We start from the raw sequence: 57,671 nt of genomic DNA on the forward strand, positions 1-57,671 counted from the left end.
TTTCTTCTCCCGGGACGATGACTCCCGGCTGCTGGCGGAAGTCCAGGACGTCGTCCTCGACCGGGAGATCTGCCCAGACCCGGTCGAACTCCAGGAGCTGTCCGAGATGGTCTACAACCACCCCGCTCTCGCCAAGGCGATGGTGGACATGCACCGCCGCTACCGGAACGTCCGCGACAAACTCTCCCTGGCCACGGATGTGCGACATTTTCCGACCGCTGTGGAATCCGGTTTCCGGGCTGTCGACAGCCCCCTCGGCATGCCCCATGAGGAGGTCCGCGACTTCTTCTACGCCCGACAGAACTACCTCGACGAGCTGGACACATCGGCGGAAGTCCTCTCGGAGGAACTCGATGTAGATCCCACCGATCCAGCACGGACAGAGGTAGCGATCACCCGACGTCTCGGACTGCACGGGATAACGGTGTGCAGAGGGACGGCCTCGGAAGACACGCTGCACCACCTCGACCGGGAGAACGGCATCCTGTCTCTCTCCCCCAGACTGAACAGCGGCCAACGGGCTTTCCGGATGGCAGCCGAACTGGCACACCTCGAAGCTGCCGACATCCTCAGTGCCGCGGTCGATTCCGGCCACTTCACCTCGGAGGAATCCCGGATTCTCGCAACCCGGGGTGTCGGAAGCTACTATGCAGCGGCACTCCTCATGCCCTACCGCCGCTTCCATGCGGAAGCCGAGCAGTCCAAGTACGACATCGATCACCTCGCCCAGATCTTCGGTACCGGATACGAAACCGTCTGTCACCGGCTATCCACCCTCCAACGGCCGCAACTGCGGGGTATCCCGTTCACATTCGTCCGGGTCGACCGGGCGGGGAACATGAGCAAGCGCCAGTCCGCGACGGGCTTCCACTTCACCCACTCGGGCGGCACCTGCCCCCTGTGGAACGTCTACGAGACGTTCACCAACCCGGGAACGATCATGCGTCAGCTCGCCCAGATGCCCGACGGCCGGAACTACCTGTGGATCGCCCGGACGGTACGCCACCACCGCAGCCGTTTCACCGAACCCGGGAAGATCTTCGCCATCGGTCTGGGCTGCGAGGCCCGGCACGCCGAGCGGACCGTCTACGCGGAAGGGCTGGATCTGGCGAACCTCGACGCCGCGACACCAATCGGGGCGGGCTGCCGCGTCTGTTCCAGGTCGAACTGCGCACAACGCGCATTCCCCCCAGTCCACCGGCCGTTGAAGATAGACGCACACACCTCGACGGTCGCCCCATACTGAGCCTGTCCGCAACCACCCGGCAGTGCCGGGTCCGCCGGTGAACGCGACAGAGGGGCCGCACCGATGTTCCCGGTGCGGCCCCTCAGAGATACGTGGATCAGAGGTTGATCATGTGTCCGGAGATACCCTCGACCGCTTCCTTCATCGCCTCGGAGAGCGTCGGGTGGGTGTGCACGTTGCGCCCGACCTCCTCAGCGGTGAGGTCGAAGCGCTGCGCCAGGGTCAACTCGGGAAGCAGCTCGGACACGTTCGATCCGACCATGTGCGCACCGAGCAGCTCACCGAACTCGGCATCGGCGATGACCTTGACGAAACCGGCCGGCTCGCCGAGGCCCTGCGCCTTGCCGTTCGCCGAGAACGGGAATGTCGCGGTCTTGATCTCCCAGCCACGCTCCTCCGCGAGCTCGCGGGCCCGCTCCTCGGTGTATCCGAAGGACGCGACCTGCGGGTTACAGAAGGTGGCCCGGGGCATCATCATGTAGTCGCCCAGTTCCATCGTCTCGGCACCCGCGATGGTCTCTGCGGCGACGACACCCTGCGCCTCGGCGACATGCGCCAGCTGGAGCTTCGCGGTGACGTCACCGATGGCGTAGATGTGTTCGACATTGGTGCGCATGCGCTCGTCAATGTCGATCGCGCCACGCTCAGTGAGCTTGACGCCGACCTTGTCCAGACCGAAGCCTTCGACGCGGGGCGCGAAACCGATGGAGACCATGACCCGGTCAACGGTGAGGGTGTCGGTCTTCTTGCCGTCCTTGGACTCGACGTCGACCTCGACGCTGTCGCCATTGTCGCGGACCGCGGTGGTCTTGTGACCGGTCAGGATCTTCACCCCAAGTTTTTTGTATTCCTTGGCGATGGCCTTGGAGACGTCCGCGTCCTCGTTGGGCAGGACCCGGTCCATGAACTCCACGATGGTGACATCAACGCCGTAGTTGGAGAGCACGTAGGCAAACTCCATGCCAATCGCCCCGGCACCGACGATGACCATCGACTCGGGCAAATCCTTGTCCAGGATCTGCTCCTCGTAGGAGACGATGTTGCCGCCGATCTCGATACCGGGGAGTGAACGCACGACGGAACCGGTCGCGATGATGCAGTTGTCGAAGGTGACCTTCTTCCCCGCGTCATCGCCCTCGGTGACCTCGATCGTGTGCTCGTCGACGAAGGAGCCGAGGCCGTTGATCTCGGTGATCTTGTTCTTCTTCATCAGGTAGTGGACGCCCTTGACGATGCCCGCAGAGACCTTCCGCGAGCGGTCGTGCGCCACACCGAAATCGAAGGACACGTCACCGGATATGCCGAAGAGCTTCGCCTCATGGTTGAAGGTGTGCGCCACCTCCGCGTTCTTCAGCAGCGCCTTTGAGGGGATACACCCCACGTTCAGGCAGACACCACCCCAGTACTGCTTCTCGATGACGGCAACCTTCTTGCCGAGCTGGGAAGCACGGATGGCGGCAACGTAGCCACCGGGACCCGCGCCGAGTACAACAACGTCATAATGTTCAGTCACACGTACAAGGATACGTGCCCGTGCTCTGAATGTCGTGCAAACGGTCCATCAATTCCGGTGCGGGCCGGGCAATGGGATGAGCCCGCGGGCCCGCCTGCGACCGCTGCGCAAGCACCTGTCGCCCCGCGACCGGGGGCCAACGACTGCGATCCCCACCGGAATGAATGCAGGGCACCTCACCGCACACGAAACGCGCGCCGTGAGGTGCCCTGCACCGCGACCACAGACACAACTGGGTCACGGAAACCTCAGGGACTGAGGTCCGGAGACGTCTCAGAAGCGGCCCACTCCGTGGGAAAGTGCACTGGTGACGGAGGAGCCAGCGTGGGCGAGGAAGCCGAGTGCGTTGTTGATCATGAGGATGATGGGTTCGAGTGCCTGCATGGGTTTCTGCCTTTTCGATCGGAGTTGTCTGTGTCCGGACACGGGGACCGGGAACTGGTGGGGTTTCCCACCTCGAGGGTTCCGGACCGGTCGCACCGGCGGAAGCACCACTGCCCGGTGTATACGGGCGGGGTGGCTCGGGCGTTACGCGCCGCAGCTTCCGGTTCATCGTAAGCGCTGCCGGTCCGCCCCGGAAGTCCACGGGGGAACACGGCGCCCCTGCGGCGACAAAGCTCCGGGCTATCCCGACAAAACCGCAACCGCACCCGCCTCTTGTGTCATTTCATTGGCATCAGCAACTCTGGACTTAGCTCGTGAATCCGGGAACCCCGCTCAGCCGAGCAGACCGAGCGGACTCTGTGCAGTCGCAACCCAGCGACGGGGCAGCGCCCAGACCGGAGGGACTCCCGGCGTTCCGGGACAACACCGTTCAGACACGGAGTGCTAACGTTTGGGTGACGCTCCACGACATACATGTTGGATCCGATCAGCCGACAGCGAACGACGTTTCCCGACGACAGCGGGGTCGCGCCGGCCGATCGGTTCGGACGGTCAAGACGGAACCGCGGTCCGCACCATAGGACGGGGCGGGCCGCCACGGCCGGGAACAGCTTTCCGAAACCGACGCGAACAACTACACCAAGGACAATTCATGAGGAACCTCCGACGCATCGCGGCACCTGTCGCAGCTCTGGCCCTATCCGCTGCAGCCGTGACTGGCACGGTGCTCACCGCGCCCGCCGCACTGGCTTCCGATCTGACCCCGGCTCAGGTCGCGGGCGATACGCCCCGTGCCACCGTCACGGTGGGGCCCCGTGATGTCCAGGGCGGGACCGCATACGACGGAAGCGACTCCCTGATCTGGCGTGAGAAGATCAACAGCTACAACAATGACCGCGTCGTCGAGATGTGGGCCCACTCCCCCTCGATGAACCGCGACGTCCCGCTCGTCGTCATCAAGGCAGACCAGAGCACGGGGCCCCGCCCTGTCATCTACCTCCTCAACGGCGGCGACGGCGGCGAGGGCAGGGCAAACTGGATCATGCAGACCGACGTCATCGACTACTACCTGACGAAAAACGTCAACGTCGTCATCCCGATGCAGGGCAAGTTCTCCTACTACACCGACTGGGTGGAGGACGTCCCCGCACTCGGGGGCAAGCAGATGTGGGAGACCTTCCTGACGAAGGAACTCCCGGAACCCCTCGAGTCAACCCTCGGTGCCGCCAACAAGCGCGCGATCGCCGGCATGTCCATGTCCGCGACCACCTCACTCCTCCTCGCCCAGCACAACCCGGGCCTCTACGACGCCGTCGGCTCCTTCTCCGGCTGCGCGGAGACCTCCCGTGGACTCGCCCCCGAGTACATCCGCCTGACGCTGGCCCGTGGTGGCGCCACCCCGGAGCAGATGTGGGGCCCGCTCGGTACCCCGAACTGGCACTACAACGACGCCCTCATCAACGCTGACAAGCTCCGCGGCACCGAGGTCTACGTCTCCAACGCCTCCGGCTACGCCGGCACCGAGGATCTGTGGACCTCACCGTGGACCGGCGGACAACCGATGAACGTCTTCGTGCACGTGGTGAACGGCGGCATCATCGAAGGCGTGACCAACGTGTGCACCCACGACCTGAAGGTGAAAATGGATTCCCAGGGCGTGCCCGGTAACTTCAACTTCCGCCCGACCGGAACCCACTCATGGGGCTACTGGCAGCAGGATCTCCGTGATTCCTGGCCCGTCTTCGCTCGGGCCTTCGGCATCGGGGAATAGCACCCCCTCCGGCCATCGGGGCCTTGTCTGCCCCGGTGGCCGGCTATAGCATTCTCACTGTCCCACACTGAATTCTCCCGCCCCGACGTTCGATTGGTCCCCACCGTGAATTTGTACCGACGCTTCGCCTCCCCGATCACCGCCTCTGCACTCGCCGCTTCACTGCTCGTCGCACCCACGGTGACGGTCCTCACCGCGCCCGCGGCGCTGGCGGCCCGGTTGACCCCGCAGGACGTCAATGCCGACCTACCGCCCGCTGTGATCACCCAGGGGCCCCTGGACATTGAAAACCCAGGCACGGCCTACGACGGCAACGAGGCACTCGCATGGCGCGAGCTCGTCGGCAAGTACACCGAGGCATCAAAGGGACGCGTCGCAGAGTGGTGGGCCTACTCCCCGTCCATGGACCGCCAGGTTCCCCTCGTCGTGATCAAGGCGGATGAGTCCGCGGGCCCGCGGCCGATCATCTACCTCCTCAACGGTGGCGACGGCGGCGAGGGCAGGGCGAACTGGGTCATGCAGTCCGACGTCATCGACTTCTACCTGACGAAAAACGTCAACGTCGTCATCCCGATGCAGGGCAAGTTCTCCTACTACACCGACTGGGTGGAGGACGTCCCCGCACTCGGGGGCAAGCAGATGTGGGAGACCTTCCTGACGAAGGAACTCCCCGGCCCCCTGGAGAGCGCCCTGAAGACCACCAACCAGCGCGCGGTGGCAGGCATGTCGATGACCGCGACCACCTCACTGCTCCTCGCCGAGCACAACAAGGGATTCTACGACGCTGTGGGATCCTTCTCCGGATGTGCGGAGACCGCCAACGGATTCGGTCCGGCGTTCATCGACGTCACCCTGGGCCGCGGTGGCGCCTCCAAGGAACAGATGTGGGGCCCGCTCGGCAGCGACCTGTGGACCTACAATGACGCACTCATCAACGCGGCCGACCTCGAGGGCACCGCGATCTACGTGTCCAACGCCTCAGGTTTCGTCGGCCAGAATGACCTGTGGAGCGCCGGCCGGGGTTCCGCGGCCATCATGACCCTCACGATCGAAGGGGGCCTGATCGAGGCAGCAACGAACAAGTGCACCCACGATCTGAAAGCCAAGCTGGATGCCGAAGGTATCCCGGCCGACTTCAACTTCCGGCCCACCGGAACCCACTCCTGGCCGTACTGGCAGCAGGATCTCCGTGGTTCCTGGGTAACGTTCTCCAAGGCGTTCGGCCTTGATAACGAGATCACCAAGGAAGACGAGCGGGCCGCGAACGCAGAGTTCATGACCCCGGAAGACGTCGAGAAGGCGGCCAACGCAGGCAACATCGACGTCGACAAGATCATTGAGGAACTCCGCAACCCCGTCCCCCTCAACGTCACCGATCTCCCCGGCACGAGCCCCGCAGCCGGCTAGATCCCGCTAACCCGGAACCGAACCCGTCGTCCCCTCCGGACGGCGGGTTCGGTCTTTCCGGGGCCTCGGTACGATGACGGGCATGACCATTCCAGCCACCGGCCCGTCCCCCAAACCGGAAACCTTCGGTGAACCGGACTCCGCGCACCCCGAACTGGAGACGATTCTCTCCCCGGAGGCGCTCGCCTGGGCAGCGGAACACACCGCGACCACCGTGGCACTTCTCGACGCCCCGGGGTCCCGGTTGGACCGTAGGGAGCTCGAGTCCCGGATCCGCGAGGTGCTGGACACGGACGACCGGATCGCGTTCCCGAACCGTCGTGGCGAGCAGGTGTACAACTTCTGGCGCGACGCGGAGCACACCCGTGGCCTGTGGCGGCGGGCACGGTTGGCGGACTATCGTTCCGGGTCGCCGGACTGGGAGATCCTGCTGGATCTCGATGCCCTGGCTGACGCCGAAGACGAGAACTGGGTGTGGCGGGGCGCGCACGTCCGATCCCCCGAGCATGACCGGGCGCTGATCCGACTGTCCCGGGGCGGGGCGGATGCCGTGGTGATCCGGGAGTTCGATCTCGTGTCCGGCGGCTTCGTCACCGACCGTCCCTTCACCGTCCCAGAGGCGAAGACGACGGTGAGCTGGATCGACCGGGACACGCTCTTCATCGGTACGGACACAGGCGACGGTTCACTGACCACCTCCGGCTATCCGGCACGCGTCCTGAGGTGGCATCGCGGTGAGCCGCTCACCAGCGCCGAACTGTACTTCTCCGGCCCGGAGTCGGACATCACCAGCACGGGATGGGCGGACACGACACCTGGACATGAGCGTCTGTTCGTCCGCCGGACACTCGACTTCTACCGGCACCGAACATTCGTGGAGACGGATGCCGGCCTGCAGATCCTCGAGGTCCCCGAGGACTGCGAGGTGTCGGTCCACCGCGGCCAGTTGTTCGTGCTGCCGCGTACCGGATTCGGGGGCGTCCCGGACGGCGGCCTGGGGGTCACGGACCTTGTCTCCTACCTCGCCGGTGATCACACGCTGGAGTGCGTGTTCGCCCCCGGTCCGACGACCGCGTTGGTGGGTTTGTCGGTCACCCGCAACCATCTGATCCTTACCGTGACCGATACCGTGGCGACGGTGCTCTTCGCGGCTCCATTGGATGCTCCGGTCACGAGACTCACCCGGCTCAATCTCCCGGGACTCTCAACCGTCAGCGTGGTGGACACCGCGCCGTTGGATGACGATCAGATCTGGCTGGCCGCCCGCTCCTTCACGGAGCCTGTGGAACTGTTGTGGGGTGATCTCTCGGACGGCCCCGGAGCGCTGGAGTTGCACACGGTATATCGCGCACCGGAGGCGTTCGACGCCGACGGTCTCAGTACCCGGCAGCACCATGCCCGGTCCGCCGACGGCACGCTGATCCCCTACTTCATCACGGGACGTTTCGGTGGCGGCGCGGACGGGAGCGACATTCAACCACGCCCGTGTCTGGTCTACGCCTATGGCGGTTTCGAGGTCTCTCTCCTACCTGGTTATCTCGGTTCGACGGGGATCGGCTGGTTGGAGCGGGACAGATTGTTCGTGCAGGCGAATCTGCGCGGTGGTGGGGAGTTCGGCCCTGCCTGGCACAGCGGCGCGACGGGAACCGACCGGCTGCGGGTCCACGAGGATCACGAGGCCGTGCTGATGGATCTGGTCGAGCGCGGTTACACCACCCCGGAGCAGCTGGCCGTGTGGGGCGGTTCCAACGGTGGTCTGGTGACGGCGGTGGCCCTGACCCGGTATCCGGAGCGCTTCGGGGCAGCGGTGGTGCAGGTACCACTCACGGACATGCTCCGCTATCACCGCATGTCGGCCGGCGCGAGCTGGACCGCCGAGTACGGGGACCCGGATGATCCGGAGTTCCGCGAGGTGCTGAAGCAGTATTCCCCACTGCACAATGTCACGCCACGGGCGCAGCGGACCTATCCACCGGCGTTGGTCACGACGTCGACACGCGATGACCGCGTGCACCCCGCCCACGCGCGACTGTTCGCAGCGGCACTCACGGATGCGGGGCAGCCCGTGGACTACTACGAGAACACCGAGGGCGGGCACGGCGGTGCGGCAGACAGCGCCCAGCGGGCCCGATTGTCGTCGGTGATCTTCGCCTGGCTGGATCGTCAGGTCGGACACGTGCCTCCCGGCGCGGTATCATCCGCTCACGATGACTAGCCAACGCCTGCGCAATTCCCCGATCCCGGGGACCCGCGATTCCTACACCGGGGTCGACTTCAATCTGGGGTTCCATATCCGGCATTACCGTCTTGACCTGGACTATCGGGTCGAGCCGAACCGTCTCGCGGGTTCCGCGACGCTGGACATGGTGAACTATCTGCCGTTGAAACGACTGACCCTCGATCTGGGGCCGTCACTGAAGGTGTCCAAGATCACCACGAGTGGATCGGGTGCGGTGCGCGTCGAGGTGGCCCGGTGGCGGCACGCGCGTGGCAAGCTGCTGCTGACCTTCGACGCGGAGATCCCGGTGGACAGTGAATTCACACTGTCGATCACGTATTCCGGTTCGCCACGCCCGGTGCGCAGCCCCTGGGGGACGCTCGGCTGGGAGGAGCTGGAGAACGGTTCCCTGGTGGCGTCGCAGCCGTGTGGCGCGCCGAGCTGGTTCCCCTGTGATGACACCCCGGACGAGAAGGCCCGCTACGACATCATCGTCTCAGCGGACAATCCCTACGTGGTGGTGTGCAACGGGGAGCTCGTGGAGCGGCGCCGGTCGGGGTCACGGACGTCGTGGCACTACCGGACGGAGCACGTGATGGCGACCTACCTGGCGACCGTCCAGGTCGGTCAGTACACGGAGTTCGATGCCGCCGACTTCGATCCTCGCTTGTCGACGCCCGCCCCTTCCGCAGCTCCTGCGCCCGTTCCGGTGTCGGTTTTCCTCCCGGCCGGGAAAGCTCCGGCGGCCCGGGTGGAGTTCGCGGATCAGGTCGAGATGATGCGCCTGTACACCCGATTATTCGGCCCGTACCCGTTCGCCAGGTACCGGGTCGTGGTGACCGAGGATGACCTCGAGATTCCACTGGAGGCCCAGGGCCTGAGCATCTTCGGTTCGAATCATGTCGACGGCCGGAAGGAACAGGAGCGACTCATCGCGCATGAGTTGTCGCACCAGTGGTTCGGTAATTCCCTGGGTCTGGCGCAGTGGAACGACATCTGGCTGAACGAGGGCTTCGCGTGCTATGCGGAGTGGCTGTGGTTCGAGCATTCGACCCGGGTGCCTGCTGCGGAGCCGGCCCGTCGGCATTACCGGGTGTTGTCCCGGCTGCCGAAGGATCTTTTGCTCGCGGATCCGGGGCCGACGCTGATGTTCGATGACCGGGTGTATAAGCGTGGTGCGCTAGTCGTGCACGCCCTGCGGTGTCTGATCGACGATGACGCCGTCTTCTTCGCCGCGATCCGCCGGTACACGGCGGCGAACCGGCATTCTGTGGTGGAACCGATCGATCTACGGACGGTGATGTCGGCCGCCTGCACGGAGGTCGGGGTGCCCGTCGACACGCTGACTGGGTTGTGGAATTCGTGGTTACATAACGTGGCACTGCCACCATTCCCGGAGCCGCGGTCACGGACCCGGAGCGCGGGCTGATGCGCGCGCTGAGCCTGGCGACGGTGTTCGCCGCGGCCAGTGGCTTCATCATCCTGACCGTCGCATCCTGGGCACTGGGAGTGCAGCGTTTCGGTCAGTTTATGGCGTTCTGGAGCCTGTTCTTCGCGCTCGCCGGGGTCGTTGACGGTCTGATGCAGGAAACGACCCGGGCGGTCGCCGGTGCCCGCACCGCGGACCGGACCGGCGCGGTGGTGACGTCGCGAGGCGCACGACCGTTCCGGGTTGCCGGGATGGTGGGTGCCACCGTCGCGGCCGTCCTCGTCGTTACCGGCCCGTTGTGGTCTCCACGGCTCCTGGAGCAGGACCACGGGCTGGCGGTGGTGCTGCTGGCCGTGGGGTTGATCAGCTACACCTACCAGGCTGTGCTGTCGGGTGTGTTGTCCGGCTGTGGACTGTGGGCGCAGTACGCCTGGCTGATGGCGGTCGATTCGGGGGTTCGGCTCGTCCTCGTGCTGGTCGCCTGGCCACTGGGCTGGGGCCTGCCGGTATTCCTCGTGGTCACCGTGCTCGGGGCAGCGACGTGGCTGGTCATTCTGGGGATGTCTGCCGATGCCCGGGCTGCCCTGCGTTCGGACACGGACGTGCGTACCGGGCGGTTCGTCCGTAATGCCGTCTCGGCAATGCTCGCCACTGGGGCAACGGCGCTGCTCATCGTGGGGTTTCCGACCTTCGTCAAGGCCGTCGCCGGGGATTCCGTGGACGCGGGCCTGGACACCACGGTCGACGGGATCATGCTCGCGGTGATGCTCACCCGAGCCCCCATCCTCGTACCGTTGCAACGGTTCCAGTCAGCCCTGATCGTGCATTTCGTGGAGAACTCCGCTGATCTGCTCGGTGCGCTGCGTAAGCCGCTGAGTGCGGTGTTCGGTGTCGGGGTGCTCGGTGCAGTGGCTGCCTGGCTGCTCGGCCCGTGGATCATGGGGGTGTTCTTCAGCGCCGGGTTCGTCGTGCCGGGTCCGGTCCTCGCCGCGCTCACGTTCGGCGCTGCCTGCACGGGGGTGCTCATGATCACCGGGACAGCGACGCTCGCAGTCAACCGGCACAACCGATATGTGGCGGGATGGGTGACCGGAAGCATGGTCGCCTTCGGTGTCTTCCTGGCCCCGTTCCCCCTGGCGATGAATGTCTGTCTCGCACTGGTCATCGGCCCTGTCGCCGGTGCCCTGGTGCACGTCACGGGCCTGCGTCAGGGTGCCGCGCCACTGGTACGCTGACCACATGCCGACGCTCACCGCCCTCGTCACCGTCTACCACGGAAACAACCCGGACCATCTGAGGCAGGCCCTCAATTCGGTGGCGGGACAGACCCGCCCGGCGGAGGAGATCCTCATCGTCCGGGACGGTCCCGTCCCGGACGACGTCGCAACGGTGGTGGCGGATTTCCTCGCGGAGAATCCGTCCGCCCGGCAACTTGAGTTGCCGGTGAACCGGGGGCTGGGTCCGGCGTCCCAGTCCGCACTGGATGAGATCGACACGGACTACTTCGCTCGCCTCGACGCGGACGACATCGCGGAACCTGAGCGGTTCGCCGTACAACTCACTTACCTCGCGGAGCACCCGGAGATCGATGTCCTGGGTACCGCGATGTCCGAGTTCACCGATGATGATCCGGACACGGTCACCGGGGTACGCACCCTGCCGGAGGATCACGACGCGATCGCCCGGTACGCACGCATCAACACACCTGTCAACCATCCGAGTGTGATGCTGCGGACCAGTGCCGTCCGCCGGGCGGGGGGTTACCGGGACGTCCACTTCATGGAGGACTACGACCTGTGGGCGCGGATGCTCACCGGAGGGGCGCGCTTCCACAACCTTCCTGAGCCCTTGACCAGGTTTCGGACGGGTGATGAGATGTTCGCCCGACGCACAGGACGGGGAATGTTCACCGCCGAGCGCCAGATGCAGCGCAACCTCGTCGATTATGGCCTGGTGGGGCCCGGGCGGGCGCTACTCAATCTCGGGGTGCGGACCCTCTACCGCGCATTGCCGCCGCGGCTCCTGAAATCGGTGTACCGGACACTCTTCCACAGAGGAGACTGAGCGGACGCCGCGAGCGGGGGCATTCCCCTGCATCTCCTCTCCCCCATGCACCGGCGCTCACCTGTACCTCTCCCACCGTCGGCTAGCATGTTCACCATCATGGAATCTCCCGACACAGTTTCACCGGATACCGCAGGCGTCGGCGGTGCCACGACCCCGGATTACCGGGACACCTGGCTCGTCATGCCCTGCTACAACGAAGCAACCGTCATCGGGGATGTCATCCGCGCCGCCCGCGAGACGTTCCCCAACATCGTCGCGATCAACGACGGCTCCGCCGATGATTCCGACATCGCCATCCACGCCGCCGGTGCACACCTGATCAATCATCCGGTGAATCTCGGCCAGGGTGCAGCGATCCAGACGGGTGTCGAATATGCCCGAGCTCAGCCCGGCTCCCGCTACTTCGTCACCTTCGACGCCGACGGGCAGCACCAGGTGAAGGATGTCGTGGCCATGCTCCAACGGCTGCGCACCGAGCCGTTGGACATCGTCGTCGGCACTCGCTTCGGCAGGCCACGCAGCGAGGGGGATCAGGTTCCGCTGCTCAAACGCGTCGTCCTGCGAACGGTGGTGATGCTGTCCCCCCGGGCGAAACGGATGGGACTCACCGACGCCCACAACGGATTGCGCGTATTCAACCGTCGGGTCGCAGAGGAACTGAACATCCGGATGAACGGAATGAGCCACGCCAGCGAGTTCGTCACGCAGATCGACGAACGCGGTTGGCGTGTCGCCGAACAGCCCGTGGACATCCTCTACACCGAATACTCGATGAGCAAGGGCCAGTCGCTGATCAACGGTGTCAACATCCTGGCCGACGGACTGCTCGCCAGGAGGCTCCCGTGATCACCGGACAACTGCTCATCCAGATCCTCCTTCTCGTCTGCACGACCGCACTCGTCGTGTACTTCCTGTCCAACCGCCGGAAGGCCCGCGCCAAGGCTGGGGTGAAGATCGGGTTCATCCTGTTCATTTTCGCAGCGATCTGGGCGGTCCTCCGCCCGGATGATCTGACGGTGGTGGCGAACTGGGTCGGTGTCGACCGGGGCACGGATCTGCTGCTCTATGCGCTGACCGTGGCTTTCATGTTCACCACCTTGAGTTCCTGGGTCCGGTTCCGTGAGCAGGACCTGCGGTATGCGCGTCTCGCCCGCGCCATCGCCCTGCGCAACGCCGTCCGCCCCGAGGACGAGTATCCGACCGTGTAGCGGACCCGCCGGTTGGTTTTCCCCGGTCTTCGTGGACAATGGAGAATTGATCGATTCACCCACCATGCCCCTTAGAAGGAGCTTTCCCGTGTCCGACACGACCGCGGATGACACCGCGTCAACCGAACCTTCCGCTCCGGCAGCAGGAGAGACCCCCACCACCCGGATCCCGACGACAATGTGGGTATTCACCGTTCTCCTCGTCATCATCGCGGGCCTCGTCGGGTACGTGATAGGCGACCGCACCGCGGACCGCCCCGATGAATCATCCACCACCGCATCCGGCGGAACCGTGGCGACCGCGACCGGCGCACCGTCCTACGAGGATGTGCTCGCTTCCGTGACCCCCGGTGCCGACGGCAGTCGTGGCGACGGCGCGAAGGAAACGGAGGACGGCGGTTACGACGCGATGTTCTGGGGTCCGCGCGGCCCGCTGCAGAGCCAGGCGGACATGCCCAACATCCACCGCCGCAACGTCTACGACCCGTTCGCCGTCGGTGCGATCGACGCGCCCGTCGTCATCTCCGAGTTCTCCGATTTCGAGTGCCCGTTCTGCTCACTCTTCGCGAACGACACGGAACCGACGATCCTGAGCAAGTACGTCGACACGGGACTGGTCCGCATGGAGTGGAACGATCTGCCGATCAACGGCCCCAACGCCGAAGCCGCGGCGCGGGCCGGCCGGGCCGCCGCGGAACAGGGTCGGTTCGTCGAATTCAAGCACGCCCTCTACAACTCGTCGAAGAACGTGTCCGGACACCCGAACTACGGGATCGAGGATTTCGTCCGCTTCGCCGAGGAGGCCGGGGTACCGGACATGGAGAAGTTCCGTACGGACGCGACCAGCGACAAGTACGACGAGGTGATCGCCAACGCCCGCGCCTACGCCAGCAGCATCGGTGTGAGCGGGACACCCGGATTCGTCATCGGCGAGACCTTCATCGGCGGCGCCCAGCCCCTCGAGGTGTTCGAGGAAGTCATCAACACCGAACTGAAGCGGGTCGCCGACGGGGAGGCCGAGGTCACCGAGCCGGACACCCGGTCCGCCGCCGAACTCACCGCAGCCGGGGCGCGGTAGGACGTTGCTCTCCATCGGTGTCATCGGGGCCTTCCTCGGCGGAGTCCTCTCCATCCTGAGTCCCTGCTCCGCGCTGCTGCTTCCCGCGTTCTTCGCCTACGCGTTCACGTCGAAACGCCAGCTCGTGGGACGCACCGCCGTGTTCTTCGCGGGTCTCGCCAGCGTGCTCGTCCCGGTCGGCGCGGGGATCGGCGGGTTCAGTTCCCTGTTCACCCAGCACCGCGACACGGTGATCTCCGTGGCCGGCTGGGTGATGGTCGCCCTCGGTGTCTGGTCGCTTCTCGGCCTGGGTTTCCGCATCCCCGGACTGTCCACCATGAACAACCGCATCCGGGGCACCGGGTGGCTGCCCGTTTTCGCTCTCGGCGCGGTCTACGGCTTCGCCGGTTTCTGCGCCGGCCCTCTCCTCGGGGCGGTGCTCGCGACCTCCGCGCTCGGTGGGTCCGCGGCCTACGGCGCGCTCGTCATGGCCTGCTACGCCCTCGGGATGACCGTCCCGCTGTTCCTCCTCGCCCTGCTGTGGGACCGGTTCGACCTCGGCCACGCGCACTGGCTCCGAGGCCGGGAAGTCCACGTCGGTCCGGTGCGCACCAACACGCTCAGCGTCGCCGCCGGCGTGCTGTTCATCCTCATCGGGTTCACGTTCATCGCGAGCAACGGAACCTCCGCTCTGCCGACCCTGTTGGACACCGAAACCCAGTTCCGGCTACAGAACCGGGTTGCGCAGTTCGCGGCCGGTATCGACAACGTCGTCGCCCTGATCGTCGTCCTCAGCATCATCGCCGTGGGAATCGGTGTGAAGCTCCTGCGGCGCCGCTAGGCGAGCGCCACCGGGGATACCGCCATCAGAACCGGCGCCCCGTCACGCTCACCACGGCCAGCACGATCGTCGCCACGATCGCACCGAAACCGAGCATCAGCGGGTAGCTGAACCAGTCACTGAGTCTGGTCAGCAGAGCCGGGAACGCCATCCCGGTGTACGTGAAGCAGTAGAAGATCCCGGTCAGGGCGCCGAGTTCGTTCGGGGCGGCCATCCGCTGCACCTCCGACAGGCCCGTGTAGACACACAGTCCGTAGGAGAGCCCGAGGAATACGCACGCCACGAGCATCACCGGCACAGACGGATTGAGTACCACCGCGACGGCGCCCACGAATCCCGCGATGGTCGCCACCATCGCGACAACCGGGCCGCGGGGGCCTCCGGTTCCGGCTATCGCGGGGGCCGCCTGCTGGATGGCGAACCCGACCCCCAGGGTCAGCAGGGTGATCGCCCCGGAGAACGCCAACGGGTGCGCGACGTGGTCCTGCATGCGTGCCGACAGCGTCGCATAGGCGGTAAAACCCGAGCCGAACACCCAGGGAGCGATGGGTAGAACCACCGCGTAGAACCGGGGATTCCGCAACGATGGGACCCGCAAGCTATCCAGCACCGACCGGCGCTTCGCGTGGATCGCCGGTTGCCGGGTCTCCGGGATCGTCAGGAGCAGGGGAATCAGGACAAAGGACAGCACCACATGCACACCGAACGAGAGCTGGCCGGGCCAGGGCAGCCACTGCGCGAGAACACCGGCGACCGCCGGGCCGACGGCGAACCCGGCGGTCAATGCCATCGACGCCCGTTTCGCGCCCGACGAGGGCCGGGCTCCCGGGTCAAACAGCGGTGCGGAGAGTTCCTTCACCCACGAGCCGCCACCCGTCATCGCCATGCCGACCGCGAGCCCGGACAGGAACCGTCCGATGGTCATCCACCCTGCCGTGTGCTCCGCGAGGGCAATGATCACCGATGCGAGCACCGCGAGGATCGGGGCCGGCAGCATGATCGGGCGTCGCCCGTACCGGTCGGTCAACGGGCCGGTGACCAGCAGCCCCACCGCGACGCCGATGGCGTAGGCGACGAGCATGAGATCGACGAACACCGGGGAGAATTCCCCAGCCTGGCGGTACAGCACGAGCAGCGGCGTGAACTCGTTACCGCCCCAGGCGACCGTGAACATGCTGAGCGCCACGGGGAGCCAGGCCCGGCGTTCCCCGGCGACGCGTCTGAACGCGTGCCCCGGTCGGACGTATCCGGGCACGTGCGATTCGGGTCTCTCCTCCACCATGCGGGAGATGTTAGACCTTCGTCCGGCTTTCAGGGGCACGGGGCGCTCGGGCGGGGTCGGCCACGCCGCTCCAGGTACCCCCTGGCCACGACCCATACTTTTAGGTTAGCCTCCACTTATCTTCAATTCAGGGTCGTCACAGCGCAGTTGGGAAAGAGGAGCACACCATGGGTAGACCACAGCTTCGGGCCGGGCGGCGGGCTCTCACCGGGATCGTCACCGTCTCCCTCATCACCGGGGGAATCGGCGTCATCGGTAACGCCACCGCCATGCCTGCCCCGGCACCGGAGTCAACCAGCACCGCGGGCACCGCATCCATCGTCGTCACCGATGCGTTCACGTGGTCCTCCGGTGGCACGGTCCTCCGCACGGAGGTCACAGGTTTTCCGGCTGGGGCGGTGCTCTCCGCGCAGGTCGACGGCACAGCCCAGAAGTGGGACATCGGGGGCGGAAACCTGGTGGACACCGTCACCGCGGAGAACGGCACGTTCAAAGGAACCGTTTACACCTTGAGCACCAGTCGCCTCACCGCGGGACAGGAGCACACCCTGCTCATCAGCGACGGGGACAACAGCGTGACCACGGCCTACCGGTCCCACCCGCGGATCACCGTGCACGACCCCGATTCTGGTTCCGAGACCGCGCCCCGCCCCGGGGCTGCGGTGGCCGTCGAGGTGTTCAACCTCCCGGAAGGCGCCGTCATCGATCACGTCGGCATCGAGGGGCACTCCGCCAACCTCCTGCTCGCACCGGTGACCGTCCCGGAGAACCGACGCGCCCGAACCACGGCGGTGTCCCTTCCCGCGGACCCGGCGATCATAGGTGAGCCGATCACCGTCGGATACACCGTTGACGGTGGGCCTCCGCTGCGTACGAACGGCCCGGTCGTGGCCCCCCTTAACGACACCTACGGCGGAGAGGGGTTCGACGTCACCGTCGGAGAACTCCCCCGCGGTCTCTACCAGTCGGTGTATTCCGCACGCCAGGGAGCGCTGTTCGTCACCCGGACCCACTTCGATCGGGAGACCCGCAGTCCCTCCGCGATCATGAAGGTCGATCCGGCGACGATGGAGGTCCTCGGTGAAGTTGAACCCGCTGAACCCGCCGAGGGCGACTACAAGGCGTACAAGGCGTTCGGGATCGGTATCGACGACACCAATGACCTTCTCTGGGTGACGAACACGATGGGCGGCACCGTCGCGGTCTACGACGCCAACGACCTGAGCCTCATCCACCAGTTCCCGGTAGTCGAGGGTGGCCACCCACGCAGCGTGGTCGTGGACTCCGCGACCCACCGCGTATACGTCACCAGTCCGTACAACCGGGATGATAGTTGGATCACCGTCTACGACGGCTCCGATCCCACCGCTCCCACGAAGATTGGCACGATTCCGCTCCCCGAGGGCTTCACCCGGCCCATGGACGCGGCCTACGACCAGTCCACGCACACCCTCTACACCGTGAGCCTCGACAAACCGGCGACACTCCGGATCAACGTCGAGGATCCCTCCGATGCGAAGGTATACCAACTGGACCCGCAGGTGATGCGTCGTGGCTCCGGCGTGGCGCTCGACATCGGACGAGAACACCTCGCGGTGGCGAATCAGGACACCGGAAACGTCCTCATCATCGACCTGGAGTCAGGAGATGTACTGGCAGACATCGCGACCGGTGACAAAGCCGTGGCCGCGGTCTACGAGCCTGTCACCGATCTGTTCTACGTGAGTAACCGTGACGGTGGCACAGTTACCGCGATCGATGCGGACACCCTCATTCCGGTGGCCAACCTCGATGCCGGCGCGAAGCCGAACCACATCTCCTTCGATGGGGACGGCACCATCTACGTCACAAATAAACGCAGTTGGGGAAATGGAGACGTTGGGACCGACCAGTTGCACAGCTACCGGGCGAACCGGCTCGCACAGGTCCGGCTGGCGGGGCTGCGGCAGGCTTTCCACGACATCCGGGACGACCGCGATGCGGCCCGGGATGCACTGGCTGAGACTCACCGGGAACTCGCGACGGTACGTGAACAGCTGGCTGCAGCCGAGAATACGGCCGCGCTGGAGAAAACTCGCGCGGAAGCAGCTGAGGAGGCCCTCGCCGAGGCGGCAGCCGAGCATGCGTCCGACACTGCCGAACTCGAACAGCGACTCACCGTCGCGCGGGAGGCACTGGCCGCAGCCGAAGAAAAGGTGACCTCACTCACCGCAACACTGGCGGCAATCGAATCCCGGCTGGCCGCAGCAGAGCAGACGCACGCCGCCCTCGAGGCCGCACTCACCACGGCCGAGCGGGCGCGCACGGAAGCGGAGAAAACAGCTACAGACGCCACCGCACGGGCAGAGCGGGCCGAAGCAGCACGGATCGAAGCAGAAGCCGCCGCGGAACTCGCGGAGCAGGCCCGTATCAAGGCTGAATCCGCACGTGACGCCGCGCTCGCGGACCGGGATTCCGCACGCGCCGACGGATCAAGCACCGGGGCGTTTACCGGGATCATGGCCGTACTCGCAGTACTCGCCGCGCTCGGGGGACTGCTGCATCAGGTGTTCCTCGGGATCTTCCAGATCCCGGGCAGGTGAGTCCAGCCGTACCGGCCCGCGAAAACCGGCCACCCACTGCTGGTGCATCCACCGGAAGACGAGGTCAGTGCCTACGACAGTCGACTGCGATCAGACCAAGTCGAGCAGGGCATCCAGTTCGCGGGATTCGTGAATATCGTCGTAGTCCCAACGCTTGCCCGGGGCGAGCGTGTCCATCAACTCCCCCATGGTGACATGCGGAGCCATGTCCTGGATGTTTTCCACCACGTCACAGGCAACGGGATCACGACTCAAGAAAGCAACACGAATCGTCCAGCTCCCATCAGTCCCTTTCATCAACACTGGTACAAAAACAGTGTCGGCCCCCGCGTCAAAGCACTTATCTGCTTCATCACGGACCTCCCCGACCGTGCGAGACCATTCGGAAGGAATCATCGGCATAGTCGGCCGCCACAGAGTTCGTTCCCGGAATTCAGGCCGAACAGTGGGATTCAGAACGGTGATCTGGGTAAGCCGGGCAATGAGCAGGCGAATCTTGGTGAGAATCTTGAGTTCAGTTGTTCTTCCCGCCGTGTGCATCTCCGTCATCCCACCTTTCGAGGTACAGTTCCCAGTTATCAACCATTGTGCTGTAACAGGGATCATAGCTATCAGAAACCAGATTTTCGGCATCTTTGTGACTTGAAACACACTTTAGATCTTTGATGATATACCTCTTTTGGGGTCGATTATCACGATAGAACTGGTGTCTGTGAACCTCACTGTGACAGCAGTCAATTCGGGCGACATCCACATTCCCCTGCGTGACATTCCCCTGATATCCTGGTTCCACGTACTGGTTCAAAGAGAAATCGACGATCAGTTTTCCACGCTCCATGGTCCGGACCTGCAGGACGGTACCTCCCCCCAGATGAACGGGAAAGTTCATACCCTCGGCAGCATCCCCGGACACGACGTATTCAAACCCTTCGGGATCGACCGTCATATCCACCAAATTTCTATGTCTCTTCCCTGGATTCAGTCCCATGCAGACATGCTACCCAACCACCCACCCCGCAAAGCTGTTGACTGTGACTCCGCGCGGATGAACGTCAAGAAACCCCCGTACGGAACAGTGTTCTGTACGGGGGTTTGGTGGAGCCGCCTGCGAGAATCGAACTCGCGACCTTTTCATTACGAGTGAAATGCTCTACCGACTGAGCTAAGGCGGCATGGTACTGGTACCGGTTACCTACTTTAGCGTATGAACGGTGCCGACACGAAAGCCCAGCGCAAAGACTCTTTTCAGGACACTCCGCACGCCTTCCGGAGCCGCCCGACGAGAGCATCCATGGCCACGATGGGGCGCACGCTCTGGCCGAGAGATTCACGGCAGAGCGTCACGGCATCGAGGCACGCCACCAGAGCTTCAGCGGTGTTGCGCTCTGCGAGTTTATCGACGATCTCCGCCATGTCCGGATGAATGCGTTGCACCTCCTGCGCCCCGGAAGAGGTGAGCAGGGCGTCCCGGTACAGTCCCGCGAGATCCACTAGGGAGAGATCGAGGGCGTCCCGCAGATACCGGGTCCGACGCCGTTTCTGCCTCTCCTCCAACTCCCTGATCTCGGTGCGGGTGCCGCGGAGCGCCTTGACGGTACCCTTACCTTTCGCTCCGAGGCCCAGGGCCACGGCGAGTTTCTCGGTTTCCTGCTCGTCGAGGGCATCGAGGGTTTCCCCGGCTTCCGTCTCGATGGTGCGGATCAGGTTGGTCACCTCCCGGAATGCGAGGTCACCCTCGTACACCAGTCTGGCGAGCCCCAGCACTTGTGCACGTCGTTGTTGTGCCGCGGTACTGCGCACCAGGTTCCGCGCCCGCCCGATGTGTCCGGCGGATGCCGCCGCAGCGAGTTTCGCGTCCCCTTCCGCGACCCCCAGCTCACGAACGAGGAGGCGCGCAACATCGGTGATCGCCGGCGTCGGGATGTAGACGTGCCGACAGCGTGAGCGCAACGTGATGGCGATGTCCCGGGGGTCTGTCGACGGGGCGCACAGAATGATCACTGTCCGCTCCGGGGGCTCCTCCACGGTTTTCAGTAGTGCGTTGGCCGCAGCATCGCTCAACCTGTCGGCATCCTCAATGACCACCACCCTCCAGTCGGCGGTTGTGGGGCGCTTCGATGCGTCCCGGATCACGTCCCGCATCAGCTTGACGCTGATACTCAGCTCGTGTGGCACCACGTGGATGACGTCGGCGTGGGTCCCGGCTAGCGCGGTCCGGCACCCGGTGCACCGCCCGCAACCGGTGACCCCGGGGTCGTTGCACACCAGGGCCGCGGCGAATGCGAGAGCGGCGACCGAGCGCCCGGAACCGGGCGGTCCGGTGAACAACCACGAGTGGGTCATCCCCGCCCCGGCGACCCCGGCGGGTGCCGCACCACCGCTCCCCCTCCCGGCGGTGAGCGCCCGTGCCGCCGCAGCTGCTCCCGTCAGGGTTTGACGCACGGCTCCGAACCCGGCGATCCTGTCGAAGACATCTGTTCCGGTGTGCTGCGGTCCAGATGCCGGGACGTCGGTGGGGTTATGGGGGGCGTTCGGCGTGCTCACTCCCCCAGCCTAAAGCAACGTCGCGCACATGTCCGACCGTCCGGGTTAAGGTGATGGGCATGAGTCGTGTCGCACAGATCATCCGGTGGCTGTGGGGGACCTCGTGGCCGCTGTATTCCGCGACGGTGCTCGGCTCGAACGTCCTCGGAGCCGTGGGCGTCATGCTGTTTTTGAAGTTCCTGGTCCCCTTACCCGATGCCCCCGCCGGACCCCACGAGGCAGGCTATCTTCCGGCACTGGCGGTCGGTTACCTGATCTTCGCCATCATCGTCGGTGTCATCGCCACAGCCGCCCTGTTTCTTCCCGTGCTCCGCTGGCAACGGCACCCGGAGGCCCATGACCCCAACATGGTGCGGAACCTGGTCATGCGGATCCCCGTGTATCAGTCTGCGCTGGCCGGCACCGTGTGGCTGATCGGCATCGGTATCATCACCGCCGTCGCCGGGATCGAGGAAACCCCCCGGCACGCCCTCGTCGTCGGACTGACTAGTCTCCTGGGTGGCTCCGTCGTCGTTCTGATGACCTACCTTGAGGCCGAGCGCCTCGTCCGCCCGGTGGCGGTCGTCGCCCTCGCCCGCCGCTTCGAGGACTCCACCCTGGAGCCGCCGGTGCAGCGGAGACTCCAGCTCACCTGGCTGTCCACGACGGGTGTCCCAGCCGTGGGGATACTGCTGCTCATCGCCGGGCAGAAGACGGGTTATCTGTCCGCCGATCCGGCGGAAATACTGCCTGCGATTCTCGCGCTCACGGTGGCGGCCCTGGTCACCGGTTTCGCCGCCACCGCACTGGTGATCATGAGCGTCGTGGACCCGATCAGGGAACTGCAGGACGCGATCAACAGGGTCCGCCGCGGGGAGACCTCCACCCAGGTGGACATCTACGACGGCTCCGAGATCGGTGTCCTCCAGGCCGGGTTCAACGAGATGATGCGCGGACTGAGGGAACGTCAACGGGTCCGTGAGCTCTTTGGCCGATACGTCGGCACCGAGGTCGCCCACCGCGCCATGGAGGAGCGCCCCACCCTCGGAGGCGAAGACCGCAAGGTCGCCGTCCTGTTCGTCGATGTGATCGGGTCGACCGGATTCGCCGTGAACCACACCCCCGAGGAGGTCGTGGCGGCACTGAACCAGTTCTTCGAGCATGTGGTCGAGGTGGTGCACAGGCACAAGGGGATCATCAACAAGTTCCAGGGTGACGCCGCCCTCGCCGTCTTCGGGGCGCCTCTGCAGCTTGCCGACGCCACGGGGCATGCGCTCGCCGCAGCCCGGGAACTACGCCAGGAGCTCAAGGGGATGGAACTGTCCTGCGGTATCGGCGTCTCCGCGGGCCATGTCGTCGCCGGGCACATCGGCGGCCATGATCGCTTCGAGTACACGGTGATCGGCGACGCCGTAAACCAGGCGGCCAGGCTGACCGAACTCGCGAAGGACACACCCGGTCAGGTGCTGACCTCGGCCGCGACACTGCGTGACGCGAATGAAGCGGAACGTGCACGGTGGACTCTCCTCAAGTCCGTGGAACTGCGGGGGCGCCACGAACTCACCCAGCTGGCCCGGCCCATCCGTCCTACCCTCGCCGAGCGGGCGTAGCCCCGATCCTTCTCCCCCGGGAAACAGAAACGACCGGCTCCCCACCGCCGCATGGCGGCCGGGGCCGGTCGATCATCATGACCGTTTAGTTCCAGTCACTCAGCTGGACAGGCCAAACAGGGGCGCGAGGAACGCGGGAACCACAACCTCGAAGGGGCGTGCCGGGTCGAAGGGGTTGGGAACGTGGATCACGGTGCCGCGCAGGGCATCCTGAACCGGGGCCGGTACTGGGAAAGGCAGTGCGGGGGCCGGGGCCGGAGCCGGGGCGTTGTTCACTGCCGGTCCGGGAGCCGGTGCCGGGTTCCCGTGGTTCACCGGGGCACCGCCGTTGCCCGCCGGAGTACCCGATGCCGGGCCTTCGGTCACGATTCCGCAGGAGCGCGCCCTGGCGATGCCTGCATTCGCTCCAGCCCAGTACGCGTCACTGAGGCGCTGGCGCTGCGCGGCATTCAGCCCGCCGGCCCGACGCTCGACGCGGGCGATCTGGCCGGCGACCTCACCTGCGGCACGGTCCCGGAGATCGCCGGTAGTGCGGTAACCGCCGCCACCACGGGAATCCAGCTCACTGCGGACCCGGCTGCAGGGTGCGAACTGGACGAAGCCGGTGATGCTGTTGACTTTGTTGACCGCATTGTTGACCTCGGTCTCCGCATCGGCTGCGAACGCGGGGGCGGCAAGGCCGGTAACGGCGATGAGGGACGCGGCCGAGACGGCCGTGAGACGACGAATGATCACGGTGGTACTTCCTTCAAGTAGTTACAAGTGCTACTGATGTTACGCGTGAGATGGGGCTTGTCCAGTACGGGCTACCCCAGCACCTCCGGTGAAAACCGGACGTGCCGACCCCGAGCATACGGAGGTCGGCACGCAATTGGCTGAGAGAACACTGACGGAACGTGGCTACTTCTTCCGCAAGCCGGCTTTAACCACGCGCTTCGTCGTCTTTTTCACCGTTTTCTTCGCGGCCTTCTTGGTTGACTTCTTCCGGGTCTTCTTCGCCGGGGACGGACTCGCTGCCTCCTTGGCACGCCGCTCGGACAGGAGTTCACATGCCCGGATGTCGGTCATCGTCTCCGGGGTATCCCCCTTCCGCAGCGACGCATTGGTTTCGCCATCCGTAACATAGGGGCCGAAACGACCGTCCTTCACCACCATCGGCTTGCCTGACACGTCGTTGTCGCCCAACGTCTTCAGCGGTGGCGCCGCCTGCGCGCGACCACGACGCTTCGGTTCCGCGTAGATCCGGCGTGCCTCGTCGAGGGTGACGGTGAAGATCTGCTCCTCACTAGCGAGCGAACGGGAGTCGTTTCCCTTCTTCAGATACGGGCCGTAACGGCCGTTCTGGGCGGTGATCAGCTCACCGTCGGAAGGATCCGTGCCGACCTCACGCGGCAGAGACAGCAGCCGCAGGGCGTCCTCCAGGGTGACCGTCGCCGGCTCCATGGAGGAGAACAAGGATGCGGTACCGGGTTTGAGGGTCTCCTCGATGATCTGATTGAGCCGCTTCTCCTTCTGGTTCGCCGCGGTCTTGGTCTCCCAGTTCTTCGCCCGCTTACCCTCGGCCGCCCGCTGGGCGTCCTCGGCGGCGCGCTCCTCGGCGACGACCTTCTCCGCGATCTCGAGAGCTCCCTCGCGCTCCGCGTCGGTGACCAGCTCGGTGACGTACGGACCGTAGCGGCCCTCCTTGGCGACCACGGTGCGACCATTCGCCGGATTCACACCCAGCTCCCGACCCCCCTGCGGGGTAGCGAAGAGTTTCTCCGCCGCCTCAAGGTTGAGTTCATCCGGGGTCATCGCATCCGGGAGGTTCGCGCGCTGGTGCTCCGGTGTGCCGTCCTCGGCGGTGCCGACCTGGCGTTCCAAGTACGGCCCGTATCGCCCGACGCGCACGAAGATGGCGCGCCCTTGATCATCGTCGAACAGGTGCAGCGAATTTACGCTACGGGCGTCGATCTGTTCCAAATTGTCGCCGACCAAGGCCTTCAGGCCACCGAGCCGGGCGACGGTCTCCGCCATCGCTTCGGAGGCCTCGGAGTTGCCGAAGTAGAAGCCGGTGAGCCAGTGCGTCCGGTCCTCGGTCCCGGCCGCGATCTCATCAAGCTCATCCTCCATGGAGGAGGTGAAGTCGTAGTCCACGAGTGAGGAGAACGACGCCTCGAGCAGTCCGACGACGGCGAAGGCGACCCAACTGGGTACGAGGGCACTGCCGCGCGGGTAGACATACCCGCGGTCCTGGATGGTCTTGATGATCGACGCGTACGTCGACGGACGCCCGATACCGAGATCCTCCATCTTCTTCACCAGCGACGCCTCGGTGTAGCGGGCGGGCGGGTTCGTGGAGTGCCCTTCGGCGGTGACATCGGAGATCGACAGGTCGTCGCCCTCGACCAGCCGGGGGAGCTGCTTCTCGGCGTTGTCCGCCATGTCACGTCCGTCCGCCTGCCGGGACACCTCGACGTAGGCCTTGAGGAAACCGGGGAACGTGATGGTGCGGCCGGTGGCGGCGAACTCACAGGCCGAGCCATCGTCGGCGGTACCGGCGATGGTCACCTTCATCGAGGTTCCCCGCGCGTCCGCCATCTGCGAGGCGACGGTGCGCTGCCAGATCAGTTCGTAGAGCTTGAACTCCTCGGCGTCCAGCTGACCGTGCAGCTGCCCCGGGGTGGCGAACGTTTCGCCTGCGGGGCGGATGGCCTCGTGCGCCTCCTGCGAGTTCTTGGCCTTGCGGGTGTACTGGCGCGGCGAATCAGAGACGTAGTCCCGGCCGTAGAGCTCGACGGCCTGCGCGCGGGCGGCCTCGATGCCCGATGCGGACAGCGTGGTCGAGTCGGTACGCATGTAGGTGATGTGGCCGTTCTCGTACAGGCGCTGCGCGATGCGCATAGTGCGGTCCGAAGTGTAGTGCAGCTTGCGGCCCGCCTCCTGCTGGAGGGTCGACGTCATGAACGGCGGGTAGGGACGGCGGGTGTAGGGCTTCTCCTCGACGTCGGCGACCGCCATCGCGGACTCGGCCAATCCGTCGGCGAGTTGCCGGGCACGGTCCTCATCGATGACGACGACGGAGTCGCTCTTCAGCGCGCCGCGGTCGTTGAAATCCCGTCCGGAAGCCACCCGGGATCCATCGACCCTGGTCAACCTCGCGGAGAACACCCGCGGGTTGGTGTGGTCGGCGTTCGGATTGCCGGTGTCGAACTCCGCGGCGATGTCCCAGTAGTTCGCCGAGATGAACGCCATACGCTCACGCTCGCGCTCGACGATGACCCGGGTGGCAACCGACTGCACACGCCCGGCGGACAGCCGCGGCATGACCTTCTTCCACAGCACGGGCGAGATCTCGTAGCCGTAGAGGCGGTCGAGAATGCGGCGGGTCTCCTGGGCATCGACGAGGTTGTCGTCCAGCTCGCGGGTGTTCTCCGCGGCAGCGAGGATGGCGGGCTTCGTGATCTCGTTGAACACCATACGGCGGACGGGCACCTTGGGCTTGAGCACCTCGAGGAGGTGCCAGGCGATGGCTTCACCCTCACGGTCGGGGTCTGTCGCGAGATAGAGCTCGTCGACCTCCTTGAGCTTGGCCCTGAGGTCCGCGACCTTCTTCTTCTTGTCCGTACTGACAACATAGAGCGGGGCAAAACCATGCTCGACGTCGACACCGAGACGCGCCCACGACTCTTTCTTGTACTTCGCGGGCACATCGGCGGCACCGCGCGGGAGGTCACGGATGTGACCGACAGACGCCTCGACGATGTAGTCGTCACCCAGATAAGGCGCAATTTTCTTCGCCTTCGTCTGCGACTCGACAATGACCAGTCGTTTCGTACCTGACCGCTTAGCTGGTGCCACTTGGGTTACGTCCCTCTCGCACAGTGGGTGTTCTTCATCTCCGACTACCGTACACAGTTGTATATGTCTCCACTGCACAGCACCGCCCGGGCCCGTTCCCGCGCGGGTGTGCCCGGGGTTGAGCATTACTGCCGTATACGACCGATTTCCCGAGGTGGATCGCAGACAGAGGGGTCACCCCCACCGGGGTTGGCTCGTTCCACCGCACCATCCCCAGCCCCCGGGTGATCCACACACCCCGGAACAGTGCACGGTGGCATCCATCCGGCATACCGTGTCGCCCGCCGCGAGATCCGACGAGGCAGAATCCGCACCGTGCGACGGACCCCGGGGACAGCGAAAACCCGGCTTCACCGCATTACAGCGGAAAAGCCGGGCGATCGTATCAGGTGGTGAGACCTAGATGGCGTGGACCTGCTGGGCCTGCGGGCCCTTGGCGCCTTCACCGATCTCGAACTCGACCTGCTGGTTCTCCTCGAGGGTACGGAAACCGTTGCCCTGGATCTCGGAGTAGTGAACGAAGACATCATCGGATCCATCGGCCGGGGCAATGAAACCAAAGCCCTTTTCAGCGTTGAACCACTTCACAGTTCCCTGTGCCATACTTTTAACCTTTTTCTTAACTTTAGGATGCGGTTGAACTTCACCTGACGAAGAACACCGGGCCGTCACGGAAACCTCCTGACAGGCTTGCAACAAGTTTCGGAGAAACTTATGGCCATAACCTGGGTTCCGTGACATTATCCTCTGCGTGTACCGAAGTACTCCGCATGAAAATCTGCGACCGAGTACCAGTGTGTCACGTTTGAGCGCTGAGCGATAGTCTGAATCGCGAATTACTTTATCTCCGCAGGTCAGAAGCAGGAAAAAGGAGTGCGATGTCGACTTCCGCGTCATTCGGCGACGAAATCGCGGCGATTCTGGCCACTCGGCTACCCGAATCGACGTGCACGTCCACCACCACTTCAGCGCCCCGTGCTGCCCGATACGGTGCCTGGCCTGACTGGGTGCATCCACCACTGCGGCAACACCTGTCGGAGGAGAACGACCTCCGGCAGCTGTTCATCCACCAGGAACGGTGCGCCCGAATCGCCTGGGAAGGTGGACACGTCGTCGTCTCCACCGGCACCTCATCGGGAAAGTCCCTCGGCTATCTCCTCCCGGTGTTGTCCGATCTCGCCGCCGACGATCAGACCTGCGTCCTCTACATCACGCCCACCAAGGCCCTCGGAAGCGACCAGCTCGCTACCGTGAGCCGGTTGACCCGCGCCGTCGAGGGACTCGGGTCGGTTCACCCGGCGCCTTATGACGGGGACACCCCGACCGAGGTACGACACCACATCAGGGACACGAGCCGGATGGTGTTCACCAACCCGGACATGTGCCACGCCTCGATCTTGGCGAATCACGCCCGTTGGGCACGCGTATTGCGGAACCTGAGGTACGTGGTCATCGACGAGTGCCACTCCTACCGGGGCATCTTCGGGGCGAACGTCGCCCTGGTCCTCCGCCGACTGCGCAGGATCTGCGCCAGATACGGCAGTTCGCCGGTGTTCATCCTCGCGTCCGCGACCATCGCGGATCCCGCCGGTCACGCCAGTCGGCTGACCGGGCTCCCCGTCGAGGCCGTCACCGACGACGGCGCCCCGACCGGCGAACGGACGGTGGTGCTCTGGGAACCGGGTTTCATCGATCCCCCGGAGAACGCACCGACAACCCCGGTACGCCGGGCCGCATCCACGGAAGCCGCGCTCATCATGGCCCGCGTCGTCGCAGCAGGAGCGCGGACACTCACGTTCGTCCGCTCCCGTCGAGGTGCGGAGGCCGTGGCACTGCGGTGCGCCGAGGAGTTGTCGCGGATGGGCCGCAGTGATCTGGCCCAGCGCATCGCGGCCTACCGGGCCGGGTACCTGGCCGCCGACCGCCGACGTCTGGAGCAGCAGCTGGACGACGGGACCCTGGTGGGGGTCGCCTCCACAAATGCCCTGGAACTGGGGATCGACGTCGGGGGTCTCGATGCGGTGGTCACCGCCGGTTTCCCCGGAACGGTAACGTCGTTCTGGCAGCAGGCGGGGCGCGCCGGCCGACGCGGTCAGGGTTCGATCGTGGTGCTCGTCGCCCGGGACGACCCCATGGACACCTATCTGGTACATCATCCGGAGGCACTCCTCGGTTCACCCATCGAGCGCAGCATCTTCGACCCGACGAACCCCTATGTCCTCCGGGGGCACCTGTACTGCGCGGCAGTGGAGTTTCCCCTCACCGACGGGGATCTCGCTCTCTTCGGCCCACGAGACGACATCCACGGCATACTCACTGAGCTGGCCGACACCGGTTTGTTGCGGAAACGATCCCGGGGCTGGTTCGCCGTGGACCGACACATCGATGACCGGCCGGACCTGCCACGACCACACACGGCACACGGATCGGTGTCACTCCGGGGTGGCGCCGGCGGGGACATCACCATCGTCGATTCCGGGGACGGCAGGCTGCTGGGCACGATCGACGCCGTGCGCGCGGTCTCCCAGGTGCACCCCGGCGCGGTGTACCTCCACCAGGGCGAGTCATTTGTGGTCGACGACCTGCTCCTGGACGATCACCTCGCCCTCGCCCACGCGGAGATCCCCGACTACACCACCTTCGCCCGGAGCACGACGACCATCCAGATCATCGAGGATCCGGGCGACGGGGAACTGCGGAACCCATCCCCTGGACTGTGGGTCGCGAACGTCGGTGTCGAGGTGACCGAGCAGGTGACCGGATACGTCATGCGGATGGCCGACGGGACAGTACTGGATCAGGTTCCCCTGGACTTCCCTCCGCAGCAGCTACGGACCCGGGCGGTGGCGTACACGATCGATCCGAACGCGTTGGCAGCTATGGGTATAACGGCCGCTGACTTGCCCGGGACGCTACATGCCGCCGAACACGCGGCGATCGGCATGCTCCCGCTGATCGCCACCTGCGACCGGTGGGACATCGGGGGCGTGTCCACGGCGCTGCACACCGACACCGGGCTTCCCACGGTGTTCGTCTATGACGGGCATCCGGGAGGGGCCGGGTTCGCCGACTGTGGTTTCGCCCGTTTCAGAGAGTGGATCACCGCCACGTTCGAGGCGATCCGTGCGTGCTCCTGCACGGACGGTTGCCCCTCCTGCGTACAGTCCCCGAAGTGCGGAAACGGCAACTCACCCCTGGACAAGCACGGTGCGCTCACGCTTCTCGGTGCGATGGTGACGATGCTCGCCGATACCTGATCTCACAGGGGGCCGGCCCGAGCCCTGGCGATGGCGTCGCCGACCGCGACGTCCACGATGACGTCCGCGCCGGCGATCCGGCAGTTCCGGAGCTCTCCCCCGACGTTCCGGGCCACCGTCCGGGAAGCCACGGGGCAGGCGTCATCCCCGAACCACAACGCGGTGGCCGCGGCGACGGCCGCCAGATCGGCGGAGACCTGCGCCCGATGCCGGTCCAGGACATCACCCGTGACGTCGAACACGATGAGGGTGAGCGCCACGAGCGCAGCAGCGACGCTCGCCGCGATGAGGGTGGTCGAGCCTCTTTCACCGGGGTTCACCGGGATACTCCACGGGATAGAACGCCCGAGCCGTCACCGCCCCGAGCGGGGCGGGAACAGTGACAGCGGCAGTCACGATCCCCGCGTTTTCGGTGACGGTGACCCGCACTTCGGGGCCGGGTGTGAGCTCCCGCCCGATGGCGTGCCCACGGGCAGCGGCTCCCGCCAGATCGATCGCCGCGACGTGCGCTGCAAGCGTCACCACGCCAGCCACGATGAGAGCGCACAGCACGATCAGCGCGGAGATGGAGATCGCCGCTTCAATCGTGACCGATCCTCGATCATCCCCGGGGGCCGTCGGTATCCGTGGTGGTTTCATGCGCTGGGACCGCTGGTGAGTGCATCGACGATGATCCCACGGATCGCGTCGACGACATCACTGCCGGTGATCACGGTGTAGAGCACCGCGGCGAGGGCCGCAGCTGCGATGCTGCCCATGGCGTATTCGATGGTGCTCATGCCCAGTTCATCGGCCAGGATGCCGGCTACCGTCGGGTCTCCTGCGATCCCGACAGGACCGGTGTCGTCCGACTGCCTGCGATCAGTGGGCTGCGATTCACCGGACTGGTTGGTGGGGCTGGGGGTGGTGTTCATGGTTCTTCCTCATTTCTGTGTTCGTGGTGGGGTGATCGTGGGTCATCCGAGCAGCGGGGTCCCGAGGCTCAGCACCATCGGCGCCAGTCCAAGGAGGATGAACGCCGGCAGGAAGCAGAGCGTTAACGGCAGGGCGATGAGTACGCCGGCCCGTTCGGCGGCTCCCACCGCCTGATCCGTGGCCTCCGCACGCAGCCGGGCGGCCATGCGTTCACAACCTGTGGCGATGCCTGCGCCGGAGTCCCCGCTGTGCCGGGCCGCGCGGGCGAGCTCGTCGAGACCGCGGAGCTGCGCAAGGACCTGCCAGACATCGGTGACCGGCGCACCGACCGCGAGCAGCGCACCGGCTCTGCGCCAGTCGTCTGCGGTCGTCGACCCCGCCGCTTCCGCGACGGCGGCGATGGCGATCCTGGTGGAAAGCCCCGCTGTGGTGCATGCGGCGAACAGTTCGATGTCCGCGGCGATATTGAGCGGGGATGCGTCAACGGGACGGTCGCGCGGTTGCTTCGGGCCGTGCCCTGTCCCGGGGTGGAGACGCTGGACCGGGTCCGGACCGGAGCAGAGCGCCGCGGCGGCAAGGAGAAGGAGCGTCACGGCCGCCCAGATCATCGGGGGCATCATGCCGCGTCTCCTGCCGCGCGGAGCACGATGATCCTCGAGATGACGAGTCCCGCGCAGGTCAGCAGGACACCTCCGAGCAACAGCAGTCCCCCGACACCGCCTCCGGTGAGGACGGCGAGTGGTTCCGCGCCCAACAGGGCTCCCATCAGCATCCCGACCGGAGGTAGAAGCGTGAGGATGACGGCACTCGCCTGGGGCCCCTGGAGGGCGGCCCGGGTGCGATTACGGTGTCGGATCCGCGCATCAATCCGCCGCTGAGCCTGCTCGAGAACCGTCGCCAGCGGAATACCGTGCCGTTCCGACAGGTGCCATAGTCTGCCCATCGCTGCGAGGTCGGGTAGGCCGTGCGCCTCCGCGAGGATCAGCGCCGCGCCGGGGCCGTCCGCCGCGCGGCGGGCGGCAGTCTGCAGTGTGTCGATGACGCTCACGGGGGTGGCGGCGTTCTCCCGCTGGCTGGCGACGGCTGACTGTACGGCGCCCGCCATGCTTGCTCCCGCGTGAAGATCGGCGACGATGCGGCCGAGGATGTCCGCCGTGGCATCTGCGACACATGCGGCGTGGCGGTGCCGTCGGGCGTCGCGGATCCACCATGCGCACGTTCCGGCCACGGCGACCCCGGAGAGGAGGACGGTCGGGGGAACGAGGAACACCAGGGGAATTCCGGTCAGCGGGAACACGATCCGGGGAAGGCGCCGGTTCGGCCGCCCCGGCACCGCTGGGTGAATCCGGGACCCCGGTGCCGGAGGCCCGAGCAGACAGGCCGCGGCGAGGAGGATAAGCGGGATCATTCGTCGAGCACCTCCGTCAGTGCCCCGAAGCCGCCGAGCTTCCCCGCCCCGGAGTCCCAGACGGGCACGACCGTCACCGGGTTCCCCTCCAGGAGGCCGATCTGGTGGATGCGCCGTCCGCCGTCCGAAGATCGACGCATGGACACCACCACCCGGATCGCGGCGGCGACTTGGGAGTGCAGCGCCGTGCGGTGCAGCCCGCCGAGGGCACCGAGGGCCTCCAGCCGGGCGGGGACCTCCGACAGGCTGTTCGCGTGCACCGTGCCTGCACCGCCGTCGTGACCTGTGTTCAGCGCCGTCAGGAGATCGACGACCTCGGCACCACGGATCTCCCCGACGACGATCCGGTCGGGACGCATCCGGAGCGCCTGCCGGAGCAGATCTGACATGGTGATCTCACCGGCCCCCTCGGCATTGGCCCGACGAGCGACGAGAGTGACCACGTGCGGGTGTGCCGGATGTAGTTCAGCCGTGTCCTCGATGCACACGATGCGCTCCCGGTGGGAGATCTCGGCGAGCAGCGCGGCCAACAAGGTGGTTTTCCCGGAACCCGTGCCACCGACCACCAGCAGTGACCGGCGCGAGCGGATGATGTGCCGCAGGAGGTCGGTGATCTCCTGTGGCATCGTTCCGCGTGCAGCGAGTGCATCGAGTCCCAGCGTCGCCTGCCGTAGCACCCGGAGACTGATGCAGGTGCCATTCTCCGCCGGCGGCGACAGCAGGGCGTGAACCCGGACCACGGTGCCATCGGCGCGACACATCCGTCCGTCGACAAACGGGTGCGCGTCATCGAGGCGCCCGCCACAGAGCGCGGCGAGCCGTGTCGCGAGGCGCCGGACATCGCCGTCGGAGGCGAAGGCGGCGGCGTCGGCCCGGTGCAGCCCGTCCCCCGTGTCAAACCAGACGGCATCCGGGCCGTTGACGACGACATCGGTGACGCCGTCAAGGGCCAGGAGGTGCTCGAGCGGCCCGGCCCCCGTGGACTCATGCCGCAGTTGCCGGAGCACCTCGAGTACCTGGACGTCACTGATGACACCGGCCTCCTGCCGGATGATCCGGGCCGTGTCGGACTCGACTGGCCCGGCGATCGTGTATTCCGGAATCTCCGCCAATCGGCGCCGGACCCGCTCAACGAGATCGTCCCGGCCAGTCACGGGAGCTCTCCAAGTTCCGCAGCGATCGCCCGGGCAGTGGACGCGAGTACCCGGGGCAGCCTGGCCGGAAGACCGTGCAGCTCACACGACTTCGGAAGGTTCGCCACCTGGCCAAGTTCGGCGAGGCAATCCGTCGAGGTCAGGCGTTCCATTTCAGTGGCGTCTATCCCCGACCAGCTCCGGTGCCGGAGAACCGTGAAACAGGGTGTCCGGTGCCCGGCGAGTTCTGCGGTGAGCGCCGCGGCGGCGGCCACCGCCCGCACCTCGGCGGGAACCACGAGCACCACCAGATCACAGAGAGTCACCGCCCACCGGGCGCCTGCGTGCCCTGACGGCAGGTCTACGATAGCGGTACCCGCCCCGGCCCGGATGCAGTCGAGGACCGCCATCAACCGCCCGGTCTCCAGGACGAAGGGATCTCTGATCCGGCTCCGTGTGGTGGAGAGAACCGTGACCCCGTCGGGGGTTCGGGGAAGGGCTTTCATCAGGTCGGTGAGTTCCACGTGACCACGGTCGAAGGCCAACTCCGGCCATCTCGCGCCGGGTGCGTCCTCCAGACAGAGCAACAGGTCCAGGCCACCGGATCCGTTGACGGCATCGACGAGGATCGGTGTGTCATCGACGAGTACCCGCGCCACGGCCGCAGCTAGTGTGCTCGCCCCGGAACCGCCGACCGCGCCGAGGACGCCGAGCACCCGCCCACCGGACGGGGTCACATCCCCCTGACCGAATGCGGCGAGAAGTTCGGGCGATTGCGCGGGGAGAAGAAAGGCGGATTCCGCATGGCAGGTCATCGCCGCCCGCCAGTCGACGGGGCCGGGATCTGGGGCGACGAGAAAGAGACGCGGATGCCGGGTCCCGGTACGGAACTGGGCGGAGCCATCGGCGTCCGCGAGTACCGCGTGCGCGCGCGGTGCGTATCTGGCGATCTCCTCCGGGTCGACCGTGTCGATCACGGTTCGGCCGGTGACGGTGGCGACGTGGATGGCCTCCGGATGGAGGACAGGATCAACGACCACCACGAGGATCGGACTGTCGGTTGCACTCATACCGGTGAGCCTCGTCCTCCCGTGCACCGGACCTGCCGGATGCACCGGAATGCTGTGGACAACGACCCCGGGACGAGGGGAATTCAACAGTGGTGGAGGGCCCATACGGAGACATGGGGACGGCCCGCGTATCGGGGGGGTGTTACGCGGGCCGTCGTAACCCGGTCTCGGGGGGGTGTGACCGGGGCGGGCCGCACAGTATATCGGGGCCCAGCAAAGGCAAGTATGGCACAGAGATTCACCGGGTTCAACAACGCCCGTTCCCCCACCGGGCGAATGTAACCGGATCACGCCCCCGGACGATGTACCCCACAGCACACGCGGCATTCGAACCGCGCAGGGACGGGCCGCGGAAGGAGAATCACATTCACCCCCTTGATTTACATCAGCCTCAAGAGCCACATCTCAACTGTGGTTCCTCTCCGGAGAATGAAGCTAGACTAGTTCCCGTGTCTGAGCAGAGTCCGACCCCGAAAGCCACCACGTCCCCCGTGGCGGCCTTCTTCGATCTCGACAAGACGGTCATCGCCACCTCCTCCGCGTACGCGTACGGTCGCGAGTTCATGAACAACGGCCTGATCACCCCGGCGGAGGCCCTCCGGATGACCCTCGCTCAGTCCACCTACATGGTCGCCGGTCATTCCTCCGAGCAGATGGACTCAACCCGGGATCACCTCGCCGCAATGGTCGCGGGGTGGGATGTCGAGCAGGTCCGCACCATCGTCGAGGACACTCTGCACTCGGTGGTCACCCCGGCTATCTACGCCGAGGCCCGGGAGCTCATCGACCATCACCGATCCCTCGGACATGATGTCATCATCATCTCCGCCTCTGCGGCGGAGCTCGTCGAACCCATAGCCCGCGAACTGGGTGTTCAGAAGATCGTCACCACCCGGCTAGGAACGAAGAACGGCAAGTTCACCGGCGAAGTCCTGTTCTACTGCAAGGGCGACGCGAAGCGCCGAGCCCTCCAGGATCTCGCCCGCGAACACGCCTACGACCTGGACCGGAGTTTCGCCTACTCCGACTCAGCCACGGACATTCCGATGCTCGAGTCGGTCGGCAACGCCGTCGCGGTCAACCCTGATCGACCGCTGAAGAAAGCGGCACTGCAGCGCGGCTGGGAAATCCGCAGCTTCAAGAACCCGGAGCCTCTGTTCCAGATGCCCAGCAGCCGCGATGTGGGGATCGGGACCGGCATCGCCGCTGGAATCGCCGCAGTGACGGTGGGCGGTTTCTGGCTCGCCCGACGCGCCCGTGCCTGACCGCACCCGATCCACTGACGGCCCCACCGTCGAAGTGCGACAACATCCGACGGGCTCAGCACGCGCACACCCCGTTCACAACGCCGCGGCGATCCCCTGCGCCTCCTCGGCCCCCGCGATGTAGGACCGCATGTGCAAAACTAGGAATCGCTCCACCCCGTGCGACCCAGTACCGAATGCTTCCCCGGCCGCCAGATACTCCGCCCGGTGCCGGTTGAGCCACGGCTCGGGTACGGCCAGGCCGCGGGGATCGAATCCCCCGGCGACCGCGGCCAGCCGTGATGCGGCCCTCGCGATGACACCGGTGCGCTGACCGAACGGTGAGACGGACAGCAGTTGACCGTGGATAACCCCCGGTAGAAGGTCCGGGTCAGCCCCGGAAGTCACGGTGGCGGCCAGAACCGACAGCTCACCGGCTGCACGGTCGGGGCGTCCAGTCCCCCCGGCAAGGACATCCATCCGCGCCAGCACCTGCAACGGGGAGCGGAGGAACACGCGGGCGGTGTCCTGGACGACCTCCGGGGCGAGGAGGCTGTAGACATCGATGTGCCGCGCGAGGACCGACGATTCCTCCATCGTCTCTCCGAGGGTGACATCGGCGCCGTCGATCAGCGCCCCGGCGCGGGCCCCCCGGAGAACTGCCTCCGCCCCGGTGATCTCCGGCCGACGCAGATTGACGGGCCTCCGGTGCACGGCAGCCAGTGCCTCCCTGGCACGCATCGTGGACTCCGCGACTCCGGGAAGCCGTCGGAGCGGAGCCAGCGGATCAGGTCTGTCACTCACGGCTCCAGGGTAGCCGCCGGGTTCCCTGGTGTCCGACCTCGTCCGCCGCAAACCCGCGACAGGTCCGGAGTTCGCACAAAGTCCGTGTTCGTGGCACGATTGGCAGTAATTGAACTGACAGTGCCAGCAGTGTTCGTCCCGTGCTCTCGTCCGGCGCTATCACACATCCGATATTTCACCCACGTGGAGGACTACCTACCGTGAGCAACTCTGACGGCCTTTTCACAGACGGAAACGACGCATTCACCCCCAAGGTGAGCAGCATCCCTCTGTCCGATGTCGATACCCGCGCAGCCGGCCAGGGTTCCATCGGCGACCTTGTCTCCGATGCCACCGCCCAGATGTCCACCCTGATCCGTGGTGAAATCGAGCTCGCCAAAACCGAACTCGCGCAGGAAGCGAAGAAGGGCGCAATCGGCGGCGGCATGTTCGCGGTGGCCGGTGTCGTCGCGCTTTACAGCTCCTTCTTCTTTTTCTTCTTCCTCGCGGAAGTGCTCAACATCTGGTTGGATCGCTGGGCCGCCTACCTCATCGTGTTCCTGTTCATGCTCGTCATCGCCGCTGTGGTCGCGTTCATCGGGTACAAGAAGGTGAAGAAGATCGGCGCTCCGAAGCAGACGATTGACTCAGTGCAGAAACTCAAGACCCTCGTACCGGGCCAGGCGGAGAGGAATCTCCAGGCTTCCTCACGCCAGGGTCTGCTTACCTAGTCAGGGCCCCGTCCGATCCCCACAGTCTCTCTCCTGAGGCTGACCATCCCCGCCCCGCCGCATTCCGCCGGGGCGGGCTCGTTTTTCAACCCCACCCCGGCTCTCCGCCGGTCGCCGCCGATAAGGACGTGAAACGCTTGTTCCGGAAGAAGGGAAAGCCCAACCCACCGTCCGTCGTCGCACTCGACGGACCATGGAGCCATGAGCGGGTCTATGCCCGTGGCATGCGTTTCCACGTGGCGACGGTCGGTGAACCAACCGCCCCACTGATCGTTCTACTGCACGGAGCTTTCGGTGGCTGGTTCGACTGGCGAGAAGTGATGGGGCCACTCGCGGAAGCCGGATACCGGGTCGCGGCCGTCGACATGCGCGGGTACGGCATGTCCGATAAACCGCCCCGGGAATACGAACTCCGCTACGCCGTGGGGGACATCTCCGATGTCATCGATTCACTCAGCGACTCCGGTGCGATCGTCATCGGTTCCGGTACCGGCGGGGCCGTCGCCTGGACCCTGGCCGCCAACTATCCACAGTGTGTCAAGGCGCTCGTGTCGGTCTCTGCGTCGCACCCCATCGAGATGAACCGCGTCATCGCCGCCCGATTCTGGCAGCACACGGTCCCACTGACCCGGGGCATCACTGCCCGTCTCCCGTCCCGGCTGGCGCCCGACCCCGTGGATCTGGCGCGTTTCGATCTGTCCACGAACACGGCTGCCCCCTTCCACCGCACGGGCCGTTTCTCCGAGTACCTCGAACTGCGAACCCAGGCCGCGCGCATCGACAACACGGGGCCCGCGATGATGCGCAACGCCCGCCTGGAGATGGCGCAACTTCCCCCGAAGTGGGTGTTCACCAGGGTCGAGGCACCCGTGCTGTGGATCAGCGCAGACAACGGGACCTGGCGTGCGCTCGCCATCCGGAACTCACGCCGGACGGACGGACCGTGGACACAGGTGACTGTCCCGGGGACGAAGAACCTCCCGCACATCGAGGACCCGGAGACCTTCACCCGCCGTGTCGTCGATTTCCTCGACAGGCTGGCATCCGGCCGGTAGCCGACCCGTACCCCGGAGGGACGGCCCCGGACCAGGATCAGCGGACCACACATTCGCGAGTGTCCACCGGCTCAGTGAGTCGGGTGATGTCACCGATCCGGCCACGGACCTCATCGGCGGTGAGAGCGTAGCCAACGTCGGTGTCCTCCGTGGCGGCACCGAACACGACACCGAGCACCTCCCCGCGGTTGTTCACCATGGGGCCGCCGGAGTTGCCCTGCCGGATCGTGCCACGGACCGTGTACGCCTCCCGTTCGACGCGCCCGGTGGCGTAGATGTCCGGGCCGTTGATGGTGAGACGTTCCCGGATTCGGGCGGGAGCAGCCTCAAAGGGACCCGACTCCGGGTATCCCATGACGATCGTTTCTTCGCCACTCACAGCGGGTTCGGACGCCCATCGGAGTGGCGGGAGGTCGAGATTCTCGGCGCGCAGGACCGCGATGTCCTCAGCCGGGTCGTAGAAGACGACGCGGGCCTCCTTGACGCCGAGTGCGGTGTCGAGAAGCACCGCATCGGTTCCCGCGACCACGTGCGCGTTGGTGATGACGAGGTCGGGGGCCGCCACGAATCCCGAACCCATGAGGCGGCGGCGGCACTGGTGGGCGTCACCCAACACGTGGATGACGCTGGGTTGCAGATCCGCCACGAGCGCGGGATCGCTGACCGCGGGGGCCGGCGCATCGACGTGTTTCACCCGTCCCTCGAACGGGGAGATCATCGGCGGAAGTCCCGTGTCGTTGAGCATCGCCGAGATCTTGTCCGGCAAGGTGTCCAGGGTGTCCGGAGTGGACCGGTCGATGATATTGAGGACGATCGAGTTCCGGATGCCCTTAGCGATGGGCCCCGTGATTCCGGTCGCCAGGGTGCTGGCGACGAGCCAGGTCACGATGAGCGTGGCGATGGCCTGGAAGATCGCACCGATGATCGAATCGATGACCAGGGTGTGCCGGAAGCGGGCAGACTCGCGGAGCGCCGACCCGGTGACGCCACCGACGAGATTACCGAGGGCGACGAGGGCGAGAACGGTGCCGAGGGCGTAGAGATAGCGGAGCGCCGTGGAGTCGGTGTAGCCCATCACGACGGGAGCCAGGGCCGCACCACAGATGAGGCCGGCGAGCACACCGACGGTGGAGAGCACCGACGCGAACGCGCCCTGGCGCCATCCGCCCCAGAGGGAGAGAAGTACGGCAATGACGAGTATGCCGTCAACGACAAGCTGCGGGGACTCTGTCACTTCGCGGGTTCTTCCTTGGTTGGGTTGTGCCCCGTGTGGGGGTCTGCGGATGGATCGGGACTGGCTGCCGGAGGACTCCTGGAACGGGCCTGTCCTACAGCAGCCTCTCATTATTACGCGAGCGTGCGAGTGTGTCATGGAGGTTGTGGACCGTGTCGTGGTCCCAGGGGCTGTCCCAACCCGCCTGGTGGAGCGCGGCGTTGAGCAGCCCCGCGGTGAATCCCCAGACCAGGAATCCATCGACGGTGAACGCGGGGCCACGCCAGTCGTTCCATCCAACGGTCAGCCGATTCACCGGATCGGTGAGGTGCATGAGGGGCACCTCGAATACTTCGTCGGCTTCATCGGGGCTGACCACCCCGACGGGTGTCCGGGTGTGCCAGTGGGCGACGATCGGGTGGACGGGGTATCCGGACGCCCGGATGTGGACATCGTCGAGCTGGGCGAGGGGCGTTATGCTCGTGCGGTCGAGTCCGGTCTCCTCCCACGCCTCCCGGAGAGCACAGTCGACGGCGTTGACATCTTCGGGATCGACGCGGCCTCCGGGGAAGGCTATCTGCCCCGAGTGGGAGCGCATGGTCGGGGAACGGTGGGTCAGCAGTATCGCCGCGTCATTCGGGAGTTCAGCCGAGGTCTCCGCTCCGGAGAAGAGCATGAGGACGGCGGCACGGCGGTTGTGGTCGCCCCCGGAACGGGAATCCTTCGGCAGCCCTCGGTGAAGCTCGCCGGAGGTGACGCTGTCCACCAGTTTGCGCATCCAGACGGGTGCGGCGTGGGGCATCAGTTCGGTGTTTGTTCCGGGACGGTCGGGGGTGGGGGGCGTCTGACGGTGCCCACCCACGCGGTCGGCGCTGGTGCGATCGCTCAAGACAACGCCTCTTCCACTGCATCGACGATCTGCTCGACGCTGGTGAACGTCCGGGGGAACGTGCCCCGAATCTCTCCCGCGGCATCGGTCACCACGGTCACCGGAACGACCCCCGGCAGTCCCAGGGCGCCGGCGAAGGCCCCGCGCGGGTCAGCGTAGCTGGGCACCTCGATTCCCCACTCATCCAGCTTGCCGACGCCGGCGGCGGTCGCGGTGTCCGCATGCACACCTACGACGGTGTAGTCGGGATGCTGGTCCGCGAAGGTCTCAAACAGCGGCATCTCTTCCCTGCAGGGGGCACACCACCAGGCCCAGACGACGGCGACCGTGGGCCGGGCTTCGGGAGGTGCGGGGCCGGTGTCACCGAGGCAGTCGAGTTCGACTCCGGCGACGGTGGGACCGGGGCAGGCAGGTCTTCCGGCGAGTGCGTCCGGTTCGACGGATGTCTCCGTCGGCGCCTCCCGGGGGGCGGGGTCCTGGGTCTCCGGTGCGGTGCCGTTGACGGAGCGGAGCATCACGGGCACCGCGAGAATGACGAGTGCGGTGAGGATGACGGCGGCCGCGACAGCCCCTGCCGTGCGTCGACTCATTCGTCAACTCCTGCGAGGTCGAGCAGGTGGGCCCGATCGTCACTGGTGATCAGGCGGGCGGCTGCGGCGGGTTCCGTCGGGCCGGCAGCCCCGAAGGAGGGGCAATCGGCGGCGAGGAAGCAGGCTCCGCAAGCCGGCTTTCGGGAGTGGCAGACCCGGCGTCCGTGCCAGATCATACGGTGGGAGAACATCGTCCACTCACGTCGTTCGATGAGTCCGGCGATGTCCCGTTCGACCTTGACGGGATCGTCGTGGGTGGTCATGGCCATTCTGCGGGACAGTCGTCCGAGGTGGGTGTCCACCGTGATCCCGGGGATATCGAAGGCGTCACCGAGCACCACGTTAGCTGTCTTCCTCCCGACCCCGGGGAGTTTCACGAGTTCTTCCAGTGTGCCGGGAACCTCTCCGTCGTGTTCGTCGACCAGTGCCCGGCCGAGTCCGATGAGGCTCCGCGTCTTAGCTCGGAAGAACCCGGTGGGCCGGATGATCTCCGCTATCCTCTCCGGGTCCGCGTGGGCGTAGTCGGCGGCCGTCGGAAAGGCGTCGAACAGGGCCGGGGTGACCTGGTTGACGCGGACATCGGTGGTTTGGGCACTGAGCACGGTGGCGACGAGAAGTTCGAGTGGCGATGAGAAGTCCAGGTCACAGCGGGCATCGGGATATCCGACGGCGAGAGTCCGGTTGATTCTCCGGGCCCGGCGCTTCCGCCCCAGGGCCGTCTCCCGTCCGGATGCAGCAGGGTGAGCCCCGACCCGGGGGCGGGCCGGGTTGGTGAGGGTGACGGGTGGTGCGGACATGGGTCCCACTCTAGTCGGCGGGGACTGGGTCGTCGGGACGCGGTACTTTGCCGCTGATTTCACACCGGAGGGGAAGATTGTGCGCCACGGAACACCGAAGGGGGCTAGACTTTAGAACCATGACCGTAGCTGCCGTTCTCTTCGTCCCGGTGTTCCTGGCTGTTTTCGCCATGCAGATGGAGCGGTTCGAGACCTACTGCACGCGATGCACCACCCAGACCCCTGTTGTGGAGCCCGCGAACTAGCGTCGCGGGTCCCCGGCAGACCACGGTTGCGGTTGGCGACACCGGTTTTCACATTCTCGCTGTATAGGAATGTGAGTGTCATCAACACACGAACGCAGATGAGACCACCCCCGAGGTGACCCCGCAAACTTCAAAACGGTCACAATCAGGGTGCGTTCGTGACACATAACATAGTAGAGTGTTGGGGAACAACGTTTTTTGACCGCACACGTTTTTCCGTCACAGGATGCCCCCGCAGGGGCGGAGTAGTGAGCTGGAGAATCTGCGGACCAGCCTGTCCCCTACATGCGGACCTGCTTCATCTGATTAGGAGAAACGAGTGGAAGCCGTACAGGAGATTCTGTCCCGCGCAGGTATCTTTCAGGGCGTCGATCCCGTCGCCGTCAACAACCTCATCCAGGAACTCGAGACCGTGCGTTACCCGCGCGGCACGACCATCTTCGACGAGGGTGAGCCCGGCGACCGGCTCTACATCATCACCTCCGGGAAGGTGAAGCTCGCCCGGCACGCCGCGGATGGGCGCGAGAACCTACTCACCGTCATGGGCCCCTCGGACATGTTCGGCGAACTCTCCATCTTCGATCCGGGTCCGCGCACCTCGTCGGCGGTGTGCGTGACCGAGGTTCAGGCTGCGACGATGAACTCCGAGATGCTCCACAAGTGGATCAACGACCACCCCGAAATCTCCGAACAACTCCTCCGCGTCCTCGCCCGCCGCCTCCGCCGGACCAACGCCTCCCTGGCCGACCTCATCTTCACCGACGTCCCCGGACGCGTCGCCAAAACCCTGCTGCAGCTCGCCAACCGCTTCGGCACCCAGGAAGGCGGCGCACTACGCGTTAACCACGACCTCACCCAGGAAGAAATCGCCCAACTCGTCGGCGCCTCCCGCGAAACCGTAAACAAGGCACTCGCCACGTTCGCCCACCGCGGCTGGATCCGCCTCGAAGGCAAAAGCGTGCTGATCTGCGACACCGAACACCTCGCCAAACGCGCACGCTAACACCAGCACCCCAGAACCCGCCCACACACAGCCGTGGGCGGGTTTTTCACGTCCGGTGCCGCCGCCATCCGACCAGAAGCACGGATAGACGCGGATGATCCCGATCTCCACGCGGACGCAGTTTTCCAAAGTGGGTATCCAAATATTCATCTATTTTTCATTTGGAAACATATCTATGCCTAGCAACCCCTGGATAATGTCCGAAAGGTCAGCACATCCGACTGCACACCCCCCGTACAGCACCACATCTGCGGACACCCCTTTCTCCATCGACCATAGGAACGGCCCATCGTGCGTCCCCATTCACCCAGAAGAACTCTCCTCGCAGCCTTTTTGTGCACTGCACTAACCACTTCGTTCACACCCCACGCCACTGCGGATCCCCACACTTTCGATGGGCCGTATGCGACCAATCTCGATACGACCATCGCGGACACCAACGCCGAGCAGTCCGATATCGCTCCGGTAGCCGCGCCTGTGGCCGCCCCGAACTTCGTGTTGCCCCATGTACCACCCCAACAGATGCAGTTCCTCGCAGGCATCTTCGGCATCATTGCCGCTCTCGGGGTTGTTCTCATAGGGATCTTCTCCCGGAGCTTCAACTCCGGTAGTAGTGGCGGACAAGGATCCAACCCGAGCACCACGCCGAGTACGACGCCGACCACCACCCAGTCGACCAGCCCGGCACCAAGCACCACCAAGTCAAGCACCACCAGCACCAAGCCGAGCACCACCAGCACCAAGCCGACCACCACCAAGTCGACCAGCCCGGCACCCACCACCGTGCCAAGCACCACCAAGTCGACCACCACCAAGCCGAGCACCACCAGCACCACACCGAGCACTACCAAGTCGACCAGCCCGGCACCCACCACCGTGCCAAGCACCACCACCAAGCCCACCACGACGGCACCAAGCACCACCACGTCAAGCACCACCAGCACCAAGTCGAGCACCACCAAGCCGACCACCACCACCAAGCCGACCACCACCAAGTCGACCAGCCCGGCACCCACCACCGTGCCAAGCACCACCAAGTCGACCAGCCCGGCACCCACCACCACCAAGCCCACCACCAGCACCACCACCAAGTCGACAACGTCGACCAGCCCGGCACCCACCACCGTGCCAAGCACCACATCACAGCCGACGACCACCACACCGCAGCCGCCTGCAGAAACCGACAATGTCATTCCTGACGACGGCCTTCGGGTTGCGATCAATCAGGCGATGGGGCGCACCGATGACCCCCTGATCGATGTGACCCTGCGTGACATCGACGAGCATCCGGTACAGGACCTCACTGTCAGCACGTGGTCATTCGTCGGCGAAGAGTACTACCTTGTCGAGAGCCTGCGTGGCCTCGAGCATCTGAAGGACCTGAAAACACTCGACGTCTACGAGCCGTGGCCCATCAATCTTCCTGATCTGTCGAACCTCCCCCACCTGGAGAGCCTGCATCTGACGAAATACAACGGGGCGCACCTTCCGGAGCCCACCGGCTATTTCCCTGCTCTGCACTCGGTCGTCATCGAAGGTGGTAGGCTCGTTGACCTTCCGGCGGCGATGTTCTCCCCGATCGACAAGGCCCCGGGCAGCGACACACCGACGCAGCTGACAATCCTGAACGCTGAGCATTTCACCACGCTGCCTGCGAATCTCGGGGAGCGCCCGGTCTTCCGCAGCGTCACCATCTCCGGCACCGGCATCACAGAGCTGCCGGGCAGCCTCGGCGGTATGACATCCGTCGAGTCGATCACGTTGAAGGAGAACCCTCAGCTGTCCCGCATTCCCGAGGGACTAGCGACCCTATCCAACCTCACGCAGGTGGATATTTCCTGGTCACCGGAGCTTTCGTCGCTGCCTTCCTCACTGTTCGAGGCGCCGGCGCTGGACACCCTCACTGTGGTCCGCACCGGTCTCACCGGACTGCCCTCGACACTCGGGAATGCGTCCTCGTTGAGGCTCGTCGACGTCTCCCACAACGCGATAGCCACGCTTCCCGATTCCATCGGACAGCTGGGCAATCTGGAGAGCTTCGTCGCTTCGGGCAACAGGATCTCGGGGCTTCCCTCGAGCATCACGACACTACCGTCGCTGTACTACCTGGATTTGAGCGAAAACCAACTGACCGCTCTGCCGTCCGGTTGGGGCGGGGCGGTGGGTCTCCGTTTCCTTCTCCTCTCCGACAACCAGCTGACCGATGGTCTTCCCGAGGGCATCAGTCAGATTCGGCTCCTCGACGCGATCTCCCTGGGGAACAACAATCTCACCCAGGTTCCCGCTTTCCTCAATCATCGGCTCGGGCAAGGCAGGGAGAACGACGATTCCCGGGTGAATGTCCATCTCAACGGCAACCCGATCGCGACTGTTCCGGAATCGGTGCTCACGTCGCACGCAACGATCGATTTGGAGGGCACGAACGTGTCTCCGGAGGACCCCGTGATCAGGCGTGCATACGAGGATGGTTCCGACGTCGCGTTCATCTTCTCCTGAGGGGCTCTATCCTCTAGATCGGGGATGAACGCCTCAATCCAGCGTTTGTTTCCATGACGAAGCCCCTTCCCTCACTCCGCAGGGAAGGGGCTTCGTCATGCGTTTGACCGCCCGGAGTTGCTCTTACTCGCCGTTGGCCTCCAGGTACCGGAGGGTGACGCGGGTCGACTGCTCAGCCGCGCCCCGGAGCACCGGGTCTACGTCGGTGTAGATCTCGTCGACGATGGTCTTCAGCGGAATGTCCTTGCCGAGGCGGGCGCGCACCTCGCGGACCTGGCGGAGGCGCTGCTCGCGGCGGTCGATGTACTTGCGGGCCATCTGCGCGGTGCTCGGCAGATCGGGGCCGTGGGCGGGGAGCAGGCGGATGCCGTCGCCCTCTTTCTCCAGCATGTGGAGGGTGTCGAGGTAGAGGCCCAGGTCGCCATCGGTCTCGGAGATCATGGTGGTGTGCCGACCGGCGATGGTGTCACCGGTGACGATGCCCTCGAGAGTGGACTCGTGGGGGACGCCGCTCCAGATGAAGAAGCAGGCGGAATCGGAAGTGTGCCCCGGGGTGTGGCGGACCTCGATCTGCGGGGTGACGCCCTCGAGTGAGATGATCTCCCGATCCTCCAGCGGGTCGCCCTCGCGGCAGTAGGTCTTGTCGAAGGCCCGGACGGGCGCACCGGTGAGCTGGCGGAACCGGCCGGTGGAGTCGGCGTGGTCGTGGTGCCGGTGGGTGATCAGGATCAGCGCGACCTCGCTGGCCTTGCTGTTGAGGACGTTGAGGTGGCCCTCGTCCTCCGGTCCCGGGTCGATGACGATGCTCCGTGGATCACCCTCCGCACGGATCACCCAAGAGTTGGTTCCCTCCAGGGACGCGTAGGACGGGTTCGGACTGAGGACAACTGCAGCTGACGGTGTGACCGGACGCAGCTGGCTGTAGGCGGGGTGCTCCATGCCCACTAGCTTAACCGCCAGTCGCGCCCACGTACGGTGTTACTCCTTGATTTCCACCACAATCTCCACCTCAACGGGTGAACCGAGCGGTAGTTCGTACACCCCGACGGCGGATCGCGCATGCCGTCCCGCGTTCCCGAAAATCTCGGCGAGGGTGTCGGAGGCACCGTTGAGTACTGCGGCCTGGGCGTTGAACCCTTCGGCGGAGGCGACGAAACCGGTCACCTTGAGCACCCGGGAGACGTTGTCGATGCCGACGAGCGAATCTACTGCGGCGAGTGCGTTGAGCGCGCAGGTGCGTGCCAGGTGCGCGGCATCGTCGACGCTGACGTCCGCACCGACCTTGCCGGTCGCGGCGAGCGTACCGTCGATGATCGGGAGCTGTCCGGATGTCCACACTTGATCACCGACGCGGATGGCGGGCTGGTAAGACCCGGCGGGGGCTGCGACTGCGGGAAGCGTGATCCCGAGTTCACGGAGGCGTTCCGAGTGGCCCATGTCAGTCCTTCGGGCGCTTCATGTAGGCGACGACGTTCTCGGGATTCGGCCCCGGCACGACGGTAACGAGTTCCCAGCCGTCCTCGCCCCAGGTGTCGAGGATCTGCTTGGTCGCGTGTGTGAGCAGCGGAACGGTGGCGTATTCCCACGTGGTAGTAGTCATGCCTCACACTTTATGCGAGTCTCGGCGGACCGGCAGAAACGAACCGGGCACGGTAGCCACGAGCCACTGCCCGGCCGCACCGTGCCCCGGGGCGACGCTGCGCAACCTGACCGGCGGTGTTTTGTCGTGGGTTGTCCACTCCTGTGTTCCTTACACGGCGAGCTGCAGCTGCGAGCCGAGTTCATTCAGCGCATGGGCCGGGGAGGGCGCGGAAGGCTGATTGATGGGTGCTCAGCGATGCGGTGGGTGCCGGATGTGGCTTGGGGCAGATCGGGGAAACCGGGGTTCGGTGTGACGTCTTTAACGGTGGCCTGATGCGGCCCGATGTCCATGCAGTCGGTGGCGAGTATCGAGATGTTCTCAGGATGCTCCCGCTCACCGGCGCAGGCCAGGTCCCCCGCACACTGCTTTCGGTAAGCCGTCCCGTGGGGTTTCTGTCCTCCGAGGTGGGGGAATGTTCCTCCGCTGTCTCCCCGTGATCATCACCAGAAAGGGTTCCGCAGGAGTCATCGACGACTCTGGCTGCGGGTCCGTGGAGCGGTCGCAGGCTACGGTGGCGCCTCAGCGTGGAGGATGTGGTTGATCTTGAGGCGGCCGTCGTGGACGATCCGGTCACGGGAGGTCCCCCGATCGTCCCCCGTGCGCCCCGGGATCCGGGGCCTGTGGTGACCTGGGGAACCGAGTCTAGATACCGGTCAGCTCACCACCGGCGGCGAGGTACTCCGCCCAGTTACTGATGTGGGGGTTCTTGCGCAGCAGTGCGCGGCGCTGGCGTTCGGTCAGCCCACCCCAGACGCCGAATTCGACCCGGTTGTCCAGGGCGTCGGCGCGGCATTCGGTGAGCACCGGGCAACGGCGGCAGATCGCGGCCGCCTTGCGCTGGGCGGCCCCACGGACGAAGAGCGCGTCGGGGTCCCCCTCCCGGCACTTGGCTCGGGTGACCCATTCCCCGCGGCCCGGATGGGTTACGGCGGTGGAGGTGGTGCGTGCGGTGCGGGCGAAGTAGGGGTTCTTACGTGGATCCTGGATAAGTGACGCGGTCATCGCTGATCTCTCCTACTGCATGCCTTCATTGACGAATGTAAGTGTATTCACACTATGCACCATATGTCGAATGCGTCACACCTACGGGTGGGGCCAACTGTTTCCGGGGCGCGGATTTGTTACGTAGGGTAAAGGGGTGTCTCTCGTAGAATCCCTGTCCAAGACCGCCGGCGCCATCGTCGCCGTCGGAGTCCTCGGCGCGGCGGTCGTCGCCCCGGTGGCCGGAATCTCCGGGCTCGCCGTCGCACGGACTCAGGAAGCGATGGAATCCAACCTCGCCGACCTCACCGACGGTGAGGCACCCGGGGTGACCACGATCCTCGACGCCCACGGTAACCCGATGGCCTGGTTGTACAAGCAGCGCAGGTTTGAGGTCACCGGTGACCAGATCTCCCCCGCGATGAAGCAGGCCATCGTCAGCGTGGAGGACCGGCGCTTCTATGAACATGACGGCGTCGACTGGCAGGGCACGATCCGCGCCATGGCGACGAACATTTTCTCCGGGTCGGTGCAGCAGGGTGCATCCACCCTCGACCAGCAGTATGTGAAGAACTATCTCCTCCTGGTCGACGCCGAGGATGAAACGGAACAGGCCGCGGCCACCGAGACCAGCTACGCCCGCAAGCTCCGTGAGATGCGGATGGCCTCGGATCTGGAGCAACTACTGACCAAGGACGAGATCCTCACCCGCTACCTCAACATAGTCCCGTTCGGCAACGGGGCGTACGGTGTCGAGGCCGCGTCGCGGACGTATTTCGGTATCCCGGCGGTCGAGCTGAGTGTGGCGCAGTCCGCGATGCTCGCCGGGATCGTCCAGTCATCGTCTGTACTGAACCCGTACACCAATGAGGTGGGGGTCACCCAGCGCCGGAACACGGTGCTGGACACGATGGTCGCCACCGGATCGATCACCCCGGAGGAGGCCGCGGCCATCAAGCAGCAGCCCCTCGGTGTGCTCCCGGCCCCCGATGAGCTGCCGCGCGGCTGCATCGCCGCGGGCAACCGCGGTTTCTTCTGCGATCACGTCCTGCGCTACCTGGGCGACAAGGGCATCAGTCTCGACGAGCTCGAGACGGGTGCCTACACGGTGGAGACGACCCTCGATCCGGTGATCCAGGACATCGCGCACGATTCGGTCACCGCACAGGTCGGCCCCATGACACCGGGTGTCGCCGGAGTCATGGACGTCATCGAGCCCGGCAATGAGGATCGCCCCATCCGGGCGATGGTGTCCTCGCGCAACTACGGTCTGAATCTCGAGGCAGGTGAGACGGTTCTACCCCAGACCTCGACGAGGGTCGGCAGCGGCGCCGGCTCGGTGTTCAAGATCTTCACCGCAGCCGCGGCCCTCGAGAAGGGTATGGGTGTGGACACGGTGCTCGACGTACCGGCCCGGTACGAGGCGAAGAACCTCGGCACCGGTGGGGCGCAGAACTGCCCGCCGAACACCTACTGCGTCGAGAACGCCGGGGTCTACAAGCCGACGATGACGCTCAAAGACGCGCTCGCGCACTCCCCGAACACGACCTTCGTCAAACTCATCGAGACCGTGGGCGTGACACCGACCGTCGACATGGCCGTGAAGCTCGGACTGCGGGACTACGCCGAACCCGGCAGCTTCGACGGTGATTCCTCTATCGCGGACTACATGAAGGCCCACAACCTCGGTTCTTTCACCCTCGGACCGACGGCGGTCAACCCCCTGGAACTAGCGAACGTCGCGGCGACGGTCGCCTCCGGAGGTGTCTGGTGTGAGCCGAACCCGATCGTCCGGGTGACCGACCGCCACGGTCGGGAGGTGTCGCTGGATCAGCCCGACTGCGAGCGGGTCCTCGACGAGGGGGTCGCCTACGCACTCGAGAACGGCCTGTCCCAGGACGTGGTGTCCGGCACCGCCGCCGACGCGGCCCGTGCCGCGGGTTGGTCCGCACCCACGGCTGCCAAGACCGGGACGACGGAGTCCCACCAGTCCGCCGCATTCATGGGCTTCAACAGTGGTTTCGCCGCCGCCCCGTACATCTACAACGACGGCACCACGGTGTCCCCGCTGTGCACCAGCCCGCTGCGGCAGTGCCCCGCAGGAGACCTCTACGGTGGTATGGAGGCTGCCCGCGCCTGGTTCGGTGCGGCGAATCGGATTCCGGCGGCGACCGGTGGCAGGCTAGGCCCGTTCGATGACCGTTTCAAACAGGGCACCGCCGTGTCCGGCCTGCCGAAGGTGTCCGGCTTGAGCGAGGACGACGCCCGGAAGAAGATCACCGACGCGGGCTACACGGTGCGCACCCAGTATGTACCCGGAAACGGAATGCCACTCGGACGTGCCGTCAACGTGATCCCCGCGAAACAGCCGCTACTCAAGGGCGAGGAGGTCATCCTCCAACTCTCCGACGGTTCCCGCCCAGTCCCCGTACCGCCGGTCCCGGGTCCGGAATCCCCTCCGGACCGCGCCCGCAGGCAGGCACCCGACCCCGATGAGACCGTGGAGAACCTGCAGAACGCGCTCAACGACATTCTGCGGCAGAACGGGTTCTAACCAACCCTCCGACCAGCCCGAACGAGCGTAGTCGGGCACCGGTCAGGCGCGCTGCAGCCGCTCCCTGACGGCCGCGGAGATCCGCTTTCCGTCGGCACGGCCCGCCGTGGCGGCCTGGGCGACCTTCATGACCTGCCCCATCTGTTTCATGGTCACCGGGGCTCCTGTCTCCTGCGCGACCTCGGCCACCACTTTGTCGACGACCGCCGCGAGGTCGGCATCATCCAGCTGGGCTGGCTGGTAGCGCGCGAGGATGTCGGCCTCGGTTTCTTCGGCGTCAGCGAGTTCCGTGCGCCCCGCTTCCCGGTAAATCGACGCTGACTCGCGGCGTTTCTTGATCTCCCTGGCGATCAACCGGAGAACATCCTCGTCCCCCACCTCGTGTTTGGCCCCGGAGACGGCCTCGTTCTGGATGGCGGCGAGAAGACTGCGCAGCGTGCGCTTCACGTCTTCGTCTCGGGCCTTCATGGCGGCGGTCAGATCCGCGCGGATAGCGTCAGTCAACGTACTCATGCCGTCCACGATACGCTGGACAGGTGCGACTGAACCCGAACCTCATCCTCCGATCCGCCCTGACCGTGACCGGTGCCGCCCTCGCCGGCGGAACTGCCCTCACGGCATGGGGAAACCGCGAGCTCGAGAACTTCCGGCTCCACGAGGTCACGATGCCGCTGCTGCCCGCGGGGACCCTGCGCGGCGAGAGCACCGAGTTCCGGGTCCTGCACCTCAGCGACCTGCACATGCTCCCCGGGCAGGACGCGAAGTGCGAGTGGGTCGCTTCGCTCATCGACACAGATCCTGACCTCGTCGTCAACACGGGCGACAATCTCGGGGACGCGAAAACCGTCCCCGATGTGCTCCGCGCCCTCGGGCCGCTGCTCGGTCGCCCCGGGCTTTTCGTCTTCGGCAGCAACGACTACTGGGCTCCCCGCCCTGTCAACCCCTTCGGCTACCTCGCGAATCGGAAGCGCCCGGTGAGCGACGTGGAGTTGCCGTGGCGGGACCTGCGCGCCGCCTTCGTGGAACACGGCTGGCAGGACGCAACCCACGCCCGGTGCGAGTTCAAGGCCGGACATGTCCGGATCGCCGCGGCCGGGGTCGATGATCCACACCATGATCTGGACGACTACGACACCATTGCCGGGCCACCGCACCGGGACTGCGATCTCGCGATCGCGCTCTCGCACGCCCCGGAGCCACGCATCCTGCAGCGGTTCGTCAACGACGGTTATCAGCTGGCCTTGTGCGGTCACACGCACGGCGGGCAGATCTGTCTCCCCGGAGGGCATGCCCTCGTGACCAACTGCGGCATCAGCGCGCGGAAGGCCAAGGGGCTGAGCCGCATCGGGCCGATGTACCTCCACGTGTCGGAGGGACTGGGTACCTCGCGCTACGCTCCGGTCCGGTTGTTCTGTCCCCCGGCCGCGACGCTCCTGCGGATTACCGAGCTGCCCTGACACCACGGAGAGACGCGGTTCCAGCTGCGGTTTTGCCCGGTACGATCCCGTAGGCTAAAGTATTCCCGGTAGCAGGCAGTGTCTGCACACCGGGATATGGCGCAGCTTGGTAGCGTGCCTCGTTCGGGACGAGGAGGTCGCAGGTTCAAATCCTGTTATCCCGACCACCATCCGGGGGTGGCGAACTTTAATCGGTTCGCTGCCCCCGGTTTTGTCGTTTGTTCCCGGACCATTTCCGACGGGATCGTCTAGCGGACCGCGGGGGTTGTGGCCGTGGGTTCGCCAGCGGGCCGCGGGCCGATGCTGGTCACCGGCTCCCCGTCGGTATCGCTCCCGGGGGCTTGCTCCGGGTTCGCCCCGGTGTCCGGGGCGAACCGGCTGATGACCGTCCCCAGGATGGCCAGTGCGCCGAGCACGGCGACGGCCACCCACAAGACTGGGCCGTGTGTCCCGGAGCCGTGTGTACCGGAGTCGAGTGCGGCCAGCGCCCCGGTCGGGTACGCCACCGGGGTCAACGCGGTGGCCAGCCGCCAGAACGCCGTCGGAGTCTCCCCGACGGATGCGTCGGAGAGCACGTGACCGAGTATCCCGGCCTGCGCCGCCAGACCCACAGCGAGTACGGCCCGCCCGACGGCCCCGCCGAACAAGGCAATCACCGCCCGGCCGAGCACGGAGGCCGTGATCGCGGTCAAGGCCACCACGAGGATCGCTCCCGTGAGTGCGATGGAACCCGGGGAGCGGATGACGGTGGCCGCGAAGACCGCACCGATGACGGCGATCCCGGCGACAGCGAGACCTGATTCCGCAACCGACCGGGACGATCCCTCGGAGCGGGCGCCCGTCGGCGCCGGGGACGGCCGGGCGATCAGCCACAGAGACGTCGCCGCGAGCCAGACGAGAAATGCTATGAACAGGGCGTTCATCAGGCCCGGTCCGGTTCCGGTGTCCGATCCCGGTGCCGTTTCTCCCGCAGGTATCTGCGCGGCACCGGCAGCTCCCCTGGCGGGGAGCCCGGCCTGGATAGCTTCGACCTTGTTCTCGTTGGCCTCGGCCATCACCCGAATCCGCTCTGCACCATCGCGGAGTTCGTCGGCACCGCTCCGCAGCGTCTGTGTGCCCTCATTCAGTTCGCGGAGACCACTGGTCAGGGAGCGGGAGCCGGTGACGGCGCTGTAGATGCCGTCACGGAAGGGCTGTCCCGGTGTGGAGAGCTGGTTCGCGACCTCGCGGGAACCGTCCCGCAGTTCATGGAGTTGACTGATCATCTCGGGGGCGATGCGGAAGTTAACCACTTCGACCCGAAGCTTGACCAGGTCCATCCGGAGTTGAGGTGCCTCGGGGTGGTCCGATTTCGCGAGGGTAGCGTCGACGTCATCGAGGACCTTGAGGAGCTCGTCCCGTGTTCCCGGCATGGCCTCGATCTGTTCCACCGCCCGGGAGACCCCATCTGCGACCCGGGTAGCGCCATCCCCCAGCTGGCCGGTCCCCGCCTGGAGTTTGATCAGACCGTCGGTGAGTTGCTGAGACCCGTTGGCCGCTTCCGTGGCCCCTTCGGAGAGCCGTCGGCTCCCGTCGGCGAGTTCAGCGGCACCGTCGTGGAGCTCACCGGTGCCGGTGACGAGGAATCCTGCCTGAGTGTCGGCTTCCCCCGCGGCACGCCGCGCCGCGACGAGATCGGCGCCATCGCGGGTTCCCCGGGCCACGGCGCCGACTGTTGCGGGATCGTCGCCGGCACCCGCCGCCTGTGCTGATATGAGATCGGTACCAGCGGCGACAGTGTAGACCGCACCCGCTACCACCGGCAGAAGCAGCAGCAGGGCCAGCAGGACACGGGTGACGGTTGCTCCGGTTCGGCTCATACAGTGAAATCTAGCGTCGATATGGGGGAAGGTGATGCGCCACACCGAATAAGCTCCGGGGGAAGGTGTCCGAATCCGGTACCCCGCATGACTAGAAGACGTGGTCCACATCAGCCACTCTTTGGCCACCGGCCACATCTACGGGCTATGACCGGCTGGTATCGTTTAAAAAGGTATGTCGGACTCCGGCACGACACGAATCTCCTCACAACCCTCATCAAGGAACGCAGGTGTGATGCCCAAGTGACGCTGTTCATCGTCCTCGCGTTGGCGGCGCTCGCCCTCGGGCTCGCCCCCTTCACGGTCCGTCTGTTCGACCGCCGCGCCGGCTGGCCGCTGGCGGCGATCTTCCTGATCGCCGCGGGGCTCCTGGCGCGCCACATTCCCCGACTGTTGGACGGGGAGGTGATCACTTACCGGCACGTCTGGGCCCGGGATTTCCTCTCTCCGGGGCACGATGCGGACTTCGCTCTGCGCGGCGACCCGTTGAGTGTGTTTTTCGCGTTGCTCGCCCTCGTCATCGGCGCGGTCGTCTTCATCTATTCGGCGTCCTATCTGCACAACAAGCAATCCAACGGTAGCTTTTACGTCATCATGTCCGCATTCATGCTTGCGGTCCTGTTGCTTGTACTGTCGGACGACGTCGTACTGATGTTCATCGCGTGGGAACTGGTGTCCATCGGATCCTTCCTGCTCATCGCGCGTGCGGGCTCAGGCGGCGAGGCCGGGTCTGTCCGGACCCTGATCCTGACGTTCACCGGCGGCCTGACGCTGCTCGCCGCACTGACCATCGCTGCGACGCAGGCCGGCACGACGGACCTCACCGACATCCTGGCCTCAGATTTCTGGACCGATGATCCCCGGTTGGGCACCGCGGTGGGTGTCCTCATCGCGATCTCCGCATTCACGAAGTCCGCGCAGTTCCCCTTCCACTTCTGGCTTCCGGAGGCGATGGCCGCTGCGACGCCGGTGTCCGCGTTCCTGCACGCCGCTGCCGTGGTCAAGGCCGGTATCTACCTGCTGCTGCGCTTCTCCACCGTGATGCACGACAACCACGTGTGGAACCTCCTGCTCATCACCGTCGGCATGTTCACCGCCGTGATGGCGTCCCTGTTCGCGATCCAAAAGACCGATCTGAAGCGTCTGACGGCGTATTCGACGGTGTCCCACCTGGGTTGGATCGTCGCAACCATCGGCATCGGCACGCCCTTTGCGTTGGCCGCCGCTGTCCTCCACACACTGACCCACGCCCTGTTCAAGTCCTCACTGTTCATGCTCATCGGGGTGGTGGACCACGAGGCGGGTTCCCGTGATGTGCGTCGTCTCGGACCGCTGTGGAACCGGATGCCGTTCACCTTCACCGGTGTCCTCGTCGGGTCGCTGTCCATGGCGGCCGTTCCTCCGTTGATGGGCTTCATCTCCAAAGAGAGCATGCTCGAAGCATTCACCGAGGCACCGCTGGACACCGCCGGTGTCTGGCTGCTGCTCGGTGCCGCCGGCGTGGGGGCGGTGTTCACCTTTACCTATTCGGCCCGCCTGGTACTCGGCGCCTTCGTCGACGGTCCGCGCGACATGTCGGAGGTCCACGAGGCCCCCGTCCAGCTGTGGCTGCCCGCAGCGCTGCCCGGCCTGGTCTCGCTGCCGCTGGCGTTCGTCGCCGCGTCCCTCGACGAACCGCTCGACGCCGTCGTCGGTTCAATCACCACCGCCCCGCACCTGCACCTGGGCCTCTGGCACGGTGTCACCGTTCCGCTGGGGATCTCCGTCGTGGTTCTGATCGTTGGTGTGCTCGGTGTGCTCGCACGGAAGCGGATCCTGCCGGCCTTCGACGGTCGCTCTCTGCTGCCATTCACGGGCAACATCGCGCTGCGCCGCTTCATCGAGTTGTGCGGCCGCTGGGGCCGGACGGCCGGCCGGATGGCGGACTCCTACTCGCCCTCCCGGCACCTGCTGTACCCGCTGCTCGTACTGATCGTCTTCGCCACGGTCGTCCTCTTCATGCCGGGGATCGACGGCGTGACCCCCGAGCCCCGGATCGAGGGCATCGACGACCCGATCGACCTCATTCCGCTGCTCATCATCGTGGTGTCCGTCTTCGGTCTCGCCCGGGCGCGCACCCGGCTGTCGGGTGCGGTCCTGCTCGGCACCACGGGTGTGGGCGTCACCCTGCAGATCCTGGCGCTCGGGGCACCGGACGTGGCGTTGACGCAGTTCCTCGTCGAGACCCTCGTCGTCGTCATCATCATGATGGTGATCCGGCAGCAGCCGGAGGAGTTCCACAAGACCTCCGCACGCCGACGCACCTCCTCCGCAATCCTCGGCGTCGCGACCGGCACCGCCGCGTTCGCCGCCGTCATGGGTCTGCTCGGCCGGCACGAGCGCTCAGACATCGCCCTGTACTACCTCAACAATGGCCCGGAGATCACCGGCGGCGACAACATCGTCAACACGATCCTCGTCGAGTTCCGTGCCTTCGATACCCTGGGCGAGCTCGCCGTCCTCGGCATGGCGGGCGTCGTCATCTCCGCGGTCGTCGGTTCCGTCCCGAGGCACCCGTTCCGGCGCGGTACCCGCCCGCTGTTCCTCCCGGAATCGATCCGCAACGCGCTCCCTCTGGAGCAGCTGCAGAGATATCTCGTGCCGGTCCTTGGTGTCCTGTCGTTCCTCATCTTCATGCGCGGCCACAACTCCCCCGGTGGCGGCTTCATCGCGGCACTCGTGGCCGGTGGGGCGATCATGAGCGTCTATCTCGCTTGCGGCACCGACAAGCCCGTCGTCCGCCCGAACACGCCCTTCCTGCTCACCGGCATCGGTGTGCTCACCGCGATCGGATCAGGGTTCCTCGGTTTCTTGGAGGGGTCCTTTCTTTACCCGCTGCACGGCCACATCGGCCCGGAGCACGTCAGTACGTCGATGATCTTCGATGTCGGTGTGTTCCTCGCGGTGCTCGGCATGCTCACCCTCGCGATCAACGCGCTCGGCGGGTACCTGCGGCCCGGCGCGGACAAGAAACTGCTGCCGTTCCACCGCGGTGGCGAGCACCCGCTACCCACCACGCCCGATGTGCGGTCTGATCCGAAACTCGACGATCCACGGCAACCGGAAACGTCAGCCACTGCCGCGTCCGCCGCATTCAGCGCGGCCCGCGCCACCGATCGCGACCCGGCCCCCGCCGGCGACACCGGTGGGGGCACCGACGGACAGAAGGGAGAGAAGCAGTGATTCTCGCACTGACCATCGCATTCCTGCTGGGCGGCGGCGTCTACCTGATCATGCAGCGGGGGATGGTGCGCATCGTGTTCGGTATGGGGCTGGTGAGCCATGCCGCAAACCTCATCATTCTCGCGACCGGTGTCGGCGCCTGGCGCGGT

At 65.7% G+C, this 57,671-nt stretch carries 50 protein-coding genes, 2 tRNA genes and 1 pseudogene (2 of these 53 only partly in view); 25 read left to right on the top strand and 28 right to left on the bottom strand.

Annotated features, from left to right (window positions below):
• Positions 1–1,246: the 3' portion of an acetate metabolism transcriptional regulator RamB gene (gene ramB, locus JDV76_RS01135; RefSeq protein ID WP_198735037.1), read on the top strand. It extends 185 nt beyond the left edge of the window; only the last 1,246 of its 1,431 coding nucleotides appear in the window; its start codon lies beyond the left edge, outside the window; the stop codon is at positions 1,244–1,246.
• A gap of 97 nt (positions 1,247–1,343) precedes the next feature.
• Here ramB and lpdA read toward each other — a convergent pair whose 3' ends face one another.
• Positions 1,344–2,759: a dihydrolipoyl dehydrogenase gene (gene lpdA / locus JDV76_RS01140; protein ID WP_198735038.1), complete on the bottom strand. Its 1,416-nt coding sequence runs from the start codon at positions 2,757–2,759 to the stop codon at positions 1,344–1,346.
• 1,036 nt (positions 2,760–3,795) lie between these two features.
• Here lpdA and JDV76_RS01145 point away from each other — a divergent pair.
• From JDV76_RS01145 to JDV76_RS01190, 10 genes and pseudogenes are all read left to right on the top strand, one after another.
• The gene (locus tag JDV76_RS01145) at positions 3,796–4,914 is read left to right on the top strand and encodes an alpha/beta hydrolase (protein ID WP_198735039.1); all 1,119 of its coding nucleotides are present in this window, start codon (positions 3,796–3,798) and stop codon (positions 4,912–4,914) included.
• A 105-nt stretch (positions 4,915–5,019) separates the two neighbouring features.
• Positions 5,020–6,141, top strand: a pseudogene (locus tag JDV76_RS01150) (alpha/beta hydrolase); the annotation flags it as partial.
• 262 nt (positions 6,142–6,403) lie between these two features.
• The gene (locus JDV76_RS01155; protein ID WP_198735041.1) at positions 6,404–8,536 is read left to right on the top strand and encodes a prolyl oligopeptidase family serine peptidase; all 2,133 of its coding nucleotides are present in this window, start codon (positions 6,404–6,406) and stop codon (positions 8,534–8,536) included.
• Positions 8,529–9,968 (top strand): M1 family metallopeptidase, encoded by a 1,440-nt coding sequence (locus JDV76_RS01160; RefSeq protein WP_198735042.1) that lies wholly within the window; start codon positions 8,529–8,531, stop codon positions 9,966–9,968. Before JDV76_RS01155 ends, JDV76_RS01160 begins: the two co-directional genes overlap by 8 nt.
• Positions 9,968–11,203 (top strand): lipopolysaccharide biosynthesis protein, encoded by a 1,236-nt coding sequence (locus tag JDV76_RS01165; protein ID WP_198735043.1) that lies wholly within the window; start codon positions 9,968–9,970, stop codon positions 11,201–11,203. Before JDV76_RS01160 ends, JDV76_RS01165 begins: the two co-directional genes overlap by 1 nt.
• A 4-nt stretch (positions 11,204–11,207) precedes the next feature.
• The gene (locus tag JDV76_RS01170) at positions 11,208–12,032 is read left to right on the top strand and encodes a glycosyltransferase (RefSeq protein WP_198735044.1); all 825 of its coding nucleotides are present in this window, start codon (positions 11,208–11,210) and stop codon (positions 12,030–12,032) included.
• 183 nt (positions 12,033–12,215) lie between these two features.
• Positions 12,216–12,881 carry a glycosyltransferase family 2 protein gene (locus tag JDV76_RS01175; protein ID WP_232958759.1) on the top strand — a complete coding sequence of 222 codons (666 nt, stop codon included), beginning with the start codon at positions 12,216–12,218 and terminating at the stop codon, positions 12,879–12,881.
• A complete protein-coding gene (locus tag JDV76_RS01180; protein WP_198735321.1) occupies positions 12,881–13,243 on the top strand; it encodes a DUF2304 domain-containing protein in 363 nt (120 codons plus the stop codon). Before JDV76_RS01175 ends, JDV76_RS01180 begins: the two co-directional genes overlap by 1 nt.
• Positions 13,244–13,421: 178 nt before the next feature.
• Positions 13,422–14,321 (top strand): DsbA family protein, encoded by a 900-nt coding sequence (locus JDV76_RS01185; protein WP_198735322.1) that lies wholly within the window; start codon positions 13,422–13,424, stop codon positions 14,319–14,321.
• A gap of 4 nt (positions 14,322–14,325) precedes the next feature.
• Positions 14,326–15,141: a cytochrome c biogenesis CcdA family protein gene (locus tag JDV76_RS01190; protein ID WP_198735045.1), complete on the top strand. Its 816-nt coding sequence runs from the start codon at positions 14,326–14,328 to the stop codon at positions 15,139–15,141.
• Between the two features lie 25 nt (positions 15,142–15,166).
• On the opposite strand, the gene JDV76_RS01195 is transcribed toward JDV76_RS01190, so the two are convergent.
• Complete coding sequence (locus tag JDV76_RS01195; protein ID WP_198735046.1) at positions 15,167–16,423, bottom strand: MFS transporter; 1,257 nt, start codon at positions 16,421–16,423, stop codon at positions 15,167–15,169.
• A 167-nt stretch (positions 16,424–16,590) separates the two neighbouring features.
• Here JDV76_RS01195 and JDV76_RS01200 point away from each other — a divergent pair, with 167 nt between their 5' ends.
• Positions 16,591–19,005, top strand: coding sequence for a YncE family protein (locus tag JDV76_RS01200; protein WP_198735047.1), 2,415 nt, complete (start codon positions 16,591–16,593; stop codon positions 19,003–19,005).
• A gap of 90 nt (positions 19,006–19,095) precedes the next feature.
• Here the strand turns inward: JDV76_RS01200 and JDV76_RS01205 are convergent, their stop codons facing one another.
• The 4 genes from JDV76_RS01205 to JDV76_RS01220 all read right to left on the bottom strand — a co-directional run bounded on the left by JDV76_RS01205 (position 19,096) and on the right by JDV76_RS01220 (position 21,549).
• Positions 19,096–19,554 (bottom strand): hypothetical protein, encoded by a 459-nt coding sequence (locus tag JDV76_RS01205; RefSeq protein ID WP_198735048.1) that lies wholly within the window; start codon positions 19,552–19,554, stop codon positions 19,096–19,098.
• The gene (locus tag JDV76_RS01210; RefSeq protein WP_198735049.1) at positions 19,520–19,993 is read right to left on the bottom strand and encodes a hypothetical protein; all 474 of its coding nucleotides are present in this window, start codon (positions 19,991–19,993) and stop codon (positions 19,520–19,522) included. The genes JDV76_RS01205 and JDV76_RS01210 overlap by 35 nt, the downstream gene beginning before the upstream one ends.
• A gap of 108 nt (positions 19,994–20,101) precedes the next feature.
• A tRNA-Thr gene (locus JDV76_RS01215) sits at positions 20,102–20,177 on the bottom strand.
• A 73-nt stretch (positions 20,178–20,250) separates the two neighbouring features.
• Positions 20,251–21,549 carry a DNA polymerase III subunit delta' gene (locus tag JDV76_RS01220; protein ID WP_248140718.1) on the bottom strand — a complete coding sequence of 433 codons (1,299 nt, stop codon included), beginning with the start codon at positions 21,547–21,549 and terminating at the stop codon, positions 20,251–20,253.
• Positions 21,550–21,608: 59 nt separating this feature from the next.
• Between JDV76_RS01220 and JDV76_RS01225 the strand changes: the two genes are divergently transcribed.
• Positions 21,609–23,138, top strand: a complete 1,530-nt coding sequence (locus tag JDV76_RS01225; RefSeq protein WP_198735050.1) for an adenylate/guanylate cyclase domain-containing protein — start codon at positions 21,609–21,611, stop codon at positions 23,136–23,138.
• Positions 23,139–23,237: 99 nt separating this feature from the next.
• Here JDV76_RS01225 and JDV76_RS01230 read toward each other — a convergent pair whose 3' ends face one another.
• The 3 genes from JDV76_RS01230 to JDV76_RS01240 form a co-directional block, all read right to left on the bottom strand.
• Positions 23,238–23,873: a hypothetical protein gene (locus JDV76_RS01230; protein ID WP_198735358.1), complete on the bottom strand. Its 636-nt coding sequence runs from the start codon at positions 23,871–23,873 to the stop codon at positions 23,238–23,240.
• Positions 23,874–24,038: 165 nt separating this feature from the next.
• Complete coding sequence (gene topA / locus JDV76_RS01235) at positions 24,039–26,978, bottom strand: type I DNA topoisomerase (protein WP_248140720.1); 2,940 nt, start codon at positions 26,976–26,978, stop codon at positions 24,039–24,041.
• 399 nt (positions 26,979–27,377) lie between these two features.
• Complete coding sequence (locus JDV76_RS01240; protein ID WP_198735052.1) at positions 27,378–27,581, bottom strand: cold-shock protein; 204 nt, start codon at positions 27,579–27,581, stop codon at positions 27,378–27,380.
• A gap of 275 nt (positions 27,582–27,856) precedes the next feature.
• Between JDV76_RS01240 and JDV76_RS01245 the strand changes: the two genes are divergently transcribed.
• A complete protein-coding gene (locus JDV76_RS01245; protein ID WP_198735053.1) occupies positions 27,857–30,235 on the top strand; it encodes a DEAD/DEAH box helicase in 2,379 nt (792 codons plus the stop codon).
• 2 nt (positions 30,236–30,237) lie between these two features.
• Here the strand turns inward: JDV76_RS01245 and JDV76_RS01250 are convergent, their stop codons facing one another.
• The 7 genes from JDV76_RS01250 to ssd form a co-directional block, all read right to left on the bottom strand.
• Positions 30,238–30,555, bottom strand: a complete 318-nt coding sequence (locus tag JDV76_RS01250; RefSeq protein ID WP_248140722.1) for an Rv3654c family TadE-like protein — start codon at positions 30,553–30,555, stop codon at positions 30,238–30,240.
• Positions 30,542–30,874: a hypothetical protein gene (locus JDV76_RS01255; protein ID WP_198735054.1), complete on the bottom strand. Its 333-nt coding sequence runs from the start codon at positions 30,872–30,874 to the stop codon at positions 30,542–30,544. The genes JDV76_RS01250 and JDV76_RS01255 overlap by 14 nt, the downstream gene beginning before the upstream one ends.
• Positions 30,871–31,062: a DUF4244 domain-containing protein gene (locus JDV76_RS12420; protein ID WP_336244237.1), complete on the bottom strand. Its 192-nt coding sequence runs from the start codon at positions 31,060–31,062 to the stop codon at positions 30,871–30,873. Before JDV76_RS12420 ends, JDV76_RS01255 begins: the two co-directional genes overlap by 4 nt.
• A 129-nt stretch (positions 31,063–31,191) precedes the next feature.
• On the bottom strand, positions 31,192–31,770 hold the full coding sequence (locus JDV76_RS01265) for a type II secretion system F family protein (RefSeq protein WP_232958702.1): 579 nt from the start codon (positions 31,768–31,770) through the stop codon (positions 31,192–31,194).
• Positions 31,767–32,558, bottom strand: a complete 792-nt coding sequence (locus JDV76_RS01270; protein ID WP_198735056.1) for a type II secretion system F family protein — start codon at positions 32,556–32,558, stop codon at positions 31,767–31,769. Before JDV76_RS01270 ends, JDV76_RS01265 begins: the two co-directional genes overlap by 4 nt.
• On the bottom strand, positions 32,555–33,712 hold the full coding sequence (locus JDV76_RS01275; RefSeq protein WP_198735057.1) for a TadA family conjugal transfer-associated ATPase: 1,158 nt from the start codon (positions 33,710–33,712) through the stop codon (positions 32,555–32,557). The genes JDV76_RS01270 and JDV76_RS01275 overlap by 4 nt, the downstream gene beginning before the upstream one ends.
• Positions 33,709–34,761, bottom strand: coding sequence for a septum site-determining protein Ssd (ssd, locus tag JDV76_RS01280; protein ID WP_198735058.1), 1,053 nt, complete (start codon positions 34,759–34,761; stop codon positions 33,709–33,711). Before ssd ends, JDV76_RS01275 begins: the two co-directional genes overlap by 4 nt.
• 449 nt (positions 34,762–35,210) lie before the next feature.
• On the opposite strand from ssd, the gene JDV76_RS01285 reads away from it, so the two are divergent.
• Positions 35,211–36,026: an HAD family hydrolase gene (locus JDV76_RS01285; protein ID WP_248140724.1), complete on the top strand. Its 816-nt coding sequence runs from the start codon at positions 35,211–35,213 to the stop codon at positions 36,024–36,026.
• A gap of 75 nt (positions 36,027–36,101) precedes the next feature.
• Here JDV76_RS01285 and JDV76_RS01290 read toward each other — a convergent pair whose 3' ends face one another.
• Positions 36,102–36,809 carry a hypothetical protein gene (locus tag JDV76_RS01290; protein WP_248140726.1) on the bottom strand — a complete coding sequence of 236 codons (708 nt, stop codon included), beginning with the start codon at positions 36,807–36,809 and terminating at the stop codon, positions 36,102–36,104.
• Positions 36,810–37,009: 200 nt separating this feature from the next.
• Between JDV76_RS01290 and JDV76_RS01295 the strand changes: the two genes are divergently transcribed.
• Positions 37,010–37,519: a phage holin family protein gene (locus JDV76_RS01295; protein ID WP_198735060.1), complete on the top strand. Its 510-nt coding sequence runs from the start codon at positions 37,010–37,012 to the stop codon at positions 37,517–37,519.
• A gap of 128 nt (positions 37,520–37,647) precedes the next feature.
• Positions 37,648–38,574: an alpha/beta fold hydrolase gene (locus JDV76_RS01300; protein WP_248140727.1), complete on the top strand. Its 927-nt coding sequence runs from the start codon at positions 37,648–37,650 to the stop codon at positions 38,572–38,574.
• Positions 38,575–38,611: 37 nt separating this feature from the next.
• Here the strand turns inward: JDV76_RS01300 and JDV76_RS01305 are convergent, their stop codons facing one another.
• The 4 genes from JDV76_RS01305 to nth form a co-directional block, all read right to left on the bottom strand.
• Entirely contained in the window at positions 38,612–39,808 is a 1,197-nt protein-coding gene (locus tag JDV76_RS01305; RefSeq protein WP_248140729.1) for a MarP family serine protease, read from the bottom strand.
• 94 nt (positions 39,809–39,902) lie between these two features.
• Positions 39,903–40,589 carry an NUDIX hydrolase gene (locus tag JDV76_RS01310; RefSeq protein WP_198735329.1) on the bottom strand — a complete coding sequence of 229 codons (687 nt, stop codon included), beginning with the start codon at positions 40,587–40,589 and terminating at the stop codon, positions 39,903–39,905.
• Positions 40,590–40,672: 83 nt separating this feature from the next.
• A complete protein-coding gene (locus tag JDV76_RS01315; protein ID WP_198735061.1) occupies positions 40,673–41,266 on the bottom strand; it encodes a TlpA family protein disulfide reductase in 594 nt (197 codons plus the stop codon).
• Positions 41,263–42,063: an endonuclease III gene (gene nth, locus JDV76_RS01320; protein WP_198735062.1), complete on the bottom strand. Its 801-nt coding sequence runs from the start codon at positions 42,061–42,063 to the stop codon at positions 41,263–41,265. Before nth ends, JDV76_RS01315 begins: the two co-directional genes overlap by 4 nt.
• Before the next feature lie 119 nt (positions 42,064–42,182).
• Here nth and JDV76_RS12760 point away from each other — a divergent pair, with 119 nt between their 5' ends.
• Both JDV76_RS12760 and glxR read left to right on the top strand, forming a co-directional pair.
• Positions 42,183–42,308 (top strand): hypothetical protein, encoded by a 126-nt coding sequence (locus JDV76_RS12760; protein WP_255520402.1) that lies wholly within the window; start codon positions 42,183–42,185, stop codon positions 42,306–42,308.
• Between the two features lie 319 nt (positions 42,309–42,627).
• Positions 42,628–43,311, top strand: coding sequence for a CRP-like cAMP-activated global transcriptional regulator GlxR (glxR, locus tag JDV76_RS01325; RefSeq protein ID WP_198735063.1), 684 nt, complete (start codon positions 42,628–42,630; stop codon positions 43,309–43,311).
• Positions 43,312–43,490: 179 nt separating this feature from the next.
• Here the strand turns inward: glxR and JDV76_RS01330 are convergent, their stop codons facing one another.
• A complete protein-coding gene (locus tag JDV76_RS01330; protein ID WP_198735064.1) occupies positions 43,491–44,504 on the bottom strand; it encodes a hypothetical protein in 1,014 nt (337 codons plus the stop codon).
• Positions 44,505–44,541: 37 nt separating this feature from the next.
• On the opposite strand from JDV76_RS01330, the gene JDV76_RS01335 reads away from it, so the two are divergent.
• Complete coding sequence (locus JDV76_RS01335; RefSeq protein ID WP_198735065.1) at positions 44,542–45,807, top strand: leucine-rich repeat domain-containing protein; 1,266 nt, start codon at positions 44,542–44,544, stop codon at positions 45,805–45,807.
• Between the two features lie 123 nt (positions 45,808–45,930).
• Here the strand turns inward: JDV76_RS01335 and JDV76_RS01340 are convergent, their stop codons facing one another.
• The 4 genes from JDV76_RS01340 to JDV76_RS01355 all read right to left on the bottom strand — a co-directional run bounded on the left by JDV76_RS01340 (position 45,931) and on the right by JDV76_RS01355 (position 48,451).
• Positions 45,931–46,746, bottom strand: coding sequence for an MBL fold metallo-hydrolase (locus tag JDV76_RS01340; protein WP_198735066.1), 816 nt, complete (start codon positions 46,744–46,746; stop codon positions 45,931–45,933).
• A 39-nt stretch (positions 46,747–46,785) separates the two neighbouring features.
• Positions 46,786–47,244: a RidA family protein gene (locus JDV76_RS01345; protein ID WP_198735067.1), complete on the bottom strand. Its 459-nt coding sequence runs from the start codon at positions 47,242–47,244 to the stop codon at positions 46,786–46,788.
• A 1-nt stretch (position 47,245) separates the two neighbouring features.
• Entirely contained in the window at positions 47,246–47,407 is a 162-nt protein-coding gene (locus JDV76_RS01350) for a DUF4177 domain-containing protein (RefSeq protein WP_198735068.1), read from the bottom strand.
• A 684-nt stretch (positions 47,408–48,091) separates the two neighbouring features.
• The gene (locus tag JDV76_RS01355) at positions 48,092–48,451 is read right to left on the bottom strand and encodes a WhiB family transcriptional regulator (protein WP_198735069.1); all 360 of its coding nucleotides are present in this window, start codon (positions 48,449–48,451) and stop codon (positions 48,092–48,094) included.
• A 136-nt stretch (positions 48,452–48,587) separates the two neighbouring features.
• Here JDV76_RS01355 and JDV76_RS01360 point away from each other — a divergent pair, with 136 nt between their 5' ends.
• Positions 48,588–50,984 (top strand): transglycosylase domain-containing protein, encoded by a 2,397-nt coding sequence (locus JDV76_RS01360; protein WP_198735070.1) that lies wholly within the window; start codon positions 48,588–48,590, stop codon positions 50,982–50,984.
• A gap of 42 nt (positions 50,985–51,026) precedes the next feature.
• Here the strand turns inward: JDV76_RS01360 and JDV76_RS01365 are convergent, their stop codons facing one another.
• A complete protein-coding gene (locus tag JDV76_RS01365) occupies positions 51,027–51,497 on the bottom strand; it encodes a GatB/YqeY domain-containing protein (RefSeq protein WP_198735071.1) in 471 nt (156 codons plus the stop codon).
• Between the two features lie 29 nt (positions 51,498–51,526).
• Between JDV76_RS01365 and JDV76_RS01370 the strand changes: the two genes are divergently transcribed.
• Both JDV76_RS01370 and JDV76_RS01375 read left to right on the top strand, forming a co-directional pair.
• Entirely contained in the window at positions 51,527–52,441 is a 915-nt protein-coding gene (locus tag JDV76_RS01370; protein WP_376992995.1) for a metallophosphoesterase, read from the top strand.
• A gap of 90 nt (positions 52,442–52,531) precedes the next feature.
• Positions 52,532–52,608: transfer RNA gene (locus JDV76_RS01375), tRNA-Pro, on the top strand.
• An 81-nt stretch (positions 52,609–52,689) separates the two neighbouring features.
• On the opposite strand, the gene JDV76_RS01380 is transcribed toward JDV76_RS01375, so the two are convergent.
• A complete protein-coding gene (locus JDV76_RS01380; RefSeq protein WP_198735072.1) occupies positions 52,690–54,300 on the bottom strand; it encodes a YhgE/Pip domain-containing protein in 1,611 nt (536 codons plus the stop codon).
• A 243-nt stretch (positions 54,301–54,543) separates the two neighbouring features.
• Here JDV76_RS01380 and JDV76_RS01385 point away from each other — a divergent pair, with 243 nt between their 5' ends.
• Both JDV76_RS01385 and JDV76_RS01390 read left to right on the top strand, forming a co-directional pair.
• Positions 54,544–57,522, top strand: coding sequence for a DUF4040 family protein (locus JDV76_RS01385; protein ID WP_198735073.1), 2,979 nt, complete (start codon positions 54,544–54,546; stop codon positions 57,520–57,522).
• Positions 57,519–57,671, top strand: partial view of a cation:proton antiporter subunit C gene (locus JDV76_RS01390; RefSeq protein ID WP_198735074.1) — the beginning only. Its footprint extends 267 nt past the window's final position; 153 of the gene's 420 nt are visible here — the first part of the coding sequence; the start codon lies at positions 57,519–57,521; its stop codon lies beyond the right edge, outside the window. Before JDV76_RS01385 ends, JDV76_RS01390 begins: the two co-directional genes overlap by 4 nt.

Source organism: Corynebacterium marambiense, assembly GCF_016342275.1.
Classification (GTDB): domain Bacteria; phylum Actinomycetota; class Actinomycetes; order Mycobacteriales; family Mycobacteriaceae; genus Corynebacterium; species Corynebacterium marambiense.

Excerpts from the sequence above, each read along its gene's own strand:
- JDV76_RS01145 (WP_198735039.1), top strand. The coding sequence starts at position 3,796 with ATGAGGAACCTCCGACGCATCGCGGCACCTGTCGCAGCTCTGGCCCTA.
- JDV76_RS01155 (WP_198735041.1), top strand. The coding sequence starts at position 6,404 with ATGACCATTCCAGCCACCGGCCCGTCCCCCAAACCGGAAACCTTCGGT.
- JDV76_RS01160 (WP_198735042.1), top strand. The coding sequence starts at position 8,529 with ATGACTAGCCAACGCCTGCGCAATTCCCCGATCCCGGGGACCCGCGAT.
- JDV76_RS01165 (WP_198735043.1), top strand. The coding sequence starts at position 9,968 with ATGCGCGCGCTGAGCCTGGCGACGGTGTTCGCCGCGGCCAGTGGCTTC.
- JDV76_RS01170 (WP_198735044.1), top strand. The coding sequence starts at position 11,208 with ATGCCGACGCTCACCGCCCTCGTCACCGTCTACCACGGAAACAACCCG.
- JDV76_RS01175 (WP_232958759.1), top strand. The coding sequence starts at position 12,216 with ATGCCCTGCTACAACGAAGCAACCGTCATCGGGGATGTCATCCGCGCC.
- JDV76_RS01185 (WP_198735322.1), top strand. The coding sequence starts at position 13,422 with ATGTGGGTATTCACCGTTCTCCTCGTCATCATCGCGGGCCTCGTCGGG.
- JDV76_RS01195 (WP_198735046.1), bottom strand. The coding sequence starts at position 16,423 with ATGGTGGAGGAGAGACCCGAATCGCACGTGCCCGGATACGTCCGACCG.
- JDV76_RS01200 (WP_198735047.1), top strand. The coding sequence starts at position 16,591 with ATGGGTAGACCACAGCTTCGGGCCGGGCGGCGGGCTCTCACCGGGATC.
- JDV76_RS01205 (WP_198735048.1), bottom strand. The coding sequence starts at position 19,554 with ATGACGGAGATGCACACGGCGGGAAGAACAACTGAACTCAAGATTCTC.
- JDV76_RS01210 (WP_198735049.1), bottom strand. The coding sequence starts at position 19,993 with ATGGGACTGAATCCAGGGAAGAGACATAGAAATTTGGTGGATATGACG.
- JDV76_RS01225 (WP_198735050.1), top strand. The coding sequence starts at position 21,609 with ATGAGTCGTGTCGCACAGATCATCCGGTGGCTGTGGGGGACCTCGTGG.
- JDV76_RS01240 (WP_198735052.1), bottom strand. The coding sequence starts at position 27,581 with ATGGCACAGGGAACTGTGAAGTGGTTCAACGCTGAAAAGGGCTTTGGT.
- JDV76_RS01245 (WP_198735053.1), top strand. The coding sequence starts at position 27,857 with ATGTCGACTTCCGCGTCATTCGGCGACGAAATCGCGGCGATTCTGGCC.
- JDV76_RS01255 (WP_198735054.1), bottom strand. The coding sequence starts at position 30,874 with ATGAAACCACCACGGATACCGACGGCCCCCGGGGATGATCGAGGATCG.
- JDV76_RS01265 (WP_232958702.1), bottom strand. The coding sequence starts at position 31,770 with ATGATGCCCCCGATGATCTGGGCGGCCGTGACGCTCCTTCTCCTTGCC.
- JDV76_RS01270 (WP_198735056.1), bottom strand. The coding sequence starts at position 32,558 with ATGATCCCGCTTATCCTCCTCGCCGCGGCCTGTCTGCTCGGGCCTCCG.
- ssd (WP_198735058.1), bottom strand. The coding sequence starts at position 34,761 with ATGAGTGCAACCGACAGTCCGATCCTCGTGGTGGTCGTTGATCCTGTC.
- JDV76_RS01310 (WP_198735329.1), bottom strand. The coding sequence starts at position 40,589 with ATGCCCCACGCCGCACCCGTCTGGATGCGCAAACTGGTGGACAGCGTC.
- JDV76_RS01315 (WP_198735061.1), bottom strand. The coding sequence starts at position 41,266 with ATGAGTCGACGCACGGCAGGGGCTGTCGCGGCCGCCGTCATCCTCACC.
- nth (WP_198735062.1), bottom strand. The coding sequence starts at position 42,063 with ATGTCCGCACCACCCGTCACCCTCACCAACCCGGCCCGCCCCCGGGTC.
- JDV76_RS12760 (WP_255520402.1), top strand. The coding sequence starts at position 42,183 with ATGACCGTAGCTGCCGTTCTCTTCGTCCCGGTGTTCCTGGCTGTTTTC.
- JDV76_RS01330 (WP_198735064.1), bottom strand. The coding sequence starts at position 44,504 with ATGACATTGTCGGTTTCTGCAGGCGGCTGCGGTGTGGTGGTCGTCGGC.
- JDV76_RS01335 (WP_198735065.1), top strand. The coding sequence starts at position 44,542 with ATGGGGCGCACCGATGACCCCCTGATCGATGTGACCCTGCGTGACATC.
- JDV76_RS01340 (WP_198735066.1), bottom strand. The coding sequence starts at position 46,746 with ATGGAGCACCCCGCCTACAGCCAGCTGCGTCCGGTCACACCGTCAGCT.
- JDV76_RS01345 (WP_198735067.1), bottom strand. The coding sequence starts at position 47,244 with ATGGGCCACTCGGAACGCCTCCGTGAACTCGGGATCACGCTTCCCGCA.
- JDV76_RS01350 (WP_198735068.1), bottom strand. The coding sequence starts at position 47,407 with ATGACTACTACCACGTGGGAATACGCCACCGTTCCGCTGCTCACACAC.
- JDV76_RS01355 (WP_198735069.1), bottom strand. The coding sequence starts at position 48,451 with ATGACCGCGTCACTTATCCAGGATCCACGTAAGAACCCCTACTTCGCC.
- JDV76_RS01365 (WP_198735071.1), bottom strand. The coding sequence starts at position 51,497 with ATGAGTACGTTGACTGACGCTATCCGCGCGGATCTGACCGCCGCCATG.
- JDV76_RS01380 (WP_198735072.1), bottom strand. The coding sequence starts at position 54,300 with ATGAGCCGAACCGGAGCAACCGTCACCCGTGTCCTGCTGGCCCTGCTG.